The organism is Cryobacterium sp. SO2 (assembly GCF_026151165.2).
In the GTDB taxonomy this organism is placed as follows: Bacteria; Actinomycetota; Actinomycetes; order Actinomycetales; family Microbacteriaceae; genus Cryobacterium.
Map to the genome: position 1 here is coordinate 2,110,966 of NZ_CP117849.1, position 55,991 is coordinate 2,166,956.

Consider the following 55,991-nt stretch of genomic DNA (forward strand, 5'->3'; position numbering starts at 1 on the left):
AGATCGGCGTCCAGCCCGCCGATCGTCTCGGTGGCGGTCGCGTCGAGCCGGTTCGCCTTGATCACGGGCAGCCCGAGGGCCTCGGCGGCGGCGGCCACCGGTGACGGCGTGAGCACGCGCTTGCGGCCGAGGGCGGCGTCCGTGCGGGTGACGACGGCGGCGATCTCATGGTTCGAGGAGGCCAGGAGGGTCAGGCTGGGCACGGCGACCTGTGGGGTCCCGGCGAAGACGAGTTTCATTTACAGCAGCTCCGGGTCGTCGAATCGTACTCTGAGTGTAGGCGCAGGGCGGAACGCGGCGCCCTTGGGCTTCCGGCGGCTGGCCGCGTTCCGCACGATCGCGGCCTTGAGGGTGCGGGCGACCTCGTCGCCGAGCGGGTAGCCGAACCGCACGATGGCACGGACGAGGGCGGGTCCGCTGCGCGCGTGTCCCGTGCCGCCGGACTGGCCGGTGCCGGGCGCCGCACTGCCCGGCTCGTGCGCCACCGGGCCGAGCACGTCCAGCCCGGGCAGGTCGGCCAGCGACTCGAGTGCGGTCTCCACCTCGGCGCTGGTCCCCGTGACGGAGGCCACGCGGACGGCCGGCGGGAAACGTAGTTGCCGGCGGTCGGCGAGTTCCGCGGCGGCGTATGGTCCCGGTTGCCAGGTATTAAGGGCGTGGGCGAGAGCGCCGCCCACGCCGGCGAGCAGCACGGACGCGCCCGGCGCGGCCAGCGCCGCGGCGTTGGCCCACCAGCGGAGGCAGTCCTCGCCGACCCGCAGGGACTCGCGGGCGAGCATCCGTTCGCCGTCGAGCAGCAGGATCGCGCTGTACCCGTTGCGGGGTATCGGTTCGGCGCCGCGGGTGGCGATCACGAGAGCAGGCTCTGGGCCGATCGTCTGCACGGTGTGGTCGCCGTCGGCGACGATCACGCGGGAGCCGGGGAAGGCCCGGCCGAGTTCCTCTGCGGTGCGGCCGGTTCCCACCGTCACCACGCGCAACTGAGTGGCCTCACAGTGCGAGCAGCGCCAGCCGGCGGCGAGGTGGCCGCACCAGCGGCAGGCCGGGGTGGCGTTGGCTGACGCCTGTGCCAACGGGCCCTGGCAGCGGGTGCAGCGGGCGGACTGCCCACATGCGCGGCAGGCGAGCATTGGAGCGTACCCGGGGCTGGCGACCTGCACCAGAACGGGTCCGGTGCGCACGGCCTCTTTCGCGGCCAGCCAGGCTGCGGACGGGATGCGTGCCGCCCTGGCCTGGGCGTCGGGCTCGGCTTGGAAGGTGGTGGGAATCACCCGGGGGTGGCTGTCCCTGGTGGGGTGCACAGCTCGCAGCCAGCCGATTTCGATGAGACGTTCGGTCTCGACGCTGCGTGAGTGGCCGATGAACACCAGGGCACAGTCGGCGGCCTCGCGGCGGATGAGCGCGGCATCGCGGGCGTGCACGTAAGGGCTGAGTTGTTCGCCGTAGAGCGGGTCGCCGTCGTCCCAGATCACGATCAGGCCGAGCTCGTGGGCGGGGGCGTACACGGCGGACCGGTTGCCGACGATGATCCGGGGACGGCCCTCGAGCAGACTGAGGAACCCGCGGTAGCGGTCGGGATTGGCCTGCCGGGCGTCGACCCGCACCACGTCGTCCGCGGGCGCAAGCATCGCCAGGGCGGCCTGCAGTTGGTCCTGGTCGCGGAAGTCCGGCGTCACGAGGATGCTGCTCTTGCCCTGCCGGAGAGCCGACACGGCGAGCTCGGCCATGGTGATGGCCCAGGTGCCGACTGTGCTGCCGGTGTCCTCCGCACCGGGCAGGCGCACCAGGTGGGGCACAGCGGCGATGTGCACCCGCAGCCGTTCCGCCACGATGGTGCCGAGGGTCTCGGGCGGATACTCGGCGAACCCGGGTTCGGCCAGGAGGACGGCATCCGAGTCGGCAGTCGGTGCGGTCGTCGGGACGGGTGCCCGCACCGCGGAGGCCGCGAGCCAGGCCTTCTCCACCCGCACGGCGCGAGGCGGAACGGCCAGGCGAATGATGTCGCTCGCGTTGCCGGCGGCACGGTCGGCGAGCCGTCTGGCGAGCTGCCAGACCGGGTCGGTGAGCACGGGAACGGCGGACACGATCGAGTCGACCGGGCTGAGGGTGCCGCTGAAGCCGGTGTCCGCACCGGCACCGGCACCGTCGAGGGTGGTCGCGCTCTCTCCGCGAGGTGGGGCGACCGTGTTCGGGTCGATCAGCTCGATGAGGTAGCCGTCGGCCACCCGGTTGGCCGATCGCAGCGGAACGCGCACCCGCACGCCGGGCCGGGCGATCGACACCAGCTCATCGGGGATGGCGTAGTCGAAGAGGTGGTCCAGCTGCGGCAGCGGCGAGTCGATCAACACCCGTGCGATAAGACCGGTGCGAGTCATCTGCGGCCTGGCTTCAGAGCCCGGCTGCGCTTCTCAGGTCGTCGACTCGGTCGAGCCTCTCCCAGGTGAAGTCGGGCAGTTCTCGTCCGAAGTGCCCGTAGGCCGCCGTCTGTGCGTAGATCGGCCGCAGCAGGTCGAGGTCGTGGATGATGGCCGCGGGTCGCAGGTCGAAGACCTCCCGGATCGCGGCCGTGATGTCTGCGTCCGGCAGGGTGCCGGTGCCGAAGGTCTCGACGTAGAGGCCCACAGGGGACGCGGTGCCGATGGCGTACGCCACCTGGATCTCGAGGCGTTCGGCCAGCCCGGCCGCGACGGCGTTCTTGGCGACCCAGCGCATGGCGTATGCGGCGGAGCGGTCGACCTTGGACGGGTCCTTACCGCTGAAGGCGCCGCCGCCGTGCCGGCTGGATCCGCCGTAGGTGTCGATGATGATCTTGCGGCCGGTGAGGCCGGCGTCACCCTGTGGGCCGCCGATCTCGAAGCGGCCGGTGGGGTTGACCAGGGTGCGCAGGCTGCTCGCGTCGAGGTCGACTCGCTCCAGGACCGGCTTGATGACCAGCTCGGCGATGTCGGCGCGCAGCTTCGCGGTGGTGACCGAGGGTGCGTGCTGGGTGGACAGCACAACGGTCTCGACGGTGCGCGGCACAATGCCGTCGTAGCCGATCGTGACCTGGGTCTTGCCGTCCGGGCGCAGGTAGTCCAGCTCGCCGGACTTGCGCACCTCGGCGAGGCGTTCGGCCATGCGGTGTGCGATCCAGATGGGGATCGGCATGAGTTCGGGGGTCTCGCGGGTGGCGTAGCCGAACATGATGCCCTGGTCGCCGGCGCCCTGACGGTCGTAGTCGTCGAGGCTGGCCTGCTCGCGGCTCTCATAGGCGTCGTCGACGCCCTGGGCGATGTCGGGTGACTGGCCGCCGATGGAGATCTCGACGCCGCAGGAGCGGCCGTCGAACCAGACGTCGGAGGAGTCGTAGCCGATGTCGGTGATGCACTTGCGCACGATCGACGGGATCTCGACGTAGCCGGCGGTGGTCACCTCGCCGGCGACGTGCACGAGTCCGGTGGTGACGAGGGTCTCCACGGCCACCCGGCTCTGCGGGTCTTCGGTGAGGAGAGCGTCGAGGATGCTGTCCGAGATCTGGTCGCAGATCTTGTCGGGGTGGCCTTCGGTGACCGACTCCGAGGTGAAGAGGCGAAGATCGCTCATCGGGGTACGTCTCAATTCTTGGTGTAAAGGTTCTGCGGTTGATGTGTAGCAGGCTGAAGCGTGACTAGCGGGTGCCGGCGACGACGACGATGCTGTCGAGGATACGGTGGGCCACCGACAACTTCGTGCCGGAGGCCTCCATCACTATATCTCCGGCGAGATCGAGCACCTCGATCTCGTTACGTTCGGTGGCGAAACCCTGGGTCCAGCCCACCCGGTTGAGCACCAGCAGGTCGCAGCCCTTGCGCTGGATCTTGGTGCGGCCGAGCTCCCGGCGGAGCACGTCATCCGGTTCGGTCTCGGCCGCGAAGCCCACGATCAGCTGGCCGGGGTGCCGTTCTCGCACCAGTCCGGCGAGGACGTCGGGGTTGCGTACGAGCTCCAGCGCCAACCTGTCCCCCGCCACGTCTTTCTTGATCTTGTCCGCCTGCACCTCGGCCGGCCGGTAGTCGGCGACGGCGGCCGCCATGATGATCACATCGGCGGATGCGGCGGCCGCCAGCATGGCCTCCTGCAGGTCGAGGGTGCTGCTGACGGTGTGCACCTGGATGCCGGCGGGAACGGGCACCTCGAGGTGTGCGGCGACCAGTGTCACGGTTGCGCCGCGGGCCAGCGCGGCTTCGGCCAGGGCGACGCCCTGTCGTCCGCTGGAGCGGTTGCCGAGGAACCGCACGGGGTCGAGCGGTTCGCGGGTGCCGCCGGCGCTGATCAGCACGCGACGACCGGTGAGGTCGGCGCTCGCGTCGATGGCGCGCGTCTCGTGGGCGCGCGTCTCGTGGGCGCGCGTCTCGTAAGCGCGCGTGTCGTAAGCACTGAGCGCCGCGGCCACGATGGTCTCGGGTTCTTCCATCCGGCCGGGGCCGGAGTCGGCGCCGGTGAGCCGGCCGATGCCGGGGCCCACGATGGTGACGCCGCGCGCGCGCAGGGTGGCGATGTTGGCCACGGTGGCGGGGTTGTTCCACATCTCGGTGTGCATGGCCGGTGCGATCACGAGGGGGGCCGTGCTGGCGAGGATGGTATTGCCCAGCAGGTCGTCGGCCAGGCCGAGGGCGATCTTGGCGATGCTGTTGGCGGTGGCGGGAGCGATCACGATGAGATCGGCGGACTGCCCGATGGCCACGTGCCGCACCTCGGCGACACCCTCGTAGAGGTCGGTGTGCACGGTGTTGCGTGAGATGGCCTCGAGGGTCGGCTTGCCGACGAACCGCAGCGCCGCTTCGGTGGCGACGACGTGCACATCGTCCCCGAGCAGCACAAAAGCGCGCACGACGTTGACGGCCTTATAGGCAGCGATGCCGCCGGTTATCCCGACGACGATCGTGCGACCAGTCGACATCCTGCGCGCTGAAGTGGTTATGTCGTCGAGTTACTCGACGATGGGCTTCGAGGTGAGCTTGTCCTCGTTGATCTCGCGCAGGGCCACGGAGAGCGGCTTGTCGTCGACGGTGGAGTCGACGAGCGGTCCGACGTTGTCGAACAGGCTGCCTTCGTGCAGGTCTGCGTAGTAGTCGTTGATCTGGCGGGCGCGCTTGGACGCGAAGATCACCAGGGCGTACTTGGAATCGACCTTGGTCAGCAGGTCGTCGATGGGCGGGTCAATGATGCCAGTGGGCTTGTTGGGCACGCTGTCACACTCCTCTTCATGCAGTTCAAGCAAAATGTACGGGCTACGCGGTGTCACGCCGGGGGTGTCCATGGCCGGAAACCTTGACGATTGCCACGATGATGCGTCTATTCGACGCGGGAATTCAAGTACGGCAGGCGCTACGACGGCGTCGCTGTCTTGCGAATCTGCATCAAGTCTACGACTTCTTCGGCTGCTTCGGCCACGTCGGTGTTCACGACACGGTAATCGAACTCGCCCTGAGCGGCCAATTCGAGCTTCGCGGTCTCGAGTCTGCGGGTCTGTTCCGCGGAATCTTCGGTGCCCCGGCCGATCAGGCGACGCACGAGTTCATCCCAGCTGGGCGGCAGCAGGAAGACCAGACGGGCCTCCGGCATCGCCCGGCGCACGGCGCGGGCACCCTGGATGTCGATCTCCAGGAGCACGCTGTTGCCGTCGGCGATCGCGGCCTCGACCGGGCCGCGCGGGGTGCCGTACCGGTAGGCGTTGTGCACGGTGGCGTACTCGAGCAGGTCGCCGGCGGCGATCATGCGGTCGAACTCGGCGTCGTCCACGAAGAAGTAGCTGACACCCTCCACCTCGCCGGCGCGGGGCGCCCTCGTGGTGGCGGAGACCGACAGGTGAACTTCGGGGTGGTGCTCGCGGATGTACGCGGCGACGGTGCCCTTGCCGACGGCTGTGGGCCCGGCAAGCACGACGAGGCGAGAGTCCGGGGATCCCCGGCGGGTGGCGGGCCGGGCGGCGAGGAAGTCGCGCAGTCGGTCGCGCTGGTGCTTGCCGAGGCCGCCCAGGCGCTTGGACGGGGAGATCTCGAGTCGGGTCATGATGCGCTGCATCTTGGTGACGCCGATGGCCGGGATGCTCACGAGCAGCTCGGTCACGCGCAGCCGCCCCTCGACCCCGTTGGGGTCCTTCACTGCGGCGGCGAGCACGTCGAGCGACGTGCGCTCTCCTGCTGCGACCTGGGCCTTGACGGCGGCGCGGGCTCGTCTCGCCGCGACGGCGGCGCGGGAGGCCGCGACACGGTCGACGTCGGGTGGGGTAGGGCGATTGTCAGCCACGGGTCGCTCCAGCTTCGGTTACTCGGCGTGTTATCTCTGCGGCTACATGGTCTGGACCTGCCGACAACACGCTGCGCGATTCACTCACGATAACGCCTTGAGCGTATCCGCCAAACAAACTGGTCAGATCGGTGGGATTCGCGCCCTGATGGCCGAAGCCAGGGGCGAGCACCGGAGTGACGACGGCGGACGCCGGGGCGTGGATGTCGATGCCGAAATCTTCGAGCGCGACCGTGGCGCCGAGCACGACGCCGACGGAACCGAACGTACCCGTCGCGGCGCTACCGGCGGCGTTGATGTCCGTCACCGCCGCGAGCACCGACGCGGCGACGGTCAGGCCGGCCTGCGCGCCCCCGGCGAGGACGGCCTGCTGCAGGGTCGCGGCTTCGGGGTTGGAGGTCGCGGCCAGCAGGAAGAGGCCCTTGTGCTCCGCGGTGGCCAGCGCGATCGTGCTGGCGAGCGATCCGACGCCCATGTACGGGTTCACGGTGATGGCGTCGACCTCGAGCGCCGAGCCCGGGCTGAGCCAGGCCTGACCGTACGCCTCGACGCTGGTGCCGAGGTCGCCGCGCTTGACATCGGCGATCACCACCAGGCCGGCGTCACGAGCGTCGCTGAGCACCCGTTCGAGGGCAGCGTAGCCGGCGGAGCCGAAACGCTCGTAGAAGGCCACCTGGGGCTTCACGATGCCCACCAGACCCGCAGACGCTTCGACGACGCGGCGACCGAAGCTCTCGGCGCCGTCGGCGCTGTCCGGCAGGCCCCAGTCGGTCAGCAACCAGGAGTGCGGGTCGATTCCGACGCAGAGCCTGCCGAACCTGTCGAACGCGCCCTGAAGGCGTTCGCCGAAGGTTCCGGTCCGTTCGACCGATTCGGCTCGGCTCACAGCGCCGGCGTGAGTCACAGTGCGGCCGTCCGTTTCGTCGCGTACTCCTGCAGGCTGGTGACCTCGAAGCCGGTGCGGATGGAGTCGATGGACCCGACGGCGGCGGAGAGCTCGGCGATGGTGGTGAACAGGGGCAGGTCGCCGGCGACGGCCGCGGCCCGGATCTCATAGCCGTCGGCCCGTGCAGTGCGGCCGTTGGGGGTGTTGATCACGATCTGAACCTCCTCGCGTCGGATCAGGTCGACGACGGTGTCTACGGACTCATCGGCCTTTTCGCTGAACTTTGCCACCACTGTGGCCCCGATTCCGTTCCGCTGCAAAACTTCGGCGGTTCCCTCGGTGGCCATGATGGTGTAGCCCAGCTGCTGCAGGCGCAGCATCGGCAGGATCACGGCGCGCTTGTCGCGGTCGGACACCGAGACGAAGACGGTGCCGGTGAGCGGGATTCCGCCGTAGGCGGCCAGCTGGCTCTTGGCGAATGCCCGGGGGAAGTCGCGGTCGATGCCCATGACCTCTCCGGTGGAGCGCATCTCCGGGCCGAGCACGGAGTCGACGATGAGGCCTTCAGTCGTGCGGAACCGGTTGAACGGCAGCACGGCTTCCTTGACGGCGACGGGCGAGTCCATCGGAACCCGGGAGCCGTCGATCAGGGGCAGCCGGCCGTCGGCCTTGAGCTCGGCGATGGTGGTGCCCACCATGATGAGCGAGGCGGCCTTGGCGAGCGTGATGCCGAGGGCCTTGGCCACGAACGGCACGGTGCGCGAGGCGCGCGGGTTGGCCTCGAGCACGTAGAGCACGCCGGCGCCGATGGCGAACTGCACGTTCAGCAGGCCGCGCACGCCGATGCCCTGCGCGATCGCCAGGGTCGCGTCGCGCACCCGGTCGATCTCGGCGCGGCCGAGGGTGACCGGCGGCAGGGTGCAGCTGGAGTCGCCCGAGTGCACGCCGGCCTCTTCGATGTGCTCCATGACGCCGCCGATGTAAAGCTCGTGGCCGTCGTAGATGGCGTCGACGTCGATTTCGATGGCGTCGTCGAGGAACCGGTCCACCAGCAGCGGGTGCGAGGGGCCGATGATGCCCTGGCCCTGCATCCGGGTGAAGTAGTCCGCCAGCGATGCGCTGTCGTAGATGATCTCCATGCCGCGGCCGCCGAGAACGTAGCTGGGGCGCACGAGCACCGGGTAGCCGATCTCCTCGGCCACGACGACGGCGCCGGTGTAGTCGATCGCCACGCCGTTGCGGGGTGCGAGCAGGCCGGCGTCGGCCAGGATGCCGCTGAACAGGCCGCGTTCCTCTGCGAGGTCGATCGCGGCGGGCGAGGTACCCAGGATCGGGATGCCCTCCGCCTCGAGGCCCTTGGCCAGGCCCAACGCGGTCTGGCCGCCGAGCTGCACGACGACGCCCACGAGTTCGCCGCTCTGGCTTTCGGCGTGGATGATCTCCAGCACGTCCTCGAGAGTGAGCGGCTCGAAGTAGAGCCTGTCGCTGGTGTCGTAGTCGGTCGAGACCGTCTCCGGGTTGCAGTTGATCATGATGGTCTCGTAGCCGGCCTCTGAGAGGGCGAACGAGGCGTGCACGCAGGAGTAGTCGAACTCGACGCCCTGGCCGATCCGGTTCGGGCCGGAGCCGAGGATGACGACCTTTTTGCGGTCGCTGGGCACGACCTCGGTCTCCTGGTCGTAGCTCGAGTAGTGGTACGGGGTGAGGGCGGGGAATTCCCCCGCGCAGGTGTCGACGGTCTTGAAGACCGGGCGCACGCCGAGGATGTGCCGGACCTTGCGCACATCCGCTTCACCGAAGCCGCGGAGTTCGCCGATCTGGGCGTCGGAGAAGCCGTGGTCCTTGGCGGTGCGGAGGATCTCGGTGTCGAGGGTGTCGGAGGCGGCGACGGCGTCGGCGATCTCGTTGATGAGCACGATCTGGTCGAGGAACCACGGGTCGATCTTGGTGGCTTCGAAGAGCTGCTCGATGCTGGCGCCCTTGCGGAGCGCCTGCTGCACGGTGACGATGCGGCCGTCTGTGGGCACCTCGGCGATCGCGAGGAGCTCCTCGACCGACCGGGTCTCTGTACCCCAGTGGAAGGAGGAGCCGCGCTTCTCGAGCGAGCGCAGGGCCTTCTGCAGGGCGGAGGCGTAGTTGCGACCGATGGCCATGGCCTCGCCGACCGACTTCATGGTGGTGGTCAGGCGCGGGTCGGCCTTGGGGAACTTCTCGAACGCGAACCGGGGCACCTTGACCACGACGTAGTCGAGCGTGGGCTCGAAGCTGGCCGGGGTGACGCCGGTGATGTCGTTGGGGATCTCGTCGAGGCGGTAGCCGAGCGCGAGCTTCGCGGCGATCTTGGCGATCGGGAAGCCGGTGGCCTTGCTGGCCAGGGCGGAGGAGCGGGACACCCGGGGGTTCATCTCGATCACGATGATGCGGCCGTTGGCCGGGTCGATGGCGAACTGGATGTTGCAGCCGCCGGTGTCGACGCCGACGGCACGGATGATGTCGATGCCGATGTCGCGCAGCTTCTGGTACTCGCGGTCGGTGAGGGTCAGCGCGGGGGCCACGGTGATCGAGTCGCCGGTGTGCACACCGACGGGGTCGACGTTCTCGATCGAGCAGACGACCACCGTGTTGTCGGCGGTGTCGCGCATCATCTCGAGCTCGTATTCCTTCCAGCCGAGGATGGACTCCTCCAGGAGCACCTCGGTGGTGGGGCTCTGGTGCAGACCATCGCCGACGATGCGGCGAAGCTCGGCTTCGGTGTAGGCGAAGCCGGAGCCGAGTCCGCCCATGGTGAAGGACGGGCGTACCACGAGCGGGTAGCCGAGGTCCTCGGCGAAGCCGACGGCTTCCTCCACGGTGTGGGCGATGTAGGACTTGGCCACGTCTGCGCCGGCGTCGAGCACCAGCTGCTTGAAGATCTGGCGGTCCTCGCCCTTGTTGATGGCTTCGAAGCTGGCGCCGATCAGTTCGACGTCGTACTTCTCCAGGATGCCGCGCTCGTGCAGGGCGATGGCCGCGTTGAGGGCGGTCTGGCCGCCCAGGGTCGGCAGGATCGCGTCGGGGCGTTCCTTGGCGATGATGGTTTCGAGGATCTCGGGAGTGATCGGCTCGATGTACGTCGCGTCGGCGAAGTCGGGGTCGGTCATGATGGTGGCCGGGTTGGAGTTGACCAGGATGACCCTGACCCCTTCCTCGCGGAGGACCCGGCAGGCCTGGGTGCCCGAGTAATCGAACTCGCAGGCCTGGCCGATGACGATCGGGCCGGATCCGATGACGAGGACGCTGTTGATATCGTCGCGCTTGGGCATTACTTGGCGTCTCCTGCTCCGGCGGCCACGTGCGCGACCACCACATCCCTGAACCTGTCGAAAAGATAGTTGGCGTCGTGCGGGCCGGCCGCGGACTCCGGGTGGTACTGCACCGAGAATGCCGGGATGTCCAGGCATCTGATGCCCTCGACGACCTGGTCGTTGAGGCTGTAGTGGCTCACTTCCACCCGGCCGAAGCCGGTCGTGGACTCGCTGATGCCCTCGATGGGCATGTCCACGGCGAAGCCGTGATTCTGCGAGGTGATCTCGACCCGGCCGGTGGCCTTGTCGAGCACGGGCTGGTTGATGCCGCGGTGGCCGAACGGCAGCTTGTAGGTGCTGAAGCCGAGGGCACGGCCGAGCAGCTGGTTGCCGAAGCAGATGCCGAAGTACGGCACTCCGGCGCGCAGCACCTCCTGCAGCAGGGTCACGTGGGCGTCGCTGGCGGCGGGGTCGCCGGGGCCGTTCGAGAAGAACAGCGCGGACGGGTTCAGCGAGAGCACGTGCTCGGCGGTGACCGACTGCGGCAGCACGAAGACCTCGAAGCCCCGCTCGGCGAGGTAGGTGAGGGTGGAGGTCTTCACGCCGAGGTCGAGCACGGCGACGGAGCCGATCCGCTCGCCCGTGGCGGGGAGGGAGTACGGCTCGACGGTGGAGACCTCGTCGGAGAGGTTGCGGCCGCGCATGCTGGCGCCGCCGCGCACGAGTTCGAGCTGCTCGCTCTCGGAGATGTCGTAGCGGTCGCCGGAGAAGATGCCGCTGCGCATGGCGCCGAGCGAGCGGATGTGGCGGGTGATGGCGCGGGTGTCGATGCCGCTGATGCCGACGACCCCGTTCGACTCGAGGTCGGCGTCGAGGGTGCGCTGGGAGCGGAAGTTGGAGGGCACGCGGGCGGGCTCGCGGACGACGAAACCGGAGACCCAGATGCGGGAGGATTCCATGTCTTCGTCGTTCGCACCGGTGTTGCCGATGTGCGGGGCCGTCATGAGCACGATCTGGCCGGCGTAGGACGGGTCGGTCAGGGTCTCCTGGTAGCCGGTCATGCCGGTGGCGAAGACGATCTCGCCCAGGGTCTGTCCGAGGCTGCCGTAGGCACGTCCCACGTAACGGGTGCCGTCTTCGAGGACGAGCACGGCCGGGGCCGCGTTGGTTGTTGGGTAGCTCACGGGCTACACCTCACTTTCTTCGGTACCGAAATCTGTTCTGCCAGTGGCAGGGGTGCCAGGATCGGCGGGGCCGGCTCCTGTGATTGAGTTGATGGCCGCGCTGATCGCACGGCGGTCGGCGGGGTCGCTGAAACGGAAGTAGCTGTCGACGCTCACAGGCGCTGCTGCTGCGGCGTCGGAGCCGGGCGTCAGACGCCAGCCGAGCTGCAGCAGGCCGCCGGGCTCGACGGCCCTGTCGATGGCCCAGGTGGCGTCGGCGACGAGCTCGAGCGCATCCGCGGGGATGAACAGGGCGGGCGAACCAGCCAGTTCGAGCAGCACGCCCTGCGGGGTGACCGACACCCCGCCGCGGGCGCGGAAGCCGAGACCGGCGATGGCCAGGCGTTCGAGCGGCTGGTCCCTGGGAGTGGTTGCCACGTACAGGGCGGCGGCCGAGGCCAGCTCGCGGTCGAAGACGGCAGGCTGCGGGTACCCGGGGGTCAGCGCGAAGTCCCGCGCCGTGCGCCGGCGCCAGGAGCGCAGCATCAACCCGAGTACCGCGAGCAGCACCAGGGCGACGATGACGGTCGCGACCGTGCGGCTACTCATGTGTGCCCCTGTCCCTGGCTGCCTGGATCTGGCCGGTGTTCTGCAGCACGCCGTCGAGCACGGTGGCGTAGCCGCGGTGGAAGGTCGCGAGCACCTGGCCGGGCAGGGTCATCTCGAGGTAGGGCGAGTTGATGCCCTTGCCGACGAGGTTCTCCCGGCCGAACACGCGGCGCACGCTCGGGTCGTAGAGGGTGAGTTCGGCGGGGGCGCCGACGGTGAGCTGCTGGCCCTGTCCTTCGATGCGGCCGATGCGGGCGGGAACACTCGACATCACCCGCACCAGGTCGGTCCAGTCCAGGTAGCCGGTCTCGACGAGGGCGGCGTGGGCCACCGACAGGGCGGATTCGAGGCCGACCATGCCGTTGGCCGCCGCGCCCCATTCGCAGTCCTTGGATTCGACCGGGTGCGGCGCATGATCGGTGGCGATGATGTCGATGGTGCCGTCCTTGACGCCCTGGCGCAGGGCCTCCACGTCTTCGCGGCGGCGGAGCGGTGGGTTCACCTTGTACCTGGCGTCATAGCCGGCGACGAGTTCCTCGGTGAGCAGCAGGTGGTGAGGGGTGACCTCGGCGGTGACGTTGATGCCGCGGGCCTTGGCCCAGCGCACCACATCGACGGCGCCGGCGGTGGAGAGGTGGCAGACGTGCAGGCGGGAACCCACGTGTTCGGCCAGCAGCACGTCGCGGGCGATGATCGATTCCTCGGCAACGGCGGGCCAGCCGGTGAGGCCGAGTTCGCCGGAGAGGGCGCCCTCGTTCATCTGGGCGCCGACGGTGAGGCGGGGTTCCTGGGAGTGCTGGGCGACGACGCCGTCGAAGGCCTTGACGTACTCCAGGGCCCGGCGCATCAGCAGCGGGTCGGACACGCAGAAGCCGTCGTCGGAGAAGACCCGCACGTTGGCGCGGCTGGCTGCCATGGCGCCCAGTTCGGCGAGGCGGTCACCTGCCAGGCCAACGGTGACGGCGCCGATGGGCTGCACGGTGACGTAGCCGGCGCTTTCGCCCAGGGCGAGCACCTGCTCGACGACACCGGCGGTGTCCTGCACCGGCGAGGTGTTAGCCATCGCGAAGACCGTCGTGTACCCGCCGATGGCCGCGGCCTGGCTACCGGTGAGCACGGTTTCGCTCTGCTCGTAGCCGGGTTCGCGCAGGTGCGTGTGCAGGTCGACCAGGCCGGGCAGGGCGATGAGGCCGTCGGCGTCGATCACGGTGGCGCCGGCATCCGAGAGTCCGGTGCCGGTTTCGCTGATGCGCCCGTCGGCCAGGATCAGGTCGGTGGTGGTGCCGTCGCTGAGCTGGGCTCCGCGCACGAGAAAGCGTTCGGTCGACATTCAGTGGTCCTCTCGGTCGCCGGAAAGCAACAGGTACAACGCCGCCATTCGCACGGAGACCCCGTTTGCGACCTGTTCGCGCACGGTGGACCGTTCAGAGTCGGCTGCGGCGGAGGAGATCTCCAGGCCGCGATTCATCGGTCCGGGGTGCATGACAATGCTATGCGACGCCAGCCGGGCGAAACGCTCGTCGTCCAGGCCCCAGCGGCGGGAGTACTCGCGGCTGTTCGGGAAGAACGCGGCGTTCATCCGTTCCGCCTGGATGCGCAGCATCATCACGACGTCGGGGCCCGCGTCGATGGCGGCGTCGAGGTCGTAGCCGATGGTGGCCGGCCAGCCCGACGTGTCGGACGGCAGCAGGGTGGGCGGGGCGATGAAGGTGACGTGGGCACCGAGGGTGTCCAGGAGCCAGAGGTTGGAACGCGCCACCCTGGAGTGCAGGATGTCGCCGACGATGGTGACGCTGACGCCGTCGAGGCCACGTCCGCGCGAGCCGGCGCCGTGCAGGCGGCGGCGGATGGTGAAGGCGTCGAGCAGCGCCTGGGTGGGGTGCTCGTGGGTGCCGTCGCCGGCGTTGATGATGCCGGCGTCGATCCAGCCGCTGCCGGCCAGCACCTGCGGGGCGCCGGACGCGGGGTGGCGGATGACGACGCCGTCGGCGCCCATCGCGGCCAGGGTCTGCGCGGTGTCCTTGAGGCTCTCGCCCTTGGAGACGCTGGAGCCCTTGGCGCTGAAGTTGATCACGTCGGCGCTGAGCCGCTTGGCGGCGGCCTCGAAGGAGATGCGGGTGCGGGTGGAGTCCTCGAAGAAGAGGTTCACGACGGTCTTGCCCCGCAGGGTCGGGAGTTTCTTGACCTCGCGGTTGGCAACATCCGCCATGTCTTCGGCGATGTCGAGCAGGCCGATGGCCTCTGCGCGGCTGAGTGACTTGGTGGAGAGCAGGTGCCTCATGCGTCTGCGCCTCCCTCAATGCTGACGAACTCGTCGCCGTCCACCTCGGTGACGTGCACGTTGATGCGTTCGTGGGTGGCGCTGGGCAGGTTCTTTCCCACGAAGTCGGCGCGGATGGGCAGTTCACGGTGGCCGCGGTCCACGAGCACCGCCAGGCGCACCACGCTGGGCCGGCCGTGGTCGCCGAGGGCGTCCAGGGCGGCGCGGATGGTGCGGCCGGAGTAGAGCACGTCGTCCACGAGCACCACGGTGGCGCCGTCGATGCTGCCGGGCACCTGGGTGGGCGAGGGGGTGCGGGTGCGGGTGTGCGCGAGGTCGTCGCGGTACATCGTCACGTCGAGGGAGCCGACGCGCACGGCCGGCGAGGAGGGTTCGATGCGCTGGATGATCTCGGCGATGCGCCGGGCCAGGGCCACTCCCCTGGTGGGGATGCCGAGAATCACCAGGTTCTCCGCTCCTCGATTGGACTCCAGGATCTCGTGCGAGATCCGAGTCAACGCTCGGGTGATGTCAGCCTGGGTGAGCACAGTGCGCTCCGTCAAACCGACCTCCTTTCCCGTCTCACAGGACGGCTCTTAAAGTAGGTCTAGATATTCCCCTTACCTTAGCATCCCTCACCCGCCCGCCACTTTCGCGAGCCGTGAGCAGGGCCCCGAAAACGCCGGTGTGATGTCTCAACACATCGTGGACACTTCATGTCTCAATACATCGTGGAGTTTTCATGTCTCATGACTTCGTGGAGGTTTGGGTGGCCATGAATCCTCGGGGCTTGTTGTTCCCGACGTAGGGCGTGCCTTTGGGCGGTCGTGGATGGCTGAGAATCTCCGTCCCAGCATTGTCGTAGAAGGCGATTGTGGTGGCGTTGTAGCTGACGTGGAGTTCGTGGCCGGTGTAGTCCTTTCCGATTTTGAATCGGGTGCCCAGGACGGTGATTTCGCCGTCGCTGGTCACGGTGCGTTGGACTAACTCGGCGGGTTGTTCGGGGGCCGCTGGTGGGGTCGGTGGGGTGGCCACGGCGGTCGCGTCCCAGGCCTCCTGCGGCGTCATGTGGGGCAGCGATTGGTGCTCACGCTCGGTGTTGTAATACGCGTCGAAGTCGTCGAGCTGGGTTTGTAGTTCCTCAAGCGTGGCGGCGATCGGGTGGGTGTTGAGGTATTTCAGCAAGGTTCCGTGCACGCGTTCGTTTTTGCCTTGGGTGGTGGGCTTGCCGGGTTTGCCTGTAATTGGCACCACTCCGAGGCTGACGAGGTGGTTCACGAGAGCTCCTTCGTGGCCACGGCGGGTCGGGTTGAGCGCGGCGCCGTTGTCGGAGAGGAACTTCTGCGGGACGCCGTGCCGGCTGATCGCCAGGTCGACCACCCTGATCGCGGCTTCGCTGGTCTCGCCGCTCGCGGCCAGCGAGGCCAAAGCGAGGCGGGAGTGGTCATCGATGAGTTGGAAGACCACGACTTTGCGCCCGCTGGCGAGGATCCACTCGGTCGCGTCGATCTGCCAGCACCCGTTCGGGTTGGGATAAACGAACCGGCGATACGCGGACCGCGGCTTCTTCTTCGGCTCCGGGATGACGACGCCAGCCCGAGCGAAGATCCGGGCCAGCGTCGCTCGGGACGGCGGAGTCAGGCCCTGCCTGCGCAGCTTGGCCTGGACGCTGAGCGGGCCGTGATCGAAGCCGCGTCGCTTGAGTTCTGCGCGGGTCTCCAAAGCGAGCTTGACCATGCCTGCGTTCGTTTTCGCCGGGCTGTTCTTCGGCCTCGTGGATCCGAGTTCCATCGCAGCGACCGCACCGCTGGCCTTCGTCTCCGCGCGAACTTTGTGGAACCAGGACGGCGACACGTTGTGTGTTCGACAGAACGCTGCGATCGCGCCCCGAGGGGCGTCATCCGGCCACGTCGTGACCAACATTCGAACTCGGGGATCAGGATTCAGAGCGCTCATCACATGAGCAAAGCCCCTGAACTATCCACGATGTCCTGAGACACACTGTCCACGATGTCCTGAGACATAAATGTCCAATATGTCATGAGACTTCACACCCCGAAAACGCCGGAGTTTCGGGGTTTTTCTCACGGCTCGCGAGGCCTATTCTGTGGGCATGAGACCGGCCGACGAGGAGCGCCCGCGCAACAGCCGCCCACGGGACGAACGACTCTCCGAGGGCAGACCCGGGCAGGCGCGACCGGGGGCCGGTTCCGGTCACGGCGGCACCGAACCCGCATCCACCGTTGCCGACGGCGCAGTTCCCGACGGCGTAGTTCCCGACGGCGCAGTGCCCGACGGTTCCGTTCCGGCCGGCTCCGTTCTCAACGGCTCGGGCGACGAGACCGAGGTCGACGCGGCCTCCCCTGCCCAGACGCACGCGCCGTCGCCGGTTGAGTCGGAGATCGGCGCACCCGCCGGTCCGATCAGTTTTGTGCGCCGGCGCGAGATCGAGGTCATCCACCAGGAAGTCGAGTTGGCCGCCGGCAATCGGGCGCGCACCCTCGTCGGGGTGCAGAAGTACCGGCAGGCGATGTTCGACCACTACTTCCGGCCCCGCTCCTCCTTCGTGGCCACCTGGCCGGACGATCTGTACATCCCGGCCGCCGCTGACCACCGCACCTATTGGACGTCCGCTCCCCCGGACGACCACCGCTACCGGTACCGCTGGGCCAACGGGCGCGACGGCAAACCGGACGGCAGCGACGCTTCCGAACGCACCGGTCAGCTCTTCAGCTGGGTGAACGCGTCGGCCCTGGATACCGGTTACATCGGCTTCGCCGGCACCGGAGTGGCGCTGGTGCCCCGCGCCAGCCTGTCCTCGGTCACCGTCTCGGCCGACATCGAACTCGTGGCCGAAAGCAGATGGTGGTTCCACCCGGCCGGTCCGATCGGGTTCGCGGCCTTCGCCTACCGGGGCACGGCCTATATCGCCGGCTGGGAGATCGACCCGATCTCGGGCGCGTGGGAGATGCTGAGCCCGTTCGGGTCGCGCACCCTGTTCGCCTTCGACGAAAGCGGGCGGGGCGGCTCGCCGATCAGTTCACAGCGGCACGCCTTCACCGATCTCAGCACGACCCTGCAGCTGCGCGGCTCGCACACCTACGCGATCGGGGTCGCGCTGGAGGCGCAGATCTCCTTCGAATGCCGCGACAAGGCGGGCAACCCCTACATCCGGCAGGACGGAGACGACGTGAAACTGTGGGCATCGATCGCCGGCATCGTGCCCAGCATCACGCTGACCATCTGAACTGCGCCGGTCCGAATTGCGCTGATTCGAACTGCGTCGATCCGGACGGTGACGATCCGGACGGTGACGATCCGGACGGTGTCGATCCGGACGGTGTCGATCCGGATGGTGTCGATCCGACCGGTCAGGATGCGGCGCCGACGATGAATTCGGTGAGCGCCTGGGGGTCGTCGATCGGCCCGAGGTACTGGCTGCCGTCGACGAGCACTGTGGGTGTGCCCTGGATCGAGGAGATGTCGGCGCCCTCGATCGGTCCCGTGAGCGCATCGTCGGTGTTCTGCTGCGACCAGGCGACGTACTCGCCGTCGGTGACGCAGTCCGCGATCGAGTCGTCTCCGGAGGACAGGGCCACGAGTTCGTCGTCGGTGAGTCCGGAGGTGCCCTCCGCCGGCTGGTTGGCGTAGAGGGCGGCGAGGTAGTCGAGCGTCGAGTCCGGGTTGATCGCGGCCTCGCAGGTGAGCGCGGCGGAGGCCCGCGAGGAGTACGCGGTGCCCTGGGACGCCTGGTCGAGGAAGGTCAGCGAATGCAGGCGCAGGGTGATGCTGTCGGTATCGACGAGGGCCGCAAGGGTGTCGCCGTTCGCGATCTCGAACTGGCCGCAGTACGGGCACATCGGGTCGACGTACAGGTCGACGAGGATGCTGCCCTTGCCCACCTCGAGGTAACCGTCGTCGAGGTGCGCCGCGCCGACCTGTCCGGAGCCGGCGATCACCGACGAGGTGGTTCCGGACACCGATGAGAAGAACGCGCCGAGGGTCGCCGCGAACAGCACGATGAGGAGGACGCCGACAGCAGTGGCTGCGATGCCCAGGTAGCCCAGGATCAGGCCGGCAATCGCAAGGCTCTTGCCGGCCTCGCCGGACCGCTTGATCTGGCCCAGCGCGAGGTGCCCGGTGATCACAGCGGCGATAGAGCAGAAGAATCCAGTGACGAGGGACACGATCGAGAGCGTGTTCGTGCGCGGCGCAACGGGTCCGGCGAGAGGCGCGCCCGGCGTCTGACCGGCCGGGTAGCCGGCCGGATAACCCTCGGGCTGCGCGGCTGGAACCAGCGGTCGGTCGGTGTTGTGATCGTGGCTGTCTAGAGTCATGCTCTCCCCCTCAGTGGCACCGTCCGGTCGCGTCTGCGACCGGACGGCACCCGTCATGCTCGGTGGTGCTGGTCGCGCCGACTAGGCGGATGGCGCCGTCTGGGCGATCCGGCCGAGAAGGCCGTTCACAAACCCCGCGGAGTCATCCGTGGAGAGCACCTTCGCGGCCTCGACGGCCTCATCGATCGCGACGGCGTGCGGCACGGCGTCGTTGTAGAGGATCTCCCAGATGCCGATGCGCAGGATGGCCCGGTCGATCGTGGGCATGCGCGACAGCGTCCAGCCCTGGGAGTAGGTCTCGATGAGTTCATCGATTTCGTCGCGGTGGTCGACGACGCCGTCCACGATGTCGCGGGCGTACAGCCAGGAGACCATGCGCGCCGGCTCATTGGCGGCACGCTCGGCCTCCATGGCCAACGACTGCGGGATCGTGGTCTGGCGGATGTCGGCGGCGTACAGGATGTCGATGGCGCGCTTACGCGCCTTGGTACGGGCGCTCACTAGTTGACGCGGCCGAGGTAGTCACCGTTGCGGGTGTCGACCTTGACCTTGGTGCCCTGCTCGAGGAACAGCGGCACCTGGATCTGGTACCCGGTTTCGACGGTGGCGGGCTTGGTACCGCCGGTGGAGCGGTCGCCCTGCAGGCCCGGCTCGGTGTAGGTGATTTCGAGCACAACGGAGGCCGGCAGCTCGACGTAGAGCGGGTTGCCGTCGTGCAGGGCCACGGTGACGGCCTGGTTCTCCAGCATGAAGTTGGCGGCGTCGCCAACGACGGTGGAGGACACGGTGAGCTGGTCGTAGTCTGCGACGTCCATGAAGACATAGGAGTCGCCATCCGCGTACAGGTACTGGAAGTCGCGGCGGTCGACGTTCTCGGTCTCGATCTTGGCGCCGGCGTTGAAGGTGCGGTCGACGGTCTTGCCCGTGACGACGTTCTTCAGCTTGGTGCGCACGAAGGCGCCACCCTTGCCGGGCTTGACGTGCTGGAACTCGATGACGGCCCACAGCTGCTTGTCGATGTTGAGGACGACGCCATTACGAATGTCGGCGGTAGATGCCATGAAAAGGTGTTCCGTTCGATTCAATTGGTAAGGTGCGCGGCCGTAAGGCCTCAGACGAGTGTAGCCGACACGCCGCGCCGGATCGATTCCTGGCGCTCAGGATGCCGCCGCCGGCGCCTGCCGGTCAGCTCAGGCGCACGATGTGGTCGAGGGCCAACCGGTACGAGTCGAAGCCGAATCCGGCGATGACGCCGGTGGCCACGGCGCTGACCACGCTGGTGTGCCGGAAGGTCTCGCGGGCATGCGGGTTGGAGATGTGCACCTCCACGAGGGGGATGCCGGCCTTGGTGACGAGTGCAGCGGCGTCGCGCAGGGCGTAGCTGTAATGGGTGAAGGCGGCCGGGTTGAGCACGACGGGGGTGTTCGTGTCCACGGCCTCGTAGAGCCAGTGGATGAGTTCGGCTTCGTCATCGGTCTGGCGAACGTCGACGGTGACGTCATCCGGTGCCGCGTCGGTTAGCAGCACGCGCAGGTCGTCGAGGTTCGCTGAGCCGTAGACATCCGGCTCGCGACTGCCGAGGCGGCCGAGGTTCGGGCCGTTGAGAACGAGGACTGTGCGCATGCACCCAGCCTAGGCCCGGGTTGGAGTCCGCCCGCTCGGGTGGCTGTGCGACTCGCGCGATCACCATCCTGCGCCGGGGTCGCTTGACAGGCGATCGATCGACTATCGATACTCGAGAGATGGATACGCCCCCGCACGACCACGGCCCGAACCGCTCTTCCAGCCCGATCACGATCGCCGTGGCGCGGATCGTCCTCGGCCTCCTGGGCGTGGCAATCATCATCGGTGAGGTCGTCGTCGTCATCACCGCGCAGTCCCTCGCGGAGAGCTATCCGGAGTTCGCGCATCTGCAGGTTCCGCTGGTCACGGTGGCCCTTGCATTCGGCGTGTGCGTGGTGGTCTGCGTGGTCGTGACCGGGATCCTGCTGGGCTCCCTCAGCGAGGGCGGGATCGTCGGGCGCACGGAGCTGCGGCTCGTCGACGTCATGATCGTTTCCAGCTCCGCGTCGACGATTCTTGTTGTGGCCGCCCTCACGCTCATCCCCGGTCCGCCCGCACTGGCTCTGCTGCTGCTGGCTGGCGCGCTGACCGGCACCGCCGTCGCCCTGGTCCTGGTGGTTCTTCGGTCGGCCCTCCGCGGCGCCACGGTGAAGCGCGTGGAACTCGACGAGGTGGTGTGATGGCCGTACGCGTGATGATCGACAGGCTGCTGACGGAACGCGGGATGTCGGTCGGCGACTTCGCCGCCCGGGTGGGGATCACCCCGGCCAATGTGGCGGTGCTCAAGAACGGCCGGGCCAGAGCCATCCGCTTTTCGACCCTGGACGCGATCTGTCGTGTTCTCGGCTGTCAGCCCGGGGACATCCTGGTCTGGGACGAAGACTGATCGGCTGCAACAGGGGCGAGCCCGGCGAGTGGGAGCGCCCTGATCGGTGCTCAGGCGCCGAATGTGTCCATCAGTTCCGACCGGATGAGGAACCGCACCCCGCGCGGAGCCTCGGCCGAGAATCCGCCGCCGCGGCCTGTCACTGTGTCGATGAGCAGAGCGGTGTGGCTCCAGTACTCGAACTGTTCGGCGGAGATCCAGAAGTCGATCAGCTGCTCCGGCTCCCCCGCTGGCGCGATGTCGAGCCGGCCAAGCAGCACGTCCTGGTCGGACGTGATGAACTCCCCCGCCGGGAAGCACATCGGCGAGCTGCCGTCGCAACACCCGCCGGACTGGTGAAACATGAGCGGCCCATGCTCCTCCCAGAGGCTGCGCAGCAGCTCGACGGTCGCCTGGGTCAGAGCCACCCTGGACCGGGTCTCCCCCGGGATGGTGATCGTCGCGTCGACCACGGCGGTGACGCTTGCGTCCGATGCGGGGGTAATGAGGTCGGTCATGATGTCCTCCTGAAGGAGTGGGTCGCGGGGTGGGGCTGGGTCGGGAGGCGGTGCCGGCCGGGGTAGCCTTCGGGTTGCCACCCCGGCCGGCACCTCCCGGGTGCGGGTTAGAAGAAGCCCAGGGCGTCTTCGGAGTAGGACACGAGCAGGTTCTTGGTCTGCTGGTAATGGCCGAGAGCCAGCTTGTTGTTCTCGCGGCCGATGCCCGAGCTCTTGTAGCCGCCGAAAGCCGCCCCTGCCGGGTAGTTGTGGTAGTTGTTCACCCACACCCGGCCGGCGTGCAGGTCGCGTCCGGCCCGGTACGCGGTGGTGCCGTTGCGCGACCACACGCCGGCGCCCAGGCCGTAGAGGGTGTCATTGGCGATGGAGATGGCGTCGTCGTAGTCGTCGAAGCTCGTCACGGCCACGACCGGTCCGAAGATCTCCTCCTGGAAGATGCGCATCTTGTTCTGACCCTCGAAGATCGTCGGCTGCACGTAATAGCCGCCGCTGAGATCCCCGCCCAAGTCCACCTGCTCGCCGCCGAGCAGCAGCTTGGCGCCCTCTTTCTTGCCGATGTCGATGTAGGAGAGGATCTTCTCGAGCTGGTCGTTGCTGGCCTGCGCGCCCACCTGCGTGTCGGTGTCGAGCGGATTGCCCTGCGTGGCCAGCTTGGTGCGCTCGATCGCGCCGCCGAGGAAGCTGTCGTAGATGGGCTTGTGCAGCAGTGCCCGGCTGGGGCAGGTGCACACCTCACCCTGGTTGAAGGCGAAGAGCACGAAGCCCTCCTGCGCCTTGTCGTAGTAGCTGTCGTCCTTCTGGGCCACGTCCTCGAAGAAGATGTTGGCGCTCTTGCCGCCCAGCTCCACCGTGGACGGGATGATGTTGGCGCTGGCGTACTGCAGGATCAGGCGGCCGGTGGTGGTCTCACCGGTGAATGCGATCTTGCGGATGCGGTTCGACGAGGCGAGCGGCTTGCCGGCCTCGATGCCGAATCCGTTCACGATGTTGAGCACACCGGGCGGCAGAATGTCGCCGATCAGTTCGATCAGCACCAGGATCGACGCCGGGGTCTGCTCGGCGGGCTTGAGCACCACGGCGTTGCCGGCAGCCAGGGCCGGCGCGAGCTTCCAGACGGCCATCAGGATCGGGAAGTTCCACGGGATGATCTGGCCGACCACGCCGAGAGGTTCGTGGAACTGGTACGACATGGTGTCGTTGTCGAGTTCGGCGTGGTCACCGTCTTGCGCGCGGATGGCCGAGGCGAAGTACCGGAAATGATCCGCGGCCAACGGCAGGTCGGCGTTCAGCGGTTCGCGGATGGGCTTGCCGTTGTCCCAGGTTTCGGCCACCGCGAGCAGTTCCCGGTTGGCGTCGATGACATCCGCCATCTTGTTCAGGATCGCGGCGCGTTGGGTGGCAGTGGTCTTGCCCCATGCCGGTGCGGCCTTGTGGGCTGCGTCGAGGGCCAGGTCGATGTCTTCGTGGGTACTGCGGGCGACCTCGGTGAAGGGCTTGCCGTTGACCGGGGAGATGTCTTCGAAGTACTGGCCCTTGACCGGCGGCACCCATTCGCCTCCGATCCAGTTCTCGTAGCGGGACTTGAAGGTGACTTTGGCGCCCGGCGTGCCGGGTGCGGCGTAAACGGTCATTTCGCTCCTTGTTCGACGACTCTGTCGATGGGTTCCGCGGCAGTGCGGGCCATGCGGCGAGCCTACGAAGGTGAAGGTTGCGAAACGTTGCGGTGGCCGCCGCACGTGGCCGGAACACGAGGTCACGGCAGAGGTCATCCTGCGGAGAGTCGCGGTCAGCCTGTGGAGGGATGCCCGGCCGGCGCCGCGTCCCTAGCCTGGAAGCCATGGAAACCCTGGAAAGCTCCCGCGCCGGTGCGCCGCCGAGACCGGCGACCGGATGGTGGGTCGAGACCTGGTCGTCGGTCCTGCGCGCCGGTGTCGTCGCCGTCGTCGGCGCGGTGCTGATCGGCGGGCTCACCAGCGTCGCGCAGCAATACCTGCCGTCCTGGGTCAACTCGCTGAGCAACTCCGCCGGCGGCTGGACCATGTTCAGTTTCCTGATCGTCTGGCTCGGCCGCGCCCGGCCGCTGCTGGCCGGAGTGCTCGGGATCGTGGTCTTCCAGCTGCTGGTCGAGTCCTACAGCGTGGTCTCCGAGTGGCGCGGCTTCGACGACGGCGATCCGTTGTCGTCGGTCTGGACCGTGGTCGGTCTGGTCGCCGGACCCCTGCTCGGTGTCGCCGCCGGGCTGGTCCGGCACGGCTCACCCCGCTGGCGGGCCCTCGCCGTGACACCGCTGGCCGCCGTGCTCCTCGGCGAGGGGGTCTGGGCGCTCAGCACCATTGTGGACAGCACGAGTCCCGTGTACTGGGCGCTCGAAGTCCTGCTGTCGGCCGGCTTCATCGCCGCGGCGCTTGTCCGCACCCGAGCGACCTGGCCATTGAGACTGCTCGTTGTCGGCGTCTGGCTCGCGGGCACCGTGGCCTTTCTCCTGGTCTGGATCGTCGTGCTGGGCTGACCGCGCGTCTGGTCGGGTCAGGAACCGAGTTCGATGTCGATGCGCATCAGCGCGGCCACCACGGCCGCCCGCTGCGGCGATCGGGCGGGCAGCAGTTCGAGGCAGGCCCGCCAGACCTCGCTGTCCCAGGCGGCCTCGTCGGTGCGGGCATAGTCGAGCAGCACCTCCACCGCAGCGTCGCTGAGCAGGGTCTGGCGCAACCGTGCGCTCACCTCCGTGCGGATCTCCGCGACGCCGGGCGCGGCGGACCCCGGCAACACCGGTCCGCGGTACGCGCCCAGTGCCATCCGGTGGGCGCCGCGGGCGAGCAGGCCGAGAAGACGGCCGGCGTCGGTGTCGACGCCGGTCTCGAGCCGGTACGGTCGCGAGCCGATGCGCAGCTGCGGATGGCTGACCATGAGCACCCGGCGCAATCGCACCATCTCCGCCCGCAGATTCTCCACCGCGTGCGGCTGGTCGTCGCTGAGCAGGCCGGCCAGCCGGTCGGCGGAGAGACCCTGCCGATGCCAGGCGAGCAGGAGCAGGATCTCGGCGTGCCGGGGGCTGAGCTCCGCGCTCTGCCCCTGCCCGGGCAGCACGGTGCTGTGCAGGCTCCCACTGTGCAGGCTCCCACCGTGCAGGCTCCCACCGTGCAGGGTGCCGTGCTCGGTGCCCAGCACGCTGAGCAGCACCCCAGGCGCGGTGAAGCCCGACGGCCGGGCCGGCACCGGCCGCGGCGCGCTCAGGCTCTGGATGCGCAGCTCAGCCTCGAGCGCCGCGACGGCGGCCTCCACCAGCGGGAGAGTCTGCGGTGCCACGGCGGCGTCCCCGCCGGTGATGTCGATCACGCCGAGTACGGCCCCGGTGACCGGGTCGTGGATAGGCACGGCGGTGCAGCTGAAGGGATGCGCGAGCTGGCTGAAATGCTCGGCCCGCTGGATCTGGATGCCGTGGTCCAGCGCGAGCGCCGTGCCGGGTGCGCTCGTGCCGACGCGGGCCTCCGACCAGTCGGCGCCCACCACGAAGTGCATGTCTTCGGCCCGGGTGCGCACGGCACTGTCACCGTCGATCCAGAGCAGCCGGCCGGACTCGTCGGCCACGGCCACGATCAACCCGAACTCGGCGGCATGCCGCACCAGCAGGGTGTTGATCACCGGCAGCACCCCGGCCAGAGGGTTCCGTGCCCGCAGCCCGCTGAGCTCGTCTGCGCTCAGGGTCGGCGCAGCCTGGGCCGTCAGCGGGTCCAGCCGCAGCGAGATCGACCGCTGCCAGGATTCCCGCACCAGCCGCCGCACTCCGGCACGGCCCGTGACGAGCAGGTCGGTGCGATCCCCGACGACGGCCTCGTGCTGGCGTTCCTGCCGGGCGAAGGCTCCGAATGGCGAGTCGGTGGGTGTGACGGTCCAGGGGCTGTCGCGGGCCACATCACACCTCCGATCAGCGCTGGTCGAGTGCTTCATTCTAAGCACACTCGCCATAGTTTCCCCGAGCCGTGAGGTGAGCCCCGAAAACCTCCGGTTTTCGGGGCTGTTCTCACGGCTCGCGGGACTGTTAGGAGCCGATTTCTTGGTAGGCGGCGAAGAGGAGGGAGGCGTCGGGGGCCTCGAGCACCGTGGGCTTGCCGATGTCGTCGAGCACGATGAAGCGCAGCATGCCGCTACGGGTCTTCTTGTCGCGCTGCATGGTGGCCAGCAGCGTCGACCAGCGGCCCACCGGGTAGGTGGTGGGCAGAGTGAGAGATTCCAGGATGCGGCGGTGCCTGTCGACGGCCTCGTCGGAGAGCCGGCCGCTGAGCCGGGCAAGCTCGGCGGCGAACATCATGCCCACCGCGACGGCGGCGCCGTGCCGCCAGCCGTAGCGTTCGGCGTGCTCGACGGCATGCCCGAGGGTGTGCCCGTAGTTGAGGATCTCGCGCAGGCCCGCCTCTTTGAAGTCGGCGCCGACGACGCGGGCCTTCATGGCGATCGCCAGCTCCAGGACCCGGCGGAACTCGGCGGTGGTGGGATCGGTGACCGCGGCGACGTCGGCCTCGACGATGTCGAGGATCTCGGGGATCTGGATGAAGCCGGCCTTCACGATCTCGGCGAAGCCGGCGAGGATCTCGTTCCGGGGCAGGTCCGCGAGGATCTCGAGGTCACAGATCACGGCGGCGGGTGCGTAGAAGGTGCCGACGAGGTTCTTGCCCTCAGCGGTGTTGATGCCGTTCTTTCCGCCGACGGCGGCATCGACCATGCCGAGCACGCTGGTGGGGATCTGCACCAGCTTCACGCCGCGCAGCCAGGTGGCGGCAACGAAACCGGCGAGGTCGGTCACAGCGCCGCCGCCGAAGCCGATCACGGCGTCGGTGCGGGTGAAGTCGGCCTGGCCCATGACCTGCCAGCAGAACGCGGCCACCTCGACCCGTTTGGCCGGTTCGGCGTCCGGCACCTCGGCGATGAGCACCTCGTAGCGGTCGAGCAGGCTCTCCCGCAGCGCCACGGCGCGGGCGCCGAGGTGCGAGGTGTGCACGATGAGCACCTTCTTCACGGTGTCGCCGAGCTGCTCGGCGACGTCGGCGACGATGCCGCGGCCGATGAAGACCGGGTAGCTGTCGACACCGCTGACGGTGATGGTGGTGGTGCCGGTCTCTGCGGGGATCATCTCGGTCACGATTGTTTTCTTACCCATTTCACGATGTCGGCGGCGATGGCGTCGACCGGCCTGGTCGAGGTGTCGAAGTGGATGCTGGCCAGCGCCTCGTACAGCGGGCGGCGCTCGTCGTAGATGCGCTGCCAGGCGTCCGGCCCGGCCGCCAGCAGGGGACGTTTGGCGTTCTTGGTGCGGTTGCGCACGGCGTCGGCGGTGGTGCTCAGCGAGACCACGGTGGCGCGGCGGAGGTCGTCCCTGGTGGCCGGGTCGAGCACGGCTCCCCCACCGAGCGACACGACGGCGCGTTCGCGCTGCAGCGCCGCGGCGACCGCGGCACGCTCGAGCTCCCGGAAGTGTTCCTCGCCGTGCCGGGCGAAGATCTCGGTGATCGGGCCGTGCGCGGCCACGATGTCCTTGTCGGTGTCGATGAACGGCACCCGGAGGGTCCGCGCCACCCGGCGGCCGATCTTCGACTTGCCGGAGGCCATCGGACCGATGAAGACGAGGGGGTAGAGCGGTGTGTCGGTCGCCCGGGTCAGTTCCGCCGTCACGGGCGACACCGCCGGCGCCGGCTCGGGCGTGCGCGCCGGGGCGGCGGGCCAGCCGTCGGCCGGGCGGGACGCATCCGGGCTGAGGAACAGCACGCTAGACGGTGGCGCCGCTGGACGCCCCTGTACGCAGGTTCGCCGGGATGTTGGCGAGGTAGGCGTCCAGGTTGCGCTTGGTTTCGGTGAGCGAATCGCCGCCGAACTTCTCCAGCACCGAGTTGGCCAGCACCAGGGCCACCATCGCCTCGGCGACGACGCCGGCAGCCGGCACCGCACAGACGTCTGAGCGTTGGTGGTGGGCGGGGGCCGCCTCGCTGGTGGTGATGTCCACCGTTCGCAGGGCCCGCGGGATGGTGGCGATGGGCTTCATGCCCGCCCGCACGCGCAGCACCGTGCCGGTGCTCATGCCACCCTCTGTGCCGCCGGCCTTGTCGCTGGCCCGCACGATCCGGTCGTCGACCTGCACGAGTTCGTCGTGCGCCGCCGACCCGCGCCGGGTGGTGGTGAGGAAGCCGTCGCCGACCTCGACACCCTTGATGGCCTGGATGCCCATCAGGGCGGCGGCCAGCTGCGAATCCAAGCGCCGGTCCCAGTGCACGAAGGAACCGAGCCCCGGCGGGACGTTGTAGGCGAGCACCTCGACGATGCCGCCGAGGGTGTCGCCGTCCTTGTGCGCGGCATCCACCTCGGCCACCATCAGGGCGCTGGTCACAGGGTCGAAACAGCGCAGCGGGTCGGCGTCGAGGGTGTCGACGTCGCTCGGGTGGGGCAGCGGCGCGTCTTCGGGCACCCGTACAGGGCCGATGGACAGGGTGTGACTGACCAGTTCGATGCCGAGGCCGGCCAGGAAGGCGCGGGCGACGGCGCCGAGCGCGACACGGGCAGCGGTCTCGCGGGCGCTGGCGCGCTCCAGGACCGGGCGGGCCTCGTCGAAGTCGTACTTCTGCATGCCGACCAGGTCGGCGTGGCCGGGGCGCGGGCGCACCAGGGGCGCGCCGCGGCCGCGGGTGAGTGTGGCCGGGTCGACGGGCTCCGGGCTCATCACCTCGGCCCACTTGGGCCATTCGGTGTTGCCGATGCGCAGGGCAACGGGTCCACCGAGGGTGAGACCGTGCCGCACGCCGCCGGAAATGTTCAGTTCGTCCTGTTCGAACTTCATGCGGGCACCACGGCCGTAGCCGAGTTTGCGGCGCGCAAGGTCGAGGCGGATCTCATCTAGGGTGACCGGGATCCCAGCGGGCAAACCCTCGACAATGGCGAGGAGTTCGGGGCCGTGGGACTCTCCGGCGGTGAGCCAACGAAGCATGGTTCTATCCTTCCACAGCGCGGCCGGGTCCCGGGCCGGGGGCACCGTCGGGGGTGCTGTCGTGAGCGCCGTCAGCCGTGCCGTCGGGCAGCGCCGCACGCATGGCCAGCAGCACGGCGTCTTCATCGGGGAGCGGCAGGAACGGGTCGTTGCCCACAAAAATACGGATCTGCACCAGGGCCTGGTGCAACAGCATGGTGCGGCCGGAGCTGGCCCGTCCGCCCGCCGCCGTCCACGACGAGGCCAGGGCCGTCGGCCACGGTGCATAGCCCACGTCGAACAGCGGGGTGCTCGCCCGCAGCATCGCGGGGAATTCGCCGGGCAGGGCGGCGTCGCCCGGCATGGTGCTGATCACGAGGTCGCTGACCCGGTCGGCGGCGGTGACGGCGGAGAGGGCGGAGACCGTCACGACGAGACCCAGTTGCCGGCCGAGATCAACGAGCCCGGCGGCGCGGGCGGGGGTGCGCGCGATCACGTCGACGGTTTCCGCGCCCAGTTCGGCTGCGGCGACGAGGGCGGATGCGGCGGTGGCGCCGGCGCCGAGCAGGGTCACGTGCGCCGCCCGGTCGGTGCCGGCTTCGGCGAGGGCGCGCACCAGGCCGGGAACATCCGTGTTGTAGCCGGTGAGGATGCGCGGCGCACCCGGCGCACCGTCGCCGAACAGTACGGTGTTGACCGCACCGGTGAGAGTGGCGAGGCGGTCGACGTCGGCCAGCCGGGGTTGGATCTCGTGTTTGAGCGGCATGGTCAGCGACAGGCCCACCCAGTCGGGGGTGAGAGTTTCGAGGAAGGCGTCAAGCTCCCCTGCGGCCACCTCGACCGCCGTGTACTCCCAGTCCAGTCCCAGAACCCCGTACGCGGCCGTGTGCAGCGCCGGTGAGAGGGAATGCGCGATGGGCGAGCCGAGCACGGCCACCCTTCGACGGGTCGCCCCTGCGGGAATGCGGTCGTGCGTCAGGTCAGCCATATTCCGGGTGCTCATCCATCCAGGCCAGCCACTTCTCGACGCCGGCATCGTGTTCCGCCGCCGTCGTGGAGAAGATGGTCTCGCCGGTGTCCAGGTTCCACGTCACGAAGAATAGCCAGGTTCCGTCTGCCGGGTGCAGGGTCGCGTCGATGGCGAGGTCACCGGGGTTGCTGATCGGGCCGACCGGCAGGCCGGGGTGCACGTAGGTGTTGTAGGCGTTGTTCGCATCGGCGCGTTCGGCGTCTGTGGTCGTGACCAGGTGGGTGTTGCCCGTTCCGTAGGCGACGGTCGCGTCGGACTGCAACAGTCCGCTGTCCCACTGGGCCGGGTCGAGGCGGTTGTAGAAGACCTTGGCCACCTTGTAGTAGTCGTCCCTGAGTCCGGCTTCGCGCTGCACCAGGGAGGCCATCACGATGGTCTTCCACCGGTCCGCTGCCGGCACGCCGGCCTCGTCGAGGGCCTGGAACTGGCGGTCGACGAGGGTCTTGATCGCGTCGTGCGCGGTGACGCCGGGCTGGAACGTGTAGGTGGCCGGGAAGAGGAAGCCCTCAAGGGTGGTGGCCTCCGCCGGCAGGCCGAAGCCGGAGAGGTCGGCCGCGGCCGCCTGCAGGTCGGCGAGCGGGATGTCGGTGCCTTCGGAGAGCGACGCCAGCACGTCGACGGCCGCGGTTCCCTCCGGGATCACCACGGTGAGTTCCTGGCGGGTCGCCGGGTCCTGCAGGGCCGTCAGCGCGGCCTGCGAACTCATCTGCGAGGCCAGCAGGTAGGCGCCCGGCTGGAAGACCGGGTCCGTCGGCTGGGCGAGGAGCAGGTCGTAGAAGGCGTCGTAGCTCTTCACGACGTCCTGGTCCAGCAGGGTGTTGGCAATGTCGGAGCCGGTGTCGCCGTCGTGGATCATGACGAGCACCTCGCCGCTGCCGGAGCCCTCGTAGTCTTCGGGCTCCTGGGTGGCGGCGATCAGCTGGCTGATGGGGCCCTGCAGCGCGAACGCCGCCGCACCCATCAGCCCCAGAATGATGACGAGCACGATGAGGCAGCCCCAGGCGCCCTTGCGGGACTTCTTCGGAGCGGCAGCCTGGTCGTCGAGTTGGGCGGAGAGCCTGGCCCGGCGGTTGGCGCGTGAGCTGGTCCGGCCGGGCGGCCGGACGGAACCGTCCTCGCCCGGCACGGCCTCACGGCCGGCGACGGGTGCGTCGGCGGAGCCGTCTGCGGGCGTGCCGAAGCCGAGGCCGGCGAACGGATTGTGCTCGGCTGCCCAGGCCGCAGACGAGTGGTCGGCAGCGGCAGAGTCAGCCGGGCTCGACAGCGGCGGAGTGGGCGCTTCCGGCAGTGGAGCGGGCTTAGGCGACGAAGCCAGCGGGGCGGGCGCGGTCTCGCGCTGGGGCGCCTCTGCGGGCGTGCTGCCCTGGGCTGCCTGGGCTGCCTCTGCCGCTCTGGCGGCCTCACGGAGCGCCCGCCGGGAGGGCAGCGGCTGGTCGCCCGTGGTCCCGGACGGGGTTGCGTCAGGGGATTCCGGCGGGGATTTCGCCACGATTACGGCCTTCCGGTCTGTTCTACGGGCGCGCCGGCCGGGTTGCCCGAGGCTCGTTCGGTATCAAGTGCGTGCTGCAAGATGATAGTCGCGGCCACCTGATCGACGACTGGACGTTGGCTGCGGGTGCTCCGCCCGGCGGTGCGCAATGCGGCCTGCGCGGAGACTGTGGAGAGTCGTTCATCGACGAGCCGCACGGGAACGGACAGCAGGCCGGCGAGGTTCGCGGCGAAGCCCACGGCGTCTTCAGTGGACGCCGTGTGCCGCCCCGACAGGGCCAAGGGCAGCCCGACGATCACCTCGACGGCGTCGAGTTCCGCGACGATCGCCGAGATCCGGGTGAGGTCGGTTGCCGCCGCGTCGGGTGACCCGGCCTGAGGCGACCCGGCAGCGCGCTGCCGCGGTACCGTCTCGACCGGCGTGGCGAGCATGCCGTGGAAATCGCTCCGGGCGACGCCGATCCGCACCGTGCCGACATCGATTCCCACGCGCACACCCGTTCGCATGGCTTAGCGGGAGACGAGGGTTCGCAGGGTGCCCAGCGCTTCGGGGATCAAGTCCACCTTCGTGCCGCCGCCCTGGGCGAGGTCGTCCTTGCCGCCGCCGCCGCCGCCGAGGATGCCGGCGAGCTGCTTGGCCAGGGCCCCGGCCTTCGCACCGGCGTCGCGGGCCGCGGCGTTGGTCGCCACGATCACGACGGGCTTGTCCGCCACGGTCGCCGCGAGGGCCACGACCGCGGGATCGGAGCCCAGGCGTTCCCTGGTGCCGGTGACGAGCATCCGCACGTCGTCGGCGGAGGCGAGCGTCCCGAGGTCCTCGGCGACGACGGTGAGGTCGCCGATGCGGGTGGCCGTCGCCACGAGGGCGGGCACCCGGTCGCTCAGGGCGCGGGCCTCGAAGGTGGCGATCTTCTTCTCCGCAGCCTTGAGGCTCTGCATGAGGTCCATGATCTTGGCCGGCAACTGCTCGCGCGGCGTCTTCAGGTTGCTGGTGAGCTGGGACACGATGGCCCGCTCAGCCGCGAGGTCGCGGAACGCCTCGAGCCCGACGAGGGACTCGACTCGACGGTTGGTCGACCCGACGGAGGCCTCGCTGACCAGATTGATCATGCCGATCTCCGAGCTGGTGGCCACGTGGGTGCCCGCACAGAGTTCCCGGGACCAGGGGCCGCCGATGTCGACGACACGCACGCGGTCGCCGTACTTCTCGCCGAACAGGGCCATGGCGCCGAGCGCCTTGGCCTCCGCCAGCGGCAGTTCTCTCGTGGTCACCTGGAGGTTGTCGCGGATCGCGTTGTTGGAGATCTCCTCGATCTCGCTGCGCGTGGCCGGCGACAGGGCCTGGTTCCAGGAGAAGTCGAGCCTGAAGAATCCGGCCTTGTTGTACGAGCCGGACTGGTGCGCGTTCGGGCCCAGTACCTGGCGGAGCGCCGCGTGCAGGATGTGTGTGCCGGAGTGCGCCTGGCGGGCGCCGCGACGCCAGTCGGGGTCGACGACGCTCGTGGCGGGGTCGCCGACGCCCACTTCGCCCGAGCTGACCTGCACCTTGTGGCTGATCAGGCCCTTGACGGGCTTCTGCACGTCGAGAACCTCGAGTTCGTAACCCGGGCCAACGATGAGGCCGGCGTCGGCTTCCTGGCCGCCGGACTCGGCGTACAGGGCGGTCTCGGCGAGGATGACCTCGGCGATGTCGCCGGCCACGGCACGGTTCACGGATGCGCCGTCGACGATCAGGCCCAGGATGCTGGACTCGGTCTGCAGCATGTCGTAGCCGGTGAACACGGTCTCACCGTGCGCCCGGAAGGCGCTGTAGACGGACAGGTCGGCGAGGTGGGTCTTCTTGGCCTTGGCGTCGGCCTTCGCCATCGCGCGCTGCTTTGCCATGAGGGTGTCGAAGGCCTCGCGGTTGACGCTCAGGCCGGCTTCCTCGGCCATTTCGAGGGTGATCTCGATCGGGAAACCATAGGTGTCGTGCAGCAGGAACGCCGTGTCGCCGGGCAGTTCGGCTTTCTGGGCGCTCTTGGTCTTGGCCACGGCGAGGTCGAGCACGCTCGAGCCGCTCGCGAGGGTGCGCAGGAAGGTCTCTTCCTCGGCGTACGCCGCCTGGCTGATGCGGTCGAAGTCGGTGGCGACCTCCGGGTATGCGGCGCTCATGGCGTCGCGGGAGGCCGGGAACAGCTCGGTGAACGACGCGGTGTCCACGCCGAGCAGGCGCATGGCACGCACGCTGCGGCGCATCAGGCGGCGCAGGATGTAGCCGCGGCCTTCGTTGGACGGCATGACGCCGTCGCTCATGAGCATCAGGGAGGAGCGCACGTGGTCCGCGACGATGCGCATTCGCACGTCGTCGTCGTGCACGGCGCCGTAGCGGCGGCCGGAGAGGGCGGCGGCGCGGTCGAGAACGGGGCGGACCTGATCGATCTCGTACATGTTCTCGACGCCCTGCTTGAGGAACGCGACGCGCTCCAGGCCCATGCCGGTGTCGATGTTCTTCTTGGGCAGGTCGCCGAGGATCTGGAAGTCGTTCTTGCCGGTTCCCTCGCCGCGCAAGTACTGCATGAAGACGAGGTTCCAGATCTCCACGTACCTGTCGTCGTCGGTGGCCGGGCCGCCGTCGATGCCGTAGGCGGGGCCGCGGTCGAAGAAGATCTCGCTGCAGGGGCCGGCCGGGCCGGGCTGACCGGTGGACCAGTAGTTGGTGTCCATGCCGAGGCGCTGGATGCGGTGCTCGGGGAGTCCGAGGGCGCGCCAGTAACCGAAGGCCTCGTCGTCGTTCTCGTAGACGGTGACCCAGAGGTCCTTTTCGGCGAAGCCGTAACCGCCGTCGGCCTCACTCGAGGTGAGCAGCTCCCAGGCGTAGCTGATCGCCTGCTCCTTGAAGTAGTCGCCGAAGGAGAAGTTGCCGTTCATCTGGAAGAACGTGCCGTGCCGCGGGGTCTTGCCGACCTCTTCGATGTCGTTGGTGCGGATGCACTTCTGCACGCTCGTGGCGCGCGGGTACGGGGCAGGAACCAGACCGGTGAGGTACGGCACGAACGGCACCATGCCGGCAACGGTGAAGAGGAGGGTGGGGTCGTCGCTGACGAGCGACGCCGAGGGGACAACGGTGTGTCCACGGTCGGCGAAGAAGTCGAGCCAGCGCCCGCGGATGTCGGCAGTCTGCATGGGGTCCGTACTGTTTGCTGGAACGGGCGAACCCGGTCCTGGAGCGGCGTGAAGGAGAAAGGAGAGAGGTTAGGGCTTGGACAGCTCTTCGATGGTGTCTTCGGCGTCGCCCAGGGCGGCGTGCAATTCGGCCTCGCGCTTGCGGTAGCCCTCGGAGATGGCCTCACCGAACTCGCGGGTCTTTGCGTCCAGGTCGGTGAAGAATCGCTTGCCCTGCTGGGTCTTGTTGACCTCGTGGGCGACGACGAAACCGAGGCCGACGCCGACGACCAACCAGATGAAGTTCTTCATGGCATGTGCTCCCTGTGTGTGTGGATGTGATGGCTGTCGGCCGGAACCCCGCTGGTCGAGCACTGGTGGGCCGAGGCACTCAGTTTCCAGCGTAGTGGACTACTTCTTGCTGCGGCGGGGACGCGAGGCCCTGAAGGCCGCGGTCACCCCGGCGGAGAATCCCGCGATCTTGATCAGCGGGCCGCCCACTGTGGCGGCGACCAGCGCGACGAGGGCCGACACGTTGCCGGTGACCTCGGCCACATTCGTGGTGATGGTGTCGATGGTGGCCAGCTGGTGATTCGTTTGGGCGATGGTGCTCGTCGTTTCCTCGAGGAGCGGCGTCACGTTGTGGCTGAGGTCGCGGATCGCGAGGGTGGTTTCGTCGAACACCCGGCCCAGTTTGATCAGGGGCAGAGCCAGGAATCCCACCAGGATCGCAAAGACTCCAGCGGCAATCAGGCCGGCGATATCTCCACCAGACATACGACACCATCCAATTCAGGTCGACCGAGCACGAAGAGAGAACGCAAAAGGGCGGATCACCTAGGTGATCCGCCCTCCAGCGTAGTTCAGTTCCGGTGCGGCTGGCCGCCCCGGAGGCGACTAGCGTGCTGCGTAGTACTCGACGACGAGCTGAACTTCACAGGTCACGGGGATCTCGATGCGCTTCGGGGCGCGAACGAGGCGGGCCTGCAGCTTGTCGAGTTCGACCTCGAGGTACGGCGGGAGCTTGGGCAGCAGGTCGACGTGACCGCCGGCCGCGGCGACCTGGAAGGGCTCGGTGCCCTCGGAGCGCGCCTTGACGTGGATGAGCTGACCCGGCTTCACGCGGAAGGAGGGACGGTCGACCAGCTGGCCGTCAACGAGGATGTGACGGTGCACAACCATCTGACGGGCCTGGGCGGTGGTGCGGGCGATGGCCGAACGCACGAGGAGGGCGTCGAGACGGGTCTCGAGGATCTCAACCAGGTTCTCACCGGTCAGGCCCTGACGGCGACGCGCTTCTTCGAAGGCGATCTTGAGCTGTGCTTCGCGGATGCCGTACTGGGCGCGTAAGCGCTGCTTTTCGCGCAGACGCACCGCGTAGTCCGAGTCGGTCTTGCGCTTGGTGCGGCCGTGCTCGCCCGGAGCGTAGGGACGCTTCTCGAGGTACTTGGCGGCCTTCGGGGTCAGGGCGATGCCCAGGGCCCGCGAGAGGCGGGTCTTACTGCGGGTACGTGACTTGGTAGACACAGTGTCCTTTCGGATGGAACTGGAAAATGGATACCAGGGCGTGCGGGCCAACCCGGTTATGGGCAAGCCGGTACGTCATGGGAGATCAGAGGGGTGGGTGCCACGGGCCGCCCGGCTACAGGGCGAATCCACTCCAACTTCGGTGTCGCGACGCAGCCGCATGACGAAACCAGTTGTAGGCGAAACAAGACTAGCACACGGGCCTCCCCCGACGCCCCTGATTCAGGGGCACTGCGCCTACTCGCCCGTCACTCGCCGCGGATGATCCTGCGCAGCTTCGCCAGGCGGGCGGAGACGTCGCGTTCGTTGCCGTGCTCGGTCGGCTGGTAGTACTGCGTGCGCCGAAGCTCGGTGGGCAGGTAGTCCTGCGTGAGCACGCCCAGGGCGTCGTCGTGCGGATATTTGTAGCCCTTGCCGTGGCCCAACCGTTTCGCTCCCGGGTAGTGGGCGTCGCGCAGGTGTTTCGGCACGCGGCCGGTGTTGCCGTTCCGCACGTCGGCGATTGCGGCGTCCAGCGCCATGTAGGCGGCGTTGGACTTGGGCGCGCAGGCGAGGTGCACAACGGCTTGGGCCAGTGGGATGCGCCCCTCCGGCATTCCGATGTATTGCACGGCGTCGGCGGCGGCGATGGCAATCACCAGCGACTGCGGGTCGGCCATGCCGATGTCCTCAGAGGCGAGCACGATGATGCGGCGGCAGATGAACCGCGGGTCCTCGCCGGCCTCGATCATGCGGGCCAGATAGTGCAGGGAGGCGTCGACATCCGAGCCGCGAACCGACTTGATGAACGCGCTGATCACGTCGTAGTGCTCGTCGCCGTTGCGGTCGTAGCGCAGCAGCGCCCTGTCGACGGCCAGTGACACGATCTCGGTGGTGATGAGTGGCTTCTCGCCCGGGGCGGTGTCGGTGCTCGCCGCGGACACCGAGGCGGCCTCGAGCGCGGTGAGTGCTCGTCTGGCGTCCCCGGAGGCGAGGCGGATGATGGCGCCGCGTGCCTCCGGGTCGAGCTCGAACCTGTCGGCGAGCCCCCGCGGGTCGGTGACGGCGCGGTCGACGACGATACCCAGGTCATCGTCGCTGAGAGTCTCCAGGGTCAGCAGCAGCGAGCGCGAGAGCAGCGGCGAGATGACCGAGAAGGAGGGGTTCTCCGTGGTCGCGGCGACGAGGATGATGATGCCGTTCTCCACGCCGGGCAGCAGGGCATCCTGCTGGGCCTTGCTGAAACGATGGATCTCGTCGAGGAACAACACCGTCGACAACCCGTAGAGATCGCGGCTGGTGCGGGCCTCCTCCATCACCTGGCGCACATCACGCACGCCGGCGGACACGGCGGACAGCTCGACGAACCGGCGGCCGGAGCTGTGCGCGATGGTTTGCGCCAGCGTGGTTTTGCCGGTGCCCGGCGGGCCCCACAGAATCACCGAAACCGAGCCCTGCTCCCCCGTCTTGTCGTTGGCAAGGCTGACCAGGGGCGACCCGGGGGTCAGCAAGTGACGCTGGCCGGCGACCTCGGCGAGGCTCGTGGGGCGCATGCGCACAGCGAGCGGCGTCGCACCGGTGCGGAGGCCAGGTTGGGCAGAAGACATGGCTCAAGCGTAGTTTGTGCCACCGACGGCAGGTTCCGGCCGAACGGGGGCCTGAGCGCTGATTTTTCCCGTCGCGCCCGGATGCGTAGAGTTCACAGTGACCCGGGACACCGTCGCCCGTAAGCCGAGATTTCCCGCCCTTGGCGGCAGCTGGAGGATTCACGTGGCACCGAGTTATAAGCAGGATCGCGAAGCCCGCGAGGCACGTGGCCGCGTTCGCGCCTACCAGGCCCGCAAGGCCGTGAACGAGCGTCAGCGCTCGCGTCGTGTGCGCGATAACGTTCTGGCCGGCAGCATCCTCACGCTGGTGCTCGTGGTCCTGGTCGGTTTCCAGCTGTTCTATTTCAGCGGAGGTCCGGGCACGCCGGAGCCCACGGCATCCGCGACGGCGACGCCGACGGCATCCGCGACCGCGACCCCCGGAGCCAACTCGGGTGACGTCCCCTCCAGCGACCTGGCCGAGGGGCGCACCTGGACGGGCACCCTGACCCTCAACGACATCCCTCTCGGTGTCGAACTCGACGGCGCCCTCGCGCCGCAGGCGGTCTCGTCCACGATCAGCCTCACGGAGTCAGGCTTCTACGACGGCCTCAGCTGCCACCGTCTCACCACCGGCGACGGTTTCTCGGTGCTCCAGTGCGGTGACCCGAACGGCGACGGCACGGGCGGGCCCGGGTACTTCTATGGGCCGGTCGAGAACGCCCCCGCTGACAACGTCTACCCGGCCGGCACCATCGCCATGGCCAGGTCCACCGACGGCTACAGCATGGGCAGCCAGTTCTTCATCGTCTACGGCGACACCACGATCCCCGCCAATGAAGCCGGCGGATACACCGTCATCGGCAAGGTCACAAGCGGGCTCGACCAGGTCGTCAGCCAGATCACGGCCGCCGGGGTGGCCGACGGCTCCACCGACGGGGCTCCGGTCGTGCCGACCACCATCACGGCGTTCTCGGTGCAGTAGACACCCGTCGCACCGAAGCCGACACGGTTCGTGTAGTAACAGTTCGGTCGTTTCCGCTGAACCACGGGCAGGCTTGCAATAGGCTTGAGGCCGTATGGGCTTCTGCCCCTACTGGCTCGTTCAGGGATTCGTCGGCTGCAGTGCTCCACGCGGGGTGCTCGCCAGTACGGGGAATCAACCAAATCATTAAGGTGAGGCTCTTGACTACGACAGATCAGCAACCATGGGGTCGCGTAGACGAATCCGGCACTGTCTACGTGCGCGAAGCCGTCGGGGAACGCGCCGTCGGCCAGTATCCCGATGCGACTCCGGAAGAGGCACTCGCCTACTTCCAGCGTAAGTACGTCGAGTTGAACGGGCAGGTCACCCTGCTCGAACAGCGCGCCAAGGGTGGTGCGCCCGCCGCGGACATCGCCAAGTCGGTCGCGAACCTCTCGAAGTCGGTCGCAACGGCCAATGCCGTCGGCAACCTCGCCGCCCTCGCCGAGCGCCTCGGCGCCCTCGGCGGCACTGTTACCGAGCTCACCGAGCAGCAGAGCGTTGAGGCCAAGGCCGCCGGCGCCGCGGCCGTCGCCGAGCGGGCCGCCATCGTCGAGGAGGCCGAACGCCTCGCCGCCGAAGACCCGGCCAAGACGCAGTGGAAGCAGACCAGCGCTGCCCTCGACGCGCTCTTCGCCAAGTGGCAGGCGCACCAGCACGACGCTCCGCGGATCCCGAAGGGCGAGGCCAACGAGCTCTGGAAGCGATTCCGTGCGGCTCGCACCACGATCGAGCAGAACCGCAAGGCGTTCTTCGCCGAGCTCGACAGCGCCCACAAGGATGTCCGCAACCGCAAGCAGCAGCTGATCGAGAAGGCAGAGGCGCTGGCGCCGCAGGGTGCCGACGGTATCCCCGCCTACCGCAACCTGCTGGAAGACTGGAAGGCCGCCGGCCGCTCGGGCAAGAAGCAGGACGACGCCATGTGGGCCAAGTTCAAGGCCGCCGGAGACGTGCTGTACTCTGTGAAGTCCGAGATCGACGCCCAGGACAACGAAGAGTTCGCCGGCAACCTCGTGGTTAAGCTCGAGCTGCTCACCGAGGCCGAGACCCTCCTCACCGAGACCGACAGGGTCAAGGCCCGCGAGGTGCTCAGCTCCGTGCAGCGCCGCTGGGATGCCGCAGGCAAGGTCCCCCGCGACCAGGTCAAGCCCGTCGAAGAGCGCATGCGCAAGGTTGAAGCCGCCGTGCGCAAGCTCGACGACGACCACTGGAAGCGCAACAACCCCGAGACCAAGGCTCGCGCCGAGGGCCTCGCCGGCCAGCTGCACGACGCGATCGCCAAGCTGGAGGCCGAACTGGCCGCAGCGCAGGAGACCAAGGACGCCCGCAAGATCAAGGACGCCACTGAGGCGCTGGAGACTCGCAAGGCGTGGCTCAAGGCCATCGGCCAGTAACAACCGGCTTGATCCGAACGGGATCGGAAAATCTGTCCACAGATTTTCCGGTCCCGTTCCGCGTATCCGGGGAGCCCCGCAGACTCGGACGATGACAACGCTCGTTCCCGCCGCCCTCACCGAAGCCGACCTCCCGCTGGCCGAACTGGCGTGCGCCCGCCTGGACGGCGAGCTCTTCGGCCTGGCCGGTTCCTGGTGTCCGATCGACGCCCCCGATGGACCGGAGACGCGGGCTGGGGCTCTCCAGCGCACCGCGCCGCACCGGGCCGCGGCCGAACGGCTCACGGCCGCCTGGATCTACGGTCTCGCGCCGGAGCCAGCCGAACACCAATTCTGCGTGGATGTCGGCGCTCGCACGGTGAAACATCCCGGGTCTGGCGTGTGCCTGCGCGAGGTGAGGCTCGGCGACGCCGACGCCGTGCTGCTTGGCCGTCTGTTGGTGACCACTCCCCTGCGCACGGCGGTGGATCTCGCCAGATGGGGAACGAGCCGGGACCACCCGGCCGACACCGGGCTCATCGCGGCGCTCCTGGCACACGCCGGCCTGGCACAGGTGACCGCCGGCGACGCGCGAACGCCGCCCGCCGACGACGCGAGTACGGCCGCGGCAGTCGTGTCCGGGCTCCGCGGGATCTCCTTCACCCGCGTCGCCCAGGCTCAACTCAGGGACGCCTTCCGACTGCTCGGGGCTCAGCCGTCGCTGACCCGGTAGACGTCGTAGACGGCGTCGATGCGGCGCACGGCGTTCAGCACCCTGTCCAGGTGGGTGGTGTCGCCCATCTCGAACACGAACCGGCTGATGGCCAGACGGTCGCTGGAGGTGTGCACGGTGGCCGAGAGGATGTTGACGTGGTGTTCGGACAGCACCCGGGTGACGTCGGAGAGCAGGCCGGAGCGGTCGAGCGCCTCGATCTGAATCTGAACCAGGAACAGGCTCTTCGAGGTCGGCGCCCAGTCGACGTCGATCATCCGCTCAGGCTCCTTGAGCAATGACTGCACGTTGTGGCAGTCGAACTGGTGCACGGAGACGCCGGAGCCACGGGTGATGAAGCCCACGATCTTGTCGCCGGGAACCGGGGTGCAGCACCTGGCGAGCTTGACGAGGATGTCGGGCGCGCCGCGCACGAGGATGCCGGAGTCGTTGTTGCGGAGGGTCTGGGTGCGACCGTTCGGGGCGAAGGGCAGGTCGGTGGCGTCGCTCTCCTCCACGCTCTGCAGCGTCGCGACGACCTTCTCCAGCACCGACTGGGTGGAGACGTGACCTTCGCCGACGGCGGCGTAGAGCGCCGAGACGTCCTCGTAACGCATGACCGCGGCGACCTCGGCGAACGAGTCCTGGTTCATCAGTTTCTGCAGCGGCAGGTTCTGCTTGCGCATGGCCCTGGCGATGGCGTCGCGGCCCTGTTCGATGGCCTCGTCGCGACGTTCCTTGGTGAACCACTGGCGGATCTTGTTGCGTGCCCTGGGGCTCTTGACGAAGTTCAGCCAGTCCTGGCTCGGCCCGGAGTCCGGGTTCTTCGACGTGAAGACCTCGACGACGTCACCGGTGGTGAGCGAGCTCTCCAGCGGCACAAGGCGCCCGTTGACCTTGGCGCCCATGGTGCGGTGGCCCACCTCGGTGTGCACGGCGTAGGCGAAGTCCACCGGGGTGGCGTCGGCGGGCAGGCCGATTACGCGCCCCTTGGGGGTGAAGACGTAGACCTCCTTGGCGCCGATCTCGTAGCGCAGGGAGTCGAGGAACTCGTTGGGGTCGGCCGTCTCGGCCTGCCAGTCGGAGATGTGGGCGAGCCAGGCCATGTCGGTGTCGCTCTGAGGGCCGGGGCCGGAGCTCTTGCCGTTGACCTGCTCCTTGTACTTCCAGTGCGAGGCCACGCCGAATTCGGCGCGTTCGTGCATCTCCTGGGTACGGATCTGGATCTCGACCGGGCGTCCGCTCGGGCCGAGCACAGTGGTGTGCAGGGACTGGTACAGGTTGAACTTGGGGGTGGCGATGTAGTCCTTGAACCGGCCGGGCAGCGGTGTCCACCTGGCATGGATGGCGCCGAGGACCGCGTAACAGTCGCGCACGGAGTTGACCAGAACGCGGATGCCGACCAGGTCGTAGATCTCGTCGAACTCGCGGCCGCGCACCACCATCTTCTGGTAGATCGAGTAGTACTGCTTGGGCCGGCCGGCCACCTTGCCGCGGATGCGGGCGGCCTTGAGGTCATCGTTGATCGCGTCGATGACGTACTGCACGAATTCTTCGCGCTGCGGAGTGCGCTGCTTGACCAGGCTTTCTATCTCCGCGTACAGCTTGGGGTAGAGCACACCGAAGGAGAGGTCTTCGAGCTCCCACTTGATGGTCTGGATACCCAGCCGGTGCGCGAGCGGGGCGTAGATCTCGAGGGTCTCTGTGGCCTTGCGGGTCGCGGATTCTGCGGGCACGAAGCCCCAGGTGCGGGCGTTGTGCAGCCGGTCGGCGAGTTTGATGATCAGCACCCGGATGTCCTTGGACATCGCGACGATCATCTTGCGCACGGTCTCGGCCTGGGTGCTGTCGCCGTACTTCACCTTGTCGAGCTTGGTGACGCCATCCACCAGCATGGTGATCTCGTCGCCGAAGTCGGCGCGCAACTGGTCGAGGGTGTAGTCGGTGTCCTCGACGGTGTCGTGCAACAGGGCCGCGGCCACGGTCTTCGGCCCGATACCCAGATCGGCCAGGATTTGCGCGACGGCGACGGGATGCGTGATGTACGGCTCGCCGCTGCGGCGCTTCTGACCCTCGTGGGCACGCTCCGCGGCCGTGTACGCCCGCTCGATGATCGAGAGGTCCACCTTGGGGTGGTGCGTCCGCACGGTCTTCAGGAGCGTGTCGACGGCCCCGGCGGGCTGCGCCCTGGAGAAGATACGCGGCACCAGGCGGCGCAGGGACGCGGAGGATGGCGTGGTGGTCTCAGTCATCTCGTTACCTCATTCCCTGGCGCCAATTATCCCTGTACTAGCGGATAAACGGTAAACCGGCGAGCAGAGCCGAGTATTCCCGCACGGCGCCGGTCACGCGGAGACGTCCGCTGCGGTGCCGACCGACGTTGCGGCAGCACCGGTACCGGAGGCCTTGGCCTTGAGTGCCAGGGCCTTCTTGTCACGCTTGCGGATGGCAGGCTCGTTCTCGCGCAGCTGGGCGTACAGGGGCGCCGCGATGAAGATCGTCGAGTATGTGCCCACCAGCATGCCGATGAGAAGTGCGAGCGAGATGTCGCGGAGGGTCCCCGCTCCCAGCACGAACGCGCCGATGACGAGGATCGAGGCCACGGGCAGAACCGCCACGATCGAGGTGTTGATGGAGCGCACCAGGGTCTGGTTCACCGCAAGGTTCACGGATTCGGCGAACGTCCGCCTGGACTCTGGGCCGTCGATCCGTGTGTTCTCCCGGATCTTGTCGAACACCACCACGGTGTCGTAGAGCGAGTAGCCGAGGATCGTGAGGAATCCGATCACGGCAGCCGGGGTGATCTCGAAGCCCGTGATGCCGTAGAAGCCTGCCGTGATCACGAGGTCGTGCAGCAGGGCCACCATGGCGGCGGCGGCCATCTTCCAGGTGCGGAAGTACAGCGCCATCACCGCGCCGGCGAGCACCAGGAAGGTGAGCAGGGCGCGGATAGCGGAACCGGTGATGTCCTGCCCCCAGGACGGGCCGATGAACGAGGACGTCACCTGTGCGGGATCGACGCTGTAGGCCGAGGCGAGTGCCGCACGCACCTCGCGGCTTTCGGTGTCGGTGAGCTGGTCGGTCTGCACTCGGATGCCGTCACTGCCGACCGCGGAGATCTTCGGAACGGCTTCGGGGACGACGTCGGTGACGGCGGTCGCTGCCGGGCCCTGATCCTGGGTGGTGATGTCGGACAGCACGAACTCGGAACCGCCGGTGAACTCGATGCCGAACGTGAAACCGCCTCGCAGCACCGGGCCGAGGATCGCGATCAGGATCATGACCGCGGCCACGGAATACCAGATCTTGCGTCGTCCGACGATGTTGTAGGAGAGCTTGCCCGTGTGCAGGTCGTTGCCGAACTGGTTGAAGCTGGCCATTAGGAATCCTTCCCGTCGGTCGGCGTACTCGAGCCGGAGCCGATGAGCTCAGCAGCCTTGCGTTCGGCGATGGTCTGGCGCTTCACGGCCTCCTTGCTGGAGGATGCCGACTTGCGCGATGCCACCTCGGCGGACGGCTGGAACTGGGCGCGTCCGCGGTAGATCGCGCCAAGGGCGCGCGGGTCGAGACCGCTGAATCTGTGGCCGTCACCGAAGAACTTGGTACGGGCCAGCAATTGCAGCACCGGGTGGGTGAACAGCGCGACGACGAGAAGGTCGACGAGCGTGGTCAGCCCCAGGGTGAGGGCGAAGCCGCGCACGTTGCCGACGGCGAGGATGAACAGCACCGCGGCGGCGAGGAAGTTGACGGTGTCAGAGGCGATGATTGTGCGGATGGCGCGGCGCCAGCCGGCCTCGACGGAGGAGACGAGACCGCGTCCGTCGCGGAGTTCGTCACGCACGCGTTCGAAGTACACGATGAACGAGTCCGCCGTGATGCCGATGGCCACGATCAGGCCGGCCACACCGGCCAGCGACAATCGGTAGCCCTCCCGCCAGGAGAGCAGGGTGATCAGGAAGTAGGTGATCACGGCGGCCACGGCCAGGGAGGCGACGGTGACCAGGCCGAGCAGGCGGTACTGCGCGAGGGAGTACAGCACCACCAGGATCAGGCCGATGAGGCCGGCGATGAGCCCGCTCTGCAGCTGGGTGGAGCCGAGGGTGGCCGAGATGGTGTCCTGGCTCTGCACGGTGAAGCTGATCGGCAGTGCGCCGAACTTCAGCTGGTCGGCGAGGGCCTTGGAGGTGTCCTGGTCGAACGACCCGGTGATCTGCGGCTTGCCGTCCGTGATGACCGCGAGAGTGCGGGGAGCCGAGATGACCTTGCCGTCCAGCACGATGGCGAACTGGTTCTGCGCGTCGGCGAGACCGCTCAGCCGGGTGGTGACGTCGGCGAAGGCCTGGGTTCCGGTGCTGTCGAAGACGATGTTCACGGCCCATTCGCCGGTGGTGGCACCGCTCTGCGTGGTGACCTGCCCGTTGGTGGCGTCGGAGATGTTCTCGCCGCTCACCTCGACCGGGCCGAGGATGTACTTGACGCTACCGTCGGTCTCGCAGGTGATGAGGGGCTCATCGGCCGGCGCCACGTTGCTGGTGTCGATGTCGCTGCACTGGAAGCTGTCGAACTGTGCCTGCAGGGCGGGCGTGATGTTGTTGAGGTCGCTCGCGTCGGTGGGCGCGACAGACGGAGTCGTCGCCGGGGCGGGCGTCGCCGCATCGGTGGCGGCGTCAGTGGCCGCATCCGTTGCGCCTGGGGTGGCAGTGGACCCGTCGGTTCCGACGCTGTCGGCCGACGGCGCTGAGGCCACCAGGACCGGGCGGAACTCGAGCTTCGCCGAGGACTCGATGCGGTTCAGGGTGGCGTCGTCAGGCGTGCCGGGGATCGAGACGACGATGTTCTGGCCGCCCTGGGTGTTGATCTCCGACTCGGAGACACCGGACGAGTCGATGCGCTGCCGGATGATCGACACGGCCTGGTTGAGCTGCTCGTTCGAGACGGTCTGCCCGGACTCGAGCTTGGGCGCCAGGATGATCTGCGTGCCGCCCTCGAGGTCCAGGGCGAGCTTCGGCGTCCAAGATCCGCCGCCGCTCAACACCCCGGCTCCATTCAGAGCGATGAGACCGACGATGATCAGGCCAAGCCAGGACAGCGAGCGCCAGGCCTTCTTGGTCGGAGACGACTTAGCCACCTATTGAACTCAGCTTTCTTTGCTCGTGCCCGCGCCAAAGGACGCGGGCACGGAGAGGGGATGTGTTACGCGTCGCCCTTTTTGGGTTCGGTGTTTGTGTCGGTCTGAGCGTCATCGGTCGTCGGCTCGAAGTCGGCGCGCTGGCCGTATTCCGGCTCGCCAGTGATGGACGGGGTGCCGGCGTCGCTGTCGACGGTCTCGTCGAGGACGACGTCGTCACCGACGACGGTGGGCTCGACGACGCGGGCGATCGTCTGGCGGTGGATCTGCACGATGGTTCCGGGTGCGATCTCGAGGGCGACCTTGTTCTCTTCCTCGTCGATGGACACGATGGTGCCGTAGAGGCCGAAGTTGGTCATGACGTCCGCACCGGGAACCATCTTCGACTGCAGCGACAACGTGTCCTTCTGGCGCTTACGGCCATTGCGGAACATGAAGAAGACAAGCAGCGCCAGAACGGCGAGCATGACAAGAGTCAACGGATCCATAGAACTGTGAAACCTTCCCGAGGCGGTTCAAGACCGCAGCAGAGTAGTGGTGTGCAGGGTTTGTGAGGGAACGGCTACGACGGCGTAGCGGACCAACTTGAATTATATGACATCCAAGGTGAGCGCAGCCTGAGGATTGCTCAGGCCGAAGTGCCGCCACGCTGCGGGAGTGGCTACCCGCCCTCGCGGGGTCCGCGTGAGGAAGCCTATCCGCACCAGGAAGGGCTCGACGACCGATTCGATGGTTTCGGGCTCTTCTCCCACCGACACCGCCAGCGTATTCAGGCCGACCGGCCCACCCCAAAACGGGTGAGGACGATGTTCATGACCTCGCGGTCCAAGCGGTCCAGGCCGATCTCGTCGACGTCGTAGAGCTCGAGGGCGGCGTGGACGGCGGCCAGGTCGGCGTCCCCGCCGTGCACCAGGGCGTAGTCTCGCACCCGGCGTAGGAGGCGGTTGGCGATGCGGGGTGTTCCGCGGCAGCGGCCGGCGATCTCGGCGATCGCCTCCCTGTCGATGGCCAGGCCCAGCAGCGCGGCGGCCCGAACGAGCACCAGCTCGAGCTCGGCGTCGGCGTAGAACTCCAGGTGGGCGGTGAACCCGAACCGGTCCCGCAGGGGGTTGGGCAGCATCCCGGAGCGGGTCGTTGCCCCCACCAGGGTGAACGGAGCGAGGTCCAGCGGCACCGAGGTGGCGCCGGCGCCCTTGCCCACCATGATGTCGATCCGGAAGTCTTCCATCGCCAGGTAGAGCATCTCTTCCGCGGACCTGGCCATGCGGTGGATCTCGTCGATGAACAGCACCTCGCCGGGAACGAGAGAGGACAGCACGGCCGCGAGGTCGCCCGCGTGCTGGATGGCCGGGCCACTGGACATCCGCAGCGGCCGGTTGCCCTCGTAAGCGATGATCATGGCGAGCGTGGTCTTGCCCAGTCCAGGGGGCCCGGCCAGGAGGATGTGATCCGGTGTGCGCTGTTGCATGGATGCGGCAGTGAGGAGCAACTGCAGCTGCCCGCGCACCTTCTGCTGGCCGACGAACTCGCCCAGGCTCTTGGGACGCAGTGCGCCCTCGAAGGCGAGTTCAGCGTCGCCTTCAAGGGCCGGGTTGGTCAGCTCGACGCCGGGATCCTCGCTCATGAGCGACGCTCCGCGGCGTTGGACGCGCCCGAGTGTTGCGCGGGGCCGAGTTTGGCGAGGGCGAGCCGGAGCACAGCGGCAACACCGGCCTCCTCCGCGTCGAACTCGGCGGTGCTGCCGGCGAGGATCTCGTCGACTGCCTGGCTCGCAACACGTTCGGACCAGCCCAGGCCGATCAGCGCGGCCTGCACACTGGCGCCGACGGTTGCCGTGGCCACACCGGGGCGGCCGGGGGCAGCCGGGGCAGTGGTTACGGCGACCTTGCCGACCAGGGACAGCACGATGAGCTTGGCGGTCTTAGGACCGATTCCGCTGACCTTACGGAACACCGCGTCGTCTTCGGCGTTCACCGCGTGCGCGATCTGGTTCGGCGTGAGCACCGCGAGCACGCCGAGGGCCGACTTCGGACCGACGCCGGTGACGCCGACCAGCAGTTCGAAGACGGCGAGTTCGTCGGCGCTGGGGAAGCCGTACAGGGTCAGCGAATCCTCGCGGACGATCAACGTGGTCGAGAGGCGCGTCTCGGAGCCGATCCGGGCAGTCAGGGCCGTGGCGGGGGTGACCTGCACGGCGAGTCCGACGCCGCCGACCTCGATCACCACGGTCGTGCCCAGGGCGGAAAGGACTGGGCCACGCAGAGAAGAGATCACTTCAACAGACTACGGGGCCCCGCCGACAGTGCTCGTGTCACACGCCGCCGGTGTCACACGCCGCCGCGTTCGGCGTTCCGCCAAGCGCGCTGCGCCGGCGTGAGCGCGCCGGGGCTCAGCGAGGGGGTGGAGCGCCGGCCTGCGGCGACCGCACCGCTCGTGGGCAGCACTCCCCCACCAACGCCGGTGCGCCAGGCGTGGCAGATCGCCAGCGCGAGAGCGTCGGCGGCGTCCGCCGGTTTCGGGATCTCGGCCAGGCCCAACACCCGGGCCACCATGGTGCCGACCTGCTTCTTGTCGGCAGACCCGTATCCCGTGATCGCGGCCTTCACTTCGCTGGGGGTGTGCAGGGTGACGGTGAGGCCGCGCTTGGCGGCGAGCATCAGCGCCACCCCGCTGATCTGCGCGGTGCCCATCACCGTGCTGACGTTCTGCTGTGCAAAGACGCGCTCGATGGCGACAAAGGCCGGCTTGTGCTTGTCCAGGAGTTCTTCGATGCCCTCGCTGATCAGCAGCAGCCGGCGCTCCAGGGCGAGGTCGGGTGAGCTGCGCAGCACCTGGACATCCACGAGGGTCGCCGATCGATTCGCTGCGACGTCGACGATCCCGACGCCGCAGCGGGTCAGGCCGGGGTCGATGCCCAGCACCCTGACCGTCATCGGTGGGTTATTCGCTCTCGGCTTCGAGCTCGGCCTGGACCTCGGCGGTCAGGTCGTAGTTGCTGTAGATGTTCTGTACGTCGTCGAGTTCTTCGAGCGCGTCGATCAGGTGGAACACCTTGCGGGCGGTCGCCGCGTCGACCTCGATCTTGAGCTGCGGGACGAACGCGATGTCGGCCGAGTCGTAGTCGATTCCGGCGGTCTGCAGGGCGGTGCGCGTGGCGACCAGGTCCTGGGCTTCGCTGAAGACCTCGAACTTGTCGCCGTCGTCGACGACTTCCTCTGCTCCGGCGTCGAGCACGGCAGCGAGAACGTCGTCTTCGGTGACGTCGTTGCCCTTCGGCACGACGACGATGCCCTTGCGGTGGAAGTTGTAGGCGACACTGCCCGGGTCGGCCATGTTGCCACCGTTGCGGCTGACCGTGGTACGGACCTCGGCGGCTGCGCGGTTCTTGTTGTCGGTGAGGCACTCGATCATGATGGCGACGCCGTTGGCGGCGTAGCCCTCGTACATGATCGTGGTGTAGTCGACAACCTCGCCGGAGAGGCCGGCACCGCGCTTGACGGCGCGGTCGATGTTGTCGTTGGGGACCGACGTCTTCTTGGCCTTCTGGATCGCGTCGACGAGGGTGGGGTTACCCGACAGGTCGGCGCCGCCCATGCGGGCAGCGACCTCGATGTTCTTGATCAGCTTGGCGAACGCCTTGGCCCGACGCGAGTCGGTGACGGCCTTCTGGTGCTTGGTGGTGGCCCACTTGGAATGCCCGGACATGAATCTCCCGTGTGTCGCTTACTCGTGCGACGCGCATCCGGCGTCGGCTTCTGGTGGAGGTGCATCGGTGCACCACTCGGTGGTGTTACTGGGTTCTGGTGTGATTCTGGGGTGCTCGCTCGCGCTCGCACGCACCGCTTTCGTTGGAGCGCTGGGTGCCCTGCCAGTCTAGCCCGGGTGCCCCTGTGCCATCCTGCGCCTCACCGTCAGGCGGGGAGGTCGAGGATCTTGTGCAGAGTGCGCAGGTTGCGGTTGGTGGTGCTGGATTTGAACCGGGCCTTGGCCGCCATGGTGCTGAAGGGGCTCTTGATGCCCACCTCGCGGCGCACCTGCCAATAGAGCACGGCGTCGCCGCGCTGAATCCGCTCGTCGGCCGGGTCGAGGTCCGGCGCCGCGACCATCAGCTCATCGAGCCGTGCCGGATCGGAACCGAACATGACATAGGAGTGCCAGTCTTCGCGTTCGTCGAAAGGGTAGGCGTCGACCGCGGCGGCGAGGTCGGTGCGGCCCAGGAGCACCACCCAAGCCTCGTAGCCGAAGGCGTCGGTGAGGGCGCGTTCGAGACCGGATTTGAGGGCAGCGGTATCCGTCTCGGCGCTGGTGAAGACGACATTGCCGCTGGCCAGCACAGTCTTCACATCGGTGTGGCCCAGCGTGCGCACAGTGTCGGCCAGAGCCGCCATCTTGATGGTGATGCCGCCGACGTTGATGCCGCGCAGCAGCGCGATGTACCGGGTCATGCGACCATTCTGGCGCACGCTGAGATCACTCGGCGTCAGCTGCCGAAGCCGGCCTTCTGCACCTTCTGCAGGAAGTACTCGTGGAACCGGTGCTCCCCCGTGATCTCGGGGTGGAACGACGTGCCGAGCAGGTTGCCCTGTTCGACGGCCACGCAGCGCCCGTCCGCCACGGTGGCCAGGGCGGTGGCTCGGGGCCCGACGCTCTCCACCACTGGCGCTCGAATGAAAACGGCGTGCACCGGGGGTGCGCCGAGCGCGGGGATGTCGAGGTCGGTCTCGAACGACGCGGTCTGCGACCCGAAGGCATTCCGGCGCACGCTGATGTCCAGCCCGCCGATGCTCTGCTGGCCCGAGATCCCGTCGAGCACGGTGTCGGCCAGCATGATCAGGCCGGCGCAGGTGCCGTAGACCGGCAGCCCGGCCGCCACGGCAGTGCGAAGCGGTTCAGCCAGGCTGAACATGCGGGTCAGCTTGTCCATCACGCTGGACTCGCCGCCCGGGATGACCAGGCCGTTGACACTGGCCAGTTCCTCCGGGCGGCGCACGAGCAGAACCTCGGTGCCGAGCGTGCGTAGAACGTCGGCGTGCTCGCGAAAATCGCCCTGCAGGGCGAGTACTCCAACGGTCATGAAGCGGTGGCTACCAGCCGCGCTCAGACAGGCGGTGCGGTGCGGCGAGGTCGGACACGTTGATGCCGACCATCGCTTCGCCGAGGCCGCGGGAGACGTCCGCGATGATCTTGGCGTCGTCGTAGAACGCGACGGCCTTGACGATCGCGTTGGCGCGCTCCTGCGGGTTTCCGGACTTGAAGATGCCGGAGCCCACGAACACGCCGTCGGCGCCGAGCTGCATCATCATGGCCGCGTCGGCCGGGGTGGCCACGCCACCGGCGGTGAACAGCACAACGGGCAGCTTGCCGGTCGCGGCGATCTCGGCGACGAGCTCGTACGGGGCGGAGAGTTCCTTGGCGGCCACGTACAGCTCGTCCTTGGTGAGCGAGGACAGCCGGGCGATCTCGCCCTTGATGGTGCGGATGTGCTTGGTGGCTTCGGAGACGTCGCCGGTGCCGGCCTCGCCCTTCGAGCGGATCATCGCGGCACCCTCGGTGATGCGACGCAGCGCCTCACCCAGGTTGGTCGCGCCGCACACGAACGGAACGGTGAAGTTCCACTTGTCGATGTGGTTGACGTAGTCGGCCGGGCTGAGCACCTCGGACTCGTCGATGTAGTCGACCTCGAGGGCCTGCAGCACCTGCGCTTCGACGAAGTGGCCGATCCGGGCCTTCGCCATGACGGGGATGGAGACCTCGGCGATGATGCTGTCGATCAGGTCGGGGTCGCTCATGCGGGCGACACCACCCTGCGAGCGGATGTCGGCGGGAACACGCTCGAGCGCCATCACGGCGACAGCGCCGGCGTCTTCGGCGATGCGGGCCTGCTCGGCGTTGACGACGTCCATGATGACGCCGCCCTTCAGCATCTCAGCGAGTCCGCGCTTGACGCGGCTCGAGCCGAACTGCTCGGTAGAAGTGGTGTCAGTCATAACTTCGATTCTATTCCTTGTCTCTGGTGCCGCTTTTCGGGCGTCGGCACGGTGATGTCCCTCATGATGAAGCAGCGCGGAGATTCCGACGGGTCAGGATTCCTCGACCGGCCAGCCCTCGGCGACCGAGCGACGCACGTCGCCCAAGAGCTGGGGAATGGCCTTGGTGCCGGCGATGATCGGGAAGAAGTTCGAGTCGAGCGCCCAGCGCGGCACAATGTGCTGATGCAGGTGTTCGGCGATCCCGGCGCCGGCGATGCGGCCCTGGTTCATCCCGAGGTTGAAGCCATCACAGCCCGAGGTGGCCTTGAGCACGCGCATGGCCGTCTGGGTGAGGCTACCGATCTCGGCGACTTCCTCTGCGGTCGCCTCGTCATACGTCGCAACATGCCGGTACGGGCAGACCAGCAGGTGGCCGCTGTTGTACGGGAACAGGTTCAGGAGAACGTAGGCGTACTTGCCGCGGGCCACGATCAGTGCCTTCTCGTCGTCCATCGACGGTGCGATGCAGAACGGGCAGTCATCGGGGTGCGGCTGCTGGCCGCCCTGGATGTAGACCATGCGGTGCGGTGTCCACAGCCGCTGGAAGGCATCCGGGACGGCGGCGAAGTCGCCGGACATCTCCACCTGGACACCCTCGGTGATGTCCTGCGGGCTGCCGGACAGGCGGTCCCACGGTGTGTCCGTCGGCCCGCCTGCTTCGGGGACCACCGGAGTGCCGTCGGTCATCGTCAGGCCTGGTCCGCGGCAGCCGCTGCCACCGGGGCGGCAGATGCGCCGCCCTCGGCGAAATCAGCGGCACCGAGGACCTGCGCGCGGGTGCGGATCGACGCGATGATCCCGCGGACGGCGTCGGCGACCGGCACCCCGTTTTCCTGGGTGCCGTCACGGAACCGGAAGCTGACCGCGCCGTTCGCGCGGTCGTCTTCGCCGACGATGAGCTGGAACGGGATCCTCTGCAGGGTGGCGTTGCGGATCTTCTTCTGCATCCGGTCGCTGGACGAGTCGAGTTCCACCCGCACACCGGCGGTCTTGAGCGTCGCCAGGACCTCCCACAGGTAGTCCTCGTACTGCTCGGACACGGGGATCCCGATGACCTGCACCGGGGACAGCCAGACCGGGAACGCGCCGGCGTAGTGCTCGAGCAGGATGGCGAAGAATCGTTCGATCGAACCGAGCAGCGCGCGGTGGATCATCACGGGCTGCTGGCGGGTGCCGTCCGGCGCCGTGTACTCGAGGTCGAACAGCTCGGGCTGGTTGAAGTCGAGTTGCACTGTGGAGAGCTGCCAGGTGCGGCCGATCGCATCCCGCGCCTGCACGGAGATCTTGGGGCCGTAGAACGCCGCTCCGCCGGGGTCGGCCACGAGCTCGAGTCCAGAGTCCTCGCCGACCTTCCGGAGCGTCTCGGTCGCGGCTTCCCACTGCTCGTCCGTGCCGACCGATTTCTTGGGGTCGCGGGTGGACAGCTCGAGGTAGAAGTCGGTGAGGCCGTAGCCACGGAGGGTCTCGAAGACGAATTCCAGCTGGCTGGCGACTTCGGCCCGCACCTGGTCCTGCGTCACGTAGATGTGCGCGTCGTCCTGGGTAAGCCCGCGCACGCGGGTGAGGCCCTGCAGGGTGCCGCTCTTTTCGTACCGGTACACGGTGCCGAACTCGGCGAGGCGCAACGGAAGCTCGCGGTAGCTGCGGCCGCGGGCCTTGAAGATCAGGTTGTGCATCGGGCAGTTCATGGGCTTGAGGTAATAGTCCTGGCCCTGGCGGGTGATGTTTCCCTCGGCGTCTACCTCTTCGTCCAGGTGCATCGGCGGGAACATGCCGTCGCGGTACCAGTTGAGGTGCTGGCTGGTTTCGAACAGGTGGCCCTTGGTGATGTGCGGGGTGTTGACGAGGTCGTAGCCGTTGGCGAGGAGTCGCTCGCGCATGTAGTTTTCGATCTCGGAGCGGATGATGCCGCCCTTGGGGTGGAAGACCGCGAGGCCGGAGCCGATCTCCTCGGGGAACGAGAACAAGTCCAGTTCCTGGCCGAGCTTGCGGTGGTCGCGCTTGGCCGCTTCAGCCTGACGGGTCTGGTAGGCGCGCAGTTCGTCCTTGGTGGGCCAGGCGGTGCCGTAGATGCGCTGCAACTGCGGGTTCTTCTCGGAGCCGCGCCAGTAGGCCGCCGCCAGGCGGGTGAGGGAGTAGCCGTTGCCGATCATGCGGGTGTTGGGCAGGTGCGGGCCGCGGCAGAGGTCCTTCCACACGGTCTCGCCGGACTTGGGGTCGACGTTGTCGTAGATGGTCAGCTCGGCGCCGCCCACCTCGACTGATTCGTTGTCGCCGCCGTCGGTCGCGCTGGCCGCGACCCCCTTGAGGCCGATGAGTTCGAGCTTGTACGGCTCTGCGGCGAGTTCGGCACGGGCCTCGTCGTCGGTCACCACTCGGCGCACAAAACGCTGGCCCTGGCGGATGATGCGGTCCATGGCCTTCTCGAGCGACTTGATGTCTTCGGGCGTGAACGGTTCTGCGACGTCGAAGTCGTAGTAGAAGCCGTCGGTGACGGGCGGCCCGATGCCCAGGCGCGCGGCCGGGTTCACGGTCTGCACGGCCTGCGCGAGCACGTGGGCGGCCGAGTGCCGCAGGATGTTCAGCCCGTCTGGCGAGTCGATGGTCACCGGGGTGACGTCATCCGTTGGTGTCACCGTGGTGGCCAGGTCCCTGAGCTCGCCGTTGACGCGCATGGCGACAACGGATCGGTCGGTGAATAGCTCAAAACCGTCAACCACGTGTATTACTCCCTTGAGTTGCGAACCATTCAACTTTAGCGGGCGGGAGTGGGCGTGTTGACTGGTGCGGAAGCCGGGCAGGTCAGGGCGTGAACGGGGGCTGCAGTCCCACGGCGGCGCAGAACGCGTCGGGGTCGCCGGCGTTCACGTTGTCGGAACCCACGGGGAAGACCGCGTAGACGCCGTCGGGGCGCAGGCAGGCCTGCAGGTCGGGCGAGGCGGGGGCCGGCGTCTCGCCGCCGCCGGAGGGCACCGTGCTCAGGCCGGACGTTCCGGTGCCGAAGAAGTCGATCGCCCACACCGACGCGCAGTTCTCCACCGCTGCCGCGGCCGGGTCGACGACCGGGGCGAGTGGGGTGACCGTGCCGTCCCCATCGATCTGATCGGTGGGGCTGCCGACCTGCGTGAACGTCGAGTCTGTGCTGGCTTCGGCATAACAATAGGCCGAGAGGCTGCGGAGTTCGGGCGTGGCCAGGGTGATCCAGGCCGTGCCGCCGACGCCGGCGAGCAGCAGGGCGGTTGCGGTTGCCGCAACGGCACGGTGTCGACTCCTCCGCTGCACCCGTTGGGCCTCCAGGGTGTGCAGCAGCCGCTCTTCGAACCGATCGAAGTCGTCGTCTGTGGGGATGAGCAGGTTATCGGGCACCATGATTCGGTTCTCCTTTCAGCAGCGTGAGTTCGTCGCGGAGCCGACCCTTCAGCCTGGACAGACGGTTGCGCACAGTGGCGTGGGTGATGCCGAGACGACCGGCGGCTTGTTCGTAACTCAGGTCGTCGATGAGACAGAGCTCGAAGATGCGTTGGTCCACGGCGGGCAGAGTGGCGATGATCGTGTGGATGTTGCGCATGGCTTCGTCGCCGATGGCCAGAGTCTCCGGCGACGGCCTGTCGTCGGCGACGTCGAATGTGTCGTCGAGGCTGTCGCGGGGACGGCGGACCTCCGCTCGGCGTCGGTTCAGGGCGAGGTAACGCGCCGTGGTGACGAGCCAGGGCACCGCTGATTCGCCCACCAGATCGATTCCGGCGCGCTTGTTCCACAGGGTCAGGAAGGCATCCTGCAGCACCTCTTCCGAGTCCGGCCGGGAGCGCAGTACGGAAAAGGCCGCCCAGTACACGGTGCGCTGATGCACGCGGAAGAGCGTGCGGAATGCCTGACGGTCTCCGGCTCTCACGAGTGCGAACAGGTCGAGGTCACTCGTGGGGAGGGCGTCGGCATCCGGCGCGTCGGCGTCGGGCAACTCGGCGTCGGGCAACTCGGCGTCGGGGACTGATGCTGCTGGCCGCATCCGCTCCCCCATCCCACTCGCCCGGCGACCGTTGCCGCTGTGCCTCTACTGGGTAGGTGTCCGGCACAACGCCCATCGTCTCAGGAATCAGGCGGGGAACGACGAACAGTTAACGAGAGAGGGCGTAGCCGGCCGGTCCTGCTGGACCAACCGGCAACGCCCGTGAGCATTCCCTCTTATTTGCTGCAACTACGTGGTGGGCGATACTGGGATCGAACCAGTGACCTCTTCCGTGTCAGGGAAGCGCGCTACCGCTGCGCCAAT

General features: G+C 68.1%; 53 protein-coding genes, 1 tRNA gene and 1 pseudogene (2 of these 55 only partly in view). 7 read left to right on the forward strand and 48 right to left on the reverse strand.

Annotated elements, in window-relative coordinates:
• The 14 genes from fmt to BJQ94_RS09775 all read right to left on the reverse strand — a co-directional run.
• Positions 1-239: the 5' portion of a methionyl-tRNA formyltransferase gene (fmt, locus tag BJQ94_RS09710; protein WP_265400979.1), read on the reverse strand. Its footprint begins 679 nt before the window's first position; the window shows 239 of its 918 coding nt (coding positions 1-239); it begins with the start codon at positions 237-239; the stop codon falls past the left edge of the window.
• On the reverse strand, positions 240-2,375 hold the full coding sequence (locus BJQ94_RS09715) for a primosomal protein N' (protein WP_265400978.1): 2,136 nt from the start codon (positions 2,373-2,375) through the stop codon (positions 240-242).
• A 13-nt stretch (positions 2,376-2,388) separates the two neighbouring features.
• Positions 2,389-3,582, reverse strand: a complete 1,194-nt coding sequence (gene metK, locus BJQ94_RS09720; RefSeq protein WP_265400977.1) for a methionine adenosyltransferase — start codon at positions 3,580-3,582, stop codon at positions 2,389-2,391.
• 64 nt (positions 3,583-3,646) lie between these two features.
• Positions 3,647-4,918, reverse strand: a complete 1,272-nt coding sequence (gene coaBC / locus BJQ94_RS09725) for a bifunctional phosphopantothenoylcysteine decarboxylase/phosphopantothenate--cysteine ligase CoaBC (RefSeq protein ID WP_265400976.1) — start codon at positions 4,916-4,918, stop codon at positions 3,647-3,649.
• A 30-nt stretch (positions 4,919-4,948) separates the two neighbouring features.
• The gene (gene rpoZ / locus BJQ94_RS09730; protein ID WP_066595628.1) at positions 4,949-5,206 is read right to left on the reverse strand and encodes a DNA-directed RNA polymerase subunit omega; all 258 of its coding nucleotides are present in this window, start codon (positions 5,204-5,206) and stop codon (positions 4,949-4,951) included.
• Positions 5,207-5,346: 140 nt separating this feature from the next.
• Entirely contained in the window at positions 5,347-6,267 is a 921-nt protein-coding gene (gene gmk / locus BJQ94_RS09735; RefSeq protein ID WP_265400975.1) for a guanylate kinase, read from the reverse strand.
• Positions 6,260-7,153: an orotidine-5'-phosphate decarboxylase gene (gene pyrF / locus BJQ94_RS09740; protein ID WP_265400974.1), complete on the reverse strand. Its 894-nt coding sequence runs from the start codon at positions 7,151-7,153 to the stop codon at positions 6,260-6,262. Before pyrF ends, gmk begins: the two co-directional genes overlap by 8 nt.
• Before the next feature lie 14 nt (positions 7,154-7,167).
• Positions 7,168-10,455, reverse strand: coding sequence for a carbamoyl-phosphate synthase large subunit (gene carB / locus BJQ94_RS09745; RefSeq protein ID WP_265400973.1), 3,288 nt, complete (start codon positions 10,453-10,455; stop codon positions 7,168-7,170).
• On the reverse strand, positions 10,455-11,621 hold the full coding sequence (carA, locus tag BJQ94_RS09750) for a glutamine-hydrolyzing carbamoyl-phosphate synthase small subunit (RefSeq protein WP_265400972.1): 1,167 nt from the start codon (positions 11,619-11,621) through the stop codon (positions 10,455-10,457). The genes carB and carA overlap by 1 nt, the downstream gene beginning before the upstream one ends.
• A 3-nt stretch (positions 11,622-11,624) precedes the next feature.
• Positions 11,625-12,209 carry a hypothetical protein gene (locus tag BJQ94_RS09755; RefSeq protein ID WP_265400971.1) on the reverse strand — a complete coding sequence of 195 codons (585 nt, stop codon included), beginning with the start codon at positions 12,207-12,209 and terminating at the stop codon, positions 11,625-11,627.
• Positions 12,202-13,539, reverse strand: coding sequence for a dihydroorotase (locus tag BJQ94_RS09760; protein ID WP_265400970.1), 1,338 nt, complete (start codon positions 13,537-13,539; stop codon positions 12,202-12,204). Before BJQ94_RS09760 ends, BJQ94_RS09755 begins: the two co-directional genes overlap by 8 nt.
• Complete coding sequence (locus tag BJQ94_RS09765) at positions 13,540-14,490, reverse strand: aspartate carbamoyltransferase catalytic subunit (RefSeq protein ID WP_265400969.1); 951 nt, start codon at positions 14,488-14,490, stop codon at positions 13,540-13,542. It abuts the gene before it with no gap.
• Positions 14,487-15,032, reverse strand: coding sequence for a bifunctional pyr operon transcriptional regulator/uracil phosphoribosyltransferase PyrR (pyrR, locus tag BJQ94_RS09770; protein ID WP_265400968.1), 546 nt, complete (start codon positions 15,030-15,032; stop codon positions 14,487-14,489). Before pyrR ends, BJQ94_RS09765 begins: the two co-directional genes overlap by 4 nt.
• 184 nt (positions 15,033-15,216) lie before the next feature.
• The gene (locus BJQ94_RS09775) at positions 15,217-16,425 is read right to left on the reverse strand and encodes an integrase core domain-containing protein (protein WP_275875463.1); all 1,209 of its coding nucleotides are present in this window, start codon (positions 16,423-16,425) and stop codon (positions 15,217-15,219) included.
• Positions 16,426-16,582: 157 nt separating this feature from the next.
• On the opposite strand from BJQ94_RS09775, the gene BJQ94_RS09780 reads away from it, so the two are divergent.
• Positions 16,583-17,716, forward strand: a complete 1,134-nt coding sequence (locus BJQ94_RS09780; RefSeq protein ID WP_265397807.1) for a hypothetical protein — start codon at positions 16,583-16,585, stop codon at positions 17,714-17,716.
• A gap of 124 nt (positions 17,717-17,840) precedes the next feature.
• Here the strand turns inward: BJQ94_RS09780 and BJQ94_RS09785 are convergent, their stop codons facing one another.
• From BJQ94_RS09785 to aroQ, 4 genes are all read right to left on the reverse strand, one after another.
• Positions 17,841-18,806: a DUF4190 domain-containing protein gene (locus BJQ94_RS09785; RefSeq protein WP_265397808.1), complete on the reverse strand. Its 966-nt coding sequence runs from the start codon at positions 18,804-18,806 to the stop codon at positions 17,841-17,843.
• 81 nt (positions 18,807-18,887) lie between these two features.
• On the reverse strand, positions 18,888-19,307 hold the full coding sequence (nusB, locus tag BJQ94_RS09790) for a transcription antitermination factor NusB (RefSeq protein ID WP_265397809.1): 420 nt from the start codon (positions 19,305-19,307) through the stop codon (positions 18,888-18,890).
• Positions 19,307-19,867: an elongation factor P gene (gene efp, locus BJQ94_RS09795; RefSeq protein ID WP_265397810.1), complete on the reverse strand. Its 561-nt coding sequence runs from the start codon at positions 19,865-19,867 to the stop codon at positions 19,307-19,309. The genes nusB and efp overlap by 1 nt, the downstream gene beginning before the upstream one ends.
• A gap of 124 nt (positions 19,868-19,991) precedes the next feature.
• The gene (gene aroQ / locus BJQ94_RS09800; RefSeq protein ID WP_265397811.1) at positions 19,992-20,429 is read right to left on the reverse strand and encodes a type II 3-dehydroquinate dehydratase; all 438 of its coding nucleotides are present in this window, start codon (positions 20,427-20,429) and stop codon (positions 19,992-19,994) included.
• Positions 20,430-20,548: 119 nt separating this feature from the next.
• On the opposite strand from aroQ, the gene BJQ94_RS09805 reads away from it, so the two are divergent.
• Complete coding sequence (locus tag BJQ94_RS09805; RefSeq protein ID WP_265397812.1) at positions 20,549-21,049, forward strand: DUF2975 domain-containing protein; 501 nt, start codon at positions 20,549-20,551, stop codon at positions 21,047-21,049.
• Positions 21,049-21,255: a helix-turn-helix transcriptional regulator gene (locus tag BJQ94_RS09810; RefSeq protein WP_265397813.1), complete on the forward strand. Its 207-nt coding sequence runs from the start codon at positions 21,049-21,051 to the stop codon at positions 21,253-21,255. The genes BJQ94_RS09805 and BJQ94_RS09810 overlap by 1 nt, the downstream gene beginning before the upstream one ends.
• Positions 21,256-21,305: 50 nt before the next feature.
• Here the strand turns inward: BJQ94_RS09810 and BJQ94_RS09815 are convergent, their stop codons facing one another.
• Together BJQ94_RS09815 and BJQ94_RS09820 are read right to left on the reverse strand one after the other, a co-directional pair.
• Positions 21,306-21,752, reverse strand: coding sequence for a DUF779 domain-containing protein (locus BJQ94_RS09815; RefSeq protein WP_265397814.1), 447 nt, complete (start codon positions 21,750-21,752; stop codon positions 21,306-21,308).
• Positions 21,753-21,859: 107 nt separating this feature from the next.
• Positions 21,860-23,383, reverse strand: coding sequence for an aldehyde dehydrogenase family protein (locus tag BJQ94_RS09820; RefSeq protein ID WP_265397815.1), 1,524 nt, complete (start codon positions 23,381-23,383; stop codon positions 21,860-21,862).
• Between the two features lie 206 nt (positions 23,384-23,589).
• On the opposite strand from BJQ94_RS09820, the gene BJQ94_RS09825 reads away from it, so the two are divergent.
• Positions 23,590-24,261 (forward strand): DUF6518 family protein, encoded by a 672-nt coding sequence (locus BJQ94_RS09825; protein ID WP_265397816.1) that lies wholly within the window; start codon positions 23,590-23,592, stop codon positions 24,259-24,261.
• Between the two features lie 17 nt (positions 24,262-24,278).
• Here the strand turns inward: BJQ94_RS09825 and BJQ94_RS09830 are convergent, their stop codons facing one another.
• From BJQ94_RS09830 to BJQ94_RS09885, 12 genes are all read right to left on the reverse strand, one after another.
• A complete protein-coding gene (locus BJQ94_RS09830; RefSeq protein ID WP_265397817.1) occupies positions 24,279-25,664 on the reverse strand; it encodes a transcriptional regulator in 1,386 nt (461 codons plus the stop codon).
• A 127-nt stretch (positions 25,665-25,791) separates the two neighbouring features.
• Positions 25,792-26,880: a 3-dehydroquinate synthase gene (aroB, locus tag BJQ94_RS09835; protein ID WP_265397849.1), complete on the reverse strand. Its 1,089-nt coding sequence runs from the start codon at positions 26,878-26,880 to the stop codon at positions 25,792-25,794.
• A 5-nt stretch (positions 26,881-26,885) separates the two neighbouring features.
• On the reverse strand, positions 26,886-27,512 hold the full coding sequence (locus tag BJQ94_RS09840; RefSeq protein WP_345893435.1) for a shikimate kinase: 627 nt from the start codon (positions 27,510-27,512) through the stop codon (positions 26,886-26,888).
• Between the two features lies 1 nt (position 27,513).
• Positions 27,514-28,722: a chorismate synthase gene (gene aroC / locus BJQ94_RS09845; RefSeq protein ID WP_265397818.1), complete on the reverse strand. Its 1,209-nt coding sequence runs from the start codon at positions 28,720-28,722 to the stop codon at positions 27,514-27,516.
• 4 nt (positions 28,723-28,726) lie between these two features.
• On the reverse strand, positions 28,727-29,689 hold the full coding sequence (locus BJQ94_RS09850) for a shikimate dehydrogenase (protein ID WP_265397819.1): 963 nt from the start codon (positions 29,687-29,689) through the stop codon (positions 28,727-28,729).
• Entirely contained in the window at positions 29,682-31,220 is a 1,539-nt protein-coding gene (gene mltG, locus BJQ94_RS09855; protein WP_265397820.1) for an endolytic transglycosylase MltG, read from the reverse strand. Before mltG ends, BJQ94_RS09850 begins: the two co-directional genes overlap by 8 nt.
• A gap of 2 nt (positions 31,221-31,222) precedes the next feature.
• Positions 31,223-31,726, reverse strand: coding sequence for a Holliday junction resolvase RuvX (gene ruvX / locus BJQ94_RS09860; RefSeq protein ID WP_265397821.1), 504 nt, complete (start codon positions 31,724-31,726; stop codon positions 31,223-31,225).
• Positions 31,727-31,729: 3 nt separating this feature from the next.
• Entirely contained in the window at positions 31,730-34,384 is a 2,655-nt protein-coding gene (alaS, locus tag BJQ94_RS09865) for an alanine--tRNA ligase (RefSeq protein WP_265397822.1), read from the reverse strand.
• A 69-nt stretch (positions 34,385-34,453) separates the two neighbouring features.
• On the reverse strand, positions 34,454-34,675 hold the full coding sequence (locus BJQ94_RS09870) for a hypothetical protein (protein ID WP_265397823.1): 222 nt from the start codon (positions 34,673-34,675) through the stop codon (positions 34,454-34,456).
• A 99-nt stretch (positions 34,676-34,774) separates the two neighbouring features.
• Positions 34,775-35,140: a DUF948 domain-containing protein gene (locus BJQ94_RS09875; protein ID WP_265397824.1), complete on the reverse strand. Its 366-nt coding sequence runs from the start codon at positions 35,138-35,140 to the stop codon at positions 34,775-34,777.
• A gap of 120 nt (positions 35,141-35,260) precedes the next feature.
• Positions 35,261-35,890, reverse strand: a complete 630-nt coding sequence (rpsD, locus tag BJQ94_RS09880; protein WP_066595696.1) for a 30S ribosomal protein S4 — start codon at positions 35,888-35,890, stop codon at positions 35,261-35,263.
• 248 nt (positions 35,891-36,138) lie between these two features.
• Positions 36,139-37,476: a replication-associated recombination protein A gene (locus BJQ94_RS09885; protein WP_265397825.1), complete on the reverse strand. Its 1,338-nt coding sequence runs from the start codon at positions 37,474-37,476 to the stop codon at positions 36,139-36,141.
• Between the two features lie 163 nt (positions 37,477-37,639).
• Between BJQ94_RS09885 and BJQ94_RS09890 the strand changes: the two genes are divergently transcribed.
• The 3 genes from BJQ94_RS09890 to BJQ94_RS09900 all read left to right on the forward strand — a co-directional run bounded on the left by BJQ94_RS09890 (position 37,640) and on the right by BJQ94_RS09900 (position 40,585).
• Positions 37,640-38,440 carry a peptidylprolyl isomerase gene (locus BJQ94_RS09890; protein ID WP_265397826.1) on the forward strand — a complete coding sequence of 267 codons (801 nt, stop codon included), beginning with the start codon at positions 37,640-37,642 and terminating at the stop codon, positions 38,438-38,440.
• 200 nt (positions 38,441-38,640) lie between these two features.
• The gene (locus tag BJQ94_RS09895) at positions 38,641-39,873 is read left to right on the forward strand and encodes a DUF349 domain-containing protein (RefSeq protein ID WP_265397827.1); all 1,233 of its coding nucleotides are present in this window, start codon (positions 38,641-38,643) and stop codon (positions 39,871-39,873) included.
• Positions 39,874-39,964: 91 nt separating this feature from the next.
• A complete protein-coding gene (locus tag BJQ94_RS09900) occupies positions 39,965-40,585 on the forward strand; it encodes a hypothetical protein (protein ID WP_265397828.1) in 621 nt (206 codons plus the stop codon).
• Here the strand turns inward: BJQ94_RS09900 and BJQ94_RS09905 are convergent.
• The 16 genes and pseudogenes from BJQ94_RS09905 to BJQ94_RS09980 form a co-directional block, all read right to left on the reverse strand.
• Complete coding sequence (locus BJQ94_RS09905) at positions 40,564-42,816, reverse strand: bifunctional (p)ppGpp synthetase/guanosine-3',5'-bis(diphosphate) 3'-pyrophosphohydrolase (protein ID WP_265397829.1); 2,253 nt, start codon at positions 42,814-42,816, stop codon at positions 40,564-40,566. The two genes, BJQ94_RS09900 and BJQ94_RS09905, sit on opposite strands and share 22 nt — an antisense overlap.
• A gap of 93 nt (positions 42,817-42,909) precedes the next feature.
• A complete protein-coding gene (gene secF / locus BJQ94_RS09910; RefSeq protein WP_265397830.1) occupies positions 42,910-43,944 on the reverse strand; it encodes a protein translocase subunit SecF in 1,035 nt (344 codons plus the stop codon).
• Positions 43,944-45,692, reverse strand: coding sequence for a protein translocase subunit SecD (gene secD, locus BJQ94_RS09915; RefSeq protein ID WP_265397831.1), 1,749 nt, complete (start codon positions 45,690-45,692; stop codon positions 43,944-43,946). The genes secF and secD overlap by 1 nt, the downstream gene beginning before the upstream one ends.
• A gap of 65 nt (positions 45,693-45,757) precedes the next feature.
• Positions 45,758-46,159, reverse strand: coding sequence for a preprotein translocase subunit YajC (gene yajC, locus BJQ94_RS09920; RefSeq protein ID WP_275875464.1), 402 nt, complete (start codon positions 46,157-46,159; stop codon positions 45,758-45,760).
• A 123-nt stretch (positions 46,160-46,282) separates the two neighbouring features.
• Positions 46,283-47,316 (reverse strand): annotated as a pseudogene (gene ruvB / locus BJQ94_RS09925) (Holliday junction branch migration DNA helicase RuvB).
• Positions 47,313-47,966 (reverse strand): Holliday junction branch migration protein RuvA, encoded by a 654-nt coding sequence (gene ruvA / locus BJQ94_RS09930; protein WP_265397834.1) that lies wholly within the window; start codon positions 47,964-47,966, stop codon positions 47,313-47,315. Before ruvA ends, ruvB begins: the two are co-directional and overlap by 4 nt.
• A gap of 53 nt (positions 47,967-48,019) precedes the next feature.
• Positions 48,020-48,625 carry a crossover junction endodeoxyribonuclease RuvC gene (ruvC, locus tag BJQ94_RS09935; RefSeq protein ID WP_265397835.1) on the reverse strand — a complete coding sequence of 202 codons (606 nt, stop codon included), beginning with the start codon at positions 48,623-48,625 and terminating at the stop codon, positions 48,020-48,022.
• A 7-nt stretch (positions 48,626-48,632) separates the two neighbouring features.
• Positions 48,633-49,397, reverse strand: a complete 765-nt coding sequence (locus BJQ94_RS09940; protein ID WP_265397836.1) for a YebC/PmpR family DNA-binding transcriptional regulator — start codon at positions 49,395-49,397, stop codon at positions 48,633-48,635.
• Positions 49,398-49,603: 206 nt separating this feature from the next.
• Complete coding sequence (locus BJQ94_RS09945) at positions 49,604-50,137, reverse strand: DUF1697 domain-containing protein (RefSeq protein ID WP_265397837.1); 534 nt, start codon at positions 50,135-50,137, stop codon at positions 49,604-49,606.
• 35 nt (positions 50,138-50,172) lie between these two features.
• Positions 50,173-50,766, reverse strand: a complete 594-nt coding sequence (pdxT, locus tag BJQ94_RS09950) for a pyridoxal 5'-phosphate synthase glutaminase subunit PdxT (RefSeq protein WP_265397838.1) — start codon at positions 50,764-50,766, stop codon at positions 50,173-50,175.
• Between the two features lie 10 nt (positions 50,767-50,776).
• The gene (pdxS, locus tag BJQ94_RS09955) at positions 50,777-51,679 is read right to left on the reverse strand and encodes a pyridoxal 5'-phosphate synthase lyase subunit PdxS (RefSeq protein ID WP_265397839.1); all 903 of its coding nucleotides are present in this window, start codon (positions 51,677-51,679) and stop codon (positions 50,777-50,779) included.
• A 93-nt stretch (positions 51,680-51,772) separates the two neighbouring features.
• The gene (locus tag BJQ94_RS09960) at positions 51,773-52,300 is read right to left on the reverse strand and encodes an HIT domain-containing protein (protein ID WP_265397851.1); all 528 of its coding nucleotides are present in this window, start codon (positions 52,298-52,300) and stop codon (positions 51,773-51,775) included.
• Between the two features lie 110 nt (positions 52,301-52,410).
• Positions 52,411-54,396, reverse strand: a complete 1,986-nt coding sequence (gene thrS, locus BJQ94_RS09965; protein WP_265397852.1) for a threonine--tRNA ligase — start codon at positions 54,394-54,396, stop codon at positions 52,411-52,413.
• A 127-nt stretch (positions 54,397-54,523) separates the two neighbouring features.
• Positions 54,524-55,090, reverse strand: a complete 567-nt coding sequence (locus BJQ94_RS09970; protein WP_265397840.1) for a hypothetical protein — start codon at positions 55,088-55,090, stop codon at positions 54,524-54,526.
• A complete protein-coding gene (locus tag BJQ94_RS09975) occupies positions 55,077-55,727 on the reverse strand; it encodes a sigma-70 family RNA polymerase sigma factor (protein ID WP_265397841.1) in 651 nt (216 codons plus the stop codon). The genes BJQ94_RS09970 and BJQ94_RS09975 overlap by 14 nt, the downstream gene beginning before the upstream one ends.
• A gap of 194 nt (positions 55,728-55,921) precedes the next feature.
• Positions 55,922-55,991 (reverse strand) — tRNA-Val (locus BJQ94_RS09980); it runs 5 nt beyond the window's last position.

What these genes read in the sequence shown, in the direction of transcription:
- BJQ94_RS09970 (WP_265397840.1), bottom strand. Translation starts at nt 55,090, where the DNA reads ATGGTGCCCGATAACCTGCTCATCCCCACAGACGACGACTTCGATCGG.
- BJQ94_RS09900 (WP_265397828.1), top strand. Translation starts at nt 39,965, where the DNA reads ATGACAACGCTCGTTCCCGCCGCCCTCACCGAAGCCGACCTCCCGCTG.
- BJQ94_RS09960 (WP_265397851.1), bottom strand. Translation starts at nt 52,300, where the DNA reads ATGTCCGGCGACTTCGCCGCCGTCCCGGATGCCTTCCAGCGGCTGTGG.
- BJQ94_RS09905 (WP_265397829.1), bottom strand. Translation starts at nt 42,816, where the DNA reads ATGACTGAGACCACCACGCCATCCTCCGCGTCCCTGCGCCGCCTGGTG.
- BJQ94_RS09875 (WP_265397824.1), bottom strand. Translation starts at nt 35,140, where the DNA reads ATGTCTGGTGGAGATATCGCCGGCCTGATTGCCGCTGGAGTCTTTGCG.
- BJQ94_RS09780 (WP_265397807.1), top strand. Translation starts at nt 16,583, where the DNA reads ATGAGACCGGCCGACGAGGAGCGCCCGCGCAACAGCCGCCCACGGGAC.
- pdxS (WP_265397839.1), bottom strand. Translation starts at nt 51,679, where the DNA reads ATGACTGACACCACTTCTACCGAGCAGTTCGGCTCGAGCCGCGTCAAG.
- BJQ94_RS09870 (WP_265397823.1), bottom strand. Translation starts at nt 34,675, where the DNA reads ATGAAGAACTTCATCTGGTTGGTCGTCGGCGTCGGCCTCGGTTTCGTC.
- BJQ94_RS09810 (WP_265397813.1), top strand. Translation starts at nt 21,049, where the DNA reads ATGGCCGTACGCGTGATGATCGACAGGCTGCTGACGGAACGCGGGATG.
- BJQ94_RS09775 (WP_275875463.1), bottom strand. Translation starts at nt 16,425, where the DNA reads ATGAGCGCTCTGAATCCTGATCCCCGAGTTCGAATGTTGGTCACGACG.
- BJQ94_RS09785 (WP_265397808.1), bottom strand. Translation starts at nt 18,806, where the DNA reads ATGACTCTAGACAGCCACGATCACAACACCGACCGACCGCTGGTTCCA.
- BJQ94_RS09975 (WP_265397841.1), bottom strand. Translation starts at nt 55,727, where the DNA reads ATGCGGCCAGCAGCATCAGTCCCCGACGCCGAGTTGCCCGACGCCGAG.
- BJQ94_RS09885 (WP_265397825.1), bottom strand. Translation starts at nt 37,476, where the DNA reads ATGTCTTCTGCCCAACCTGGCCTCCGCACCGGTGCGACGCCGCTCGCT.
- ruvC (WP_265397835.1), bottom strand. Translation starts at nt 48,625, where the DNA reads ATGACGGTCAGGGTGCTGGGCATCGACCCCGGCCTGACCCGCTGCGGC.
- carB (WP_265400973.1), bottom strand. Translation starts at nt 10,455, where the DNA reads ATGCCCAAGCGCGACGATATCAACAGCGTCCTCGTCATCGGATCCGGC.
- BJQ94_RS09850 (WP_265397819.1), bottom strand. Translation starts at nt 29,689, where the DNA reads ATGGCTGACCTGACGCACGACCGCATTCCCGCAGGGGCGACCCGTCGA.
- thrS (WP_265397852.1), bottom strand. Translation starts at nt 54,396, where the DNA reads ATGCGCGTCAACGGCGAGCTCAGGGACCTGGCCACCACGGTGACACCA.
- aroQ (WP_265397811.1), bottom strand. Translation starts at nt 20,429, where the DNA reads ATGCGCACAGTCCTCGTTCTCAACGGCCCGAACCTCGGCCGCCTCGGC.
- BJQ94_RS09940 (WP_265397836.1), bottom strand. Translation starts at nt 49,397, where the DNA reads ATGTCCGGGCATTCCAAGTGGGCCACCACCAAGCACCAGAAGGCCGTC.
- BJQ94_RS09805 (WP_265397812.1), top strand. Translation starts at nt 20,549, where the DNA reads ATGGATACGCCCCCGCACGACCACGGCCCGAACCGCTCTTCCAGCCCG.
- metK (WP_265400977.1), bottom strand. Translation starts at nt 3,582, where the DNA reads ATGAGCGATCTTCGCCTCTTCACCTCGGAGTCGGTCACCGAAGGCCAC.
- efp (WP_265397810.1), bottom strand. Translation starts at nt 19,867, where the DNA reads ATGGCATCTACCGCCGACATTCGTAATGGCGTCGTCCTCAACATCGAC.
- yajC (WP_275875464.1), bottom strand. Translation starts at nt 46,159, where the DNA reads ATGCTCGCCGTTCTGGCGCTGCTTGTCTTCTTCATGTTCCGCAATGGC.
- BJQ94_RS09815 (WP_265397814.1), bottom strand. Translation starts at nt 21,752, where the DNA reads ATGACCGACCTCATTACCCCCGCATCGGACGCAAGCGTCACCGCCGTG.
- alaS (WP_265397822.1), bottom strand. Translation starts at nt 34,384, where the DNA reads ATGCAGACTGCCGACATCCGCGGGCGCTGGCTCGACTTCTTCGCCGAC.
- BJQ94_RS09945 (WP_265397837.1), bottom strand. Translation starts at nt 50,137, where the DNA reads ATGACCCGGTACATCGCGCTGCTGCGCGGCATCAACGTCGGCGGCATC.
- BJQ94_RS09755 (WP_265400971.1), bottom strand. Translation starts at nt 12,209, where the DNA reads ATGAGTAGCCGCACGGTCGCGACCGTCATCGTCGCCCTGGTGCTGCTC.
- coaBC (WP_265400976.1), bottom strand. Translation starts at nt 4,918, where the DNA reads ATGTCGACTGGTCGCACGATCGTCGTCGGGATAACCGGCGGCATCGCT.
- aroC (WP_265397818.1), bottom strand. Translation starts at nt 28,722, where the DNA reads ATGCTTCGTTGGCTCACCGCCGGAGAGTCCCACGGCCCCGAACTCCTC.
- BJQ94_RS09715 (WP_265400978.1), bottom strand. Translation starts at nt 2,375, where the DNA reads ATGACTCGCACCGGTCTTATCGCACGGGTGTTGATCGACTCGCCGCTG.
- ruvX (WP_265397821.1), bottom strand. Translation starts at nt 31,726, where the DNA reads ATGCGAACGGGTGTGCGCGTGGGAATCGATGTCGGCACGGTGCGGATC.
- BJQ94_RS09820 (WP_265397815.1), bottom strand. Translation starts at nt 23,383, where the DNA reads ATGACCGTTTACGCCGCACCCGGCACGCCGGGCGCCAAAGTCACCTTC.
- BJQ94_RS09760 (WP_265400970.1), bottom strand. Translation starts at nt 13,539, where the DNA reads ATGTCGACCGAACGCTTTCTCGTGCGCGGAGCCCAGCTCAGCGACGGC.
- BJQ94_RS09825 (WP_265397816.1), top strand. Translation starts at nt 23,590, where the DNA reads ATGGAAACCCTGGAAAGCTCCCGCGCCGGTGCGCCGCCGAGACCGGCG.
- BJQ94_RS09765 (WP_265400969.1), bottom strand. Translation starts at nt 14,490, where the DNA reads ATGAGGCACCTGCTCTCCACCAAGTCACTCAGCCGCGCAGAGGCCATC.
- pdxT (WP_265397838.1), bottom strand. Translation starts at nt 50,766, where the DNA reads ATGACCGTTGGAGTACTCGCCCTGCAGGGCGATTTTCGCGAGCACGCC.
- aroB (WP_265397849.1), bottom strand. Translation starts at nt 26,880, where the DNA reads ATGATCCCCGCAGAGACCGGCACCACCACCATCACCGTCAGCGGTGTC.
- secF (WP_265397830.1), bottom strand. Translation starts at nt 43,944, where the DNA reads ATGGCCAGCTTCAACCAGTTCGGCAACGACCTGCACACGGGCAAGCTC.